General features: G+C 69.0%; 54 protein-coding genes and 1 tRNA gene. 27 read left to right on the top strand and 28 right to left on the bottom strand.

Annotated elements, in window-relative coordinates:
- The first annotated feature begins 133 nt into the window (after positions 1-133).
- The 3 genes from ACFQ27_RS14005 to ACFQ27_RS14015 are packed head-to-tail and all read left to right on the top strand — an operon-like array spanning position 134 to position 2575.
- On the top strand, positions 134-610 hold the full coding sequence (locus tag ACFQ27_RS14005; RefSeq protein ID WP_374344120.1) for a chemotaxis protein CheW: 477 nt from the start codon (positions 134-136) through the stop codon (positions 608-610).
- 17 nt (positions 611-627) lie between these two features.
- Entirely contained in the window at positions 628-1476 is an 849-nt protein-coding gene (locus ACFQ27_RS14010; protein WP_377354022.1) for a CheR family methyltransferase, read from the top strand.
- 4 nt (positions 1477-1480) lie between these two features.
- Complete coding sequence (locus ACFQ27_RS14015) at positions 1481-2575, top strand: protein-glutamate methylesterase/protein-glutamine glutaminase (protein ID WP_374344124.1); 1095 nt, start codon at positions 1481-1483, stop codon at positions 2573-2575.
- A gap of 9 nt (positions 2576-2584) precedes the next feature.
- On the opposite strand, the gene ACFQ27_RS14020 is transcribed toward ACFQ27_RS14015, so the two are convergent.
- The 4 genes from ACFQ27_RS14020 to ACFQ27_RS14035 form a co-directional block, all read right to left on the bottom strand.
- Positions 2585-4324 carry a hypothetical protein gene (locus tag ACFQ27_RS14020; protein WP_377354023.1) on the bottom strand — a complete coding sequence of 580 codons (1740 nt, stop codon included), beginning with the start codon at positions 4322-4324 and terminating at the stop codon, positions 2585-2587.
- A gap of 174 nt (positions 4325-4498) precedes the next feature.
- Positions 4499-4573, bottom strand: a tRNA-Gly gene (locus ACFQ27_RS14025).
- A gap of 119 nt (positions 4574-4692) precedes the next feature.
- Positions 4693-5229: a GNAT family N-acetyltransferase gene (locus tag ACFQ27_RS14030; protein ID WP_377354024.1), complete on the bottom strand. Its 537-nt coding sequence runs from the start codon at positions 5227-5229 to the stop codon at positions 4693-4695.
- A complete protein-coding gene (locus tag ACFQ27_RS14035; protein ID WP_374344130.1) occupies positions 5229-5969 on the bottom strand; it encodes a DUF6065 family protein in 741 nt (246 codons plus the stop codon). The genes ACFQ27_RS14030 and ACFQ27_RS14035 overlap by 1 nt, the downstream gene beginning before the upstream one ends.
- An 82-nt stretch (positions 5970-6051) precedes the next feature.
- On the opposite strand from ACFQ27_RS14035, the gene ACFQ27_RS14040 reads away from it, so the two are divergent.
- The 4 genes from ACFQ27_RS14040 (at position 6052) to ACFQ27_RS14055 (ending at position 8440) form a co-directional block, all read left to right on the top strand.
- Positions 6052-6561: a prolyl-tRNA synthetase associated domain-containing protein gene (locus ACFQ27_RS14040; protein ID WP_377354025.1), complete on the top strand. Its 510-nt coding sequence runs from the start codon at positions 6052-6054 to the stop codon at positions 6559-6561.
- A gap of 91 nt (positions 6562-6652) precedes the next feature.
- Positions 6653-7552, top strand: a complete 900-nt coding sequence (locus ACFQ27_RS14045) for a tetratricopeptide repeat protein (protein ID WP_377354026.1) — start codon at positions 6653-6655, stop codon at positions 7550-7552.
- A gap of 17 nt (positions 7553-7569) precedes the next feature.
- Complete coding sequence (locus tag ACFQ27_RS14050; protein ID WP_374344136.1) at positions 7570-8229, top strand: LON peptidase substrate-binding domain-containing protein; 660 nt, start codon at positions 7570-7572, stop codon at positions 8227-8229.
- Between the two features lie 10 nt (positions 8230-8239).
- Complete coding sequence (locus ACFQ27_RS14055) at positions 8240-8440, top strand: Trm112 family protein (RefSeq protein ID WP_374344139.1); 201 nt, start codon at positions 8240-8242, stop codon at positions 8438-8440.
- A 6-nt stretch (positions 8441-8446) separates the two neighbouring features.
- On the opposite strand, the gene ACFQ27_RS14060 is transcribed toward ACFQ27_RS14055, so the two are convergent.
- The 8 genes from ACFQ27_RS14060 to ACFQ27_RS14095 all read right to left on the bottom strand — a co-directional run bounded on the left by ACFQ27_RS14060 (position 8447) and on the right by ACFQ27_RS14095 (position 14299).
- Positions 8447-8869: a type II toxin-antitoxin system VapC family toxin gene (locus ACFQ27_RS14060; RefSeq protein WP_374344141.1), complete on the bottom strand. Its 423-nt coding sequence runs from the start codon at positions 8867-8869 to the stop codon at positions 8447-8449.
- Positions 8866-9120, bottom strand: coding sequence for a FitA-like ribbon-helix-helix domain-containing protein (locus tag ACFQ27_RS14065; RefSeq protein WP_374344143.1), 255 nt, complete (start codon positions 9118-9120; stop codon positions 8866-8868). The genes ACFQ27_RS14060 and ACFQ27_RS14065 overlap by 4 nt, the downstream gene beginning before the upstream one ends.
- A 55-nt stretch (positions 9121-9175) precedes the next feature.
- A complete protein-coding gene (locus tag ACFQ27_RS14070; protein WP_377354027.1) occupies positions 9176-10423 on the bottom strand; it encodes a UbiH/UbiF/VisC/COQ6 family ubiquinone biosynthesis hydroxylase in 1248 nt (415 codons plus the stop codon).
- 64 nt (positions 10424-10487) lie between these two features.
- Entirely contained in the window at positions 10488-11300 is an 813-nt protein-coding gene (locus ACFQ27_RS14075) for an enoyl-ACP reductase FabI (RefSeq protein ID WP_374344147.1), read from the bottom strand.
- A 64-nt stretch (positions 11301-11364) separates the two neighbouring features.
- On the bottom strand, positions 11365-11802 hold the full coding sequence (locus ACFQ27_RS14080; RefSeq protein ID WP_374344149.1) for a GNAT family N-acetyltransferase: 438 nt from the start codon (positions 11800-11802) through the stop codon (positions 11365-11367).
- Between the two features lie 148 nt (positions 11803-11950).
- Complete coding sequence (fabB, locus tag ACFQ27_RS14085) at positions 11951-13162, bottom strand: beta-ketoacyl-ACP synthase I (protein ID WP_377354028.1); 1212 nt, start codon at positions 13160-13162, stop codon at positions 11951-11953.
- A gap of 21 nt (positions 13163-13183) precedes the next feature.
- The gene (gene fabA / locus ACFQ27_RS14090) at positions 13184-13702 is read right to left on the bottom strand and encodes a 3-hydroxyacyl-[acyl-carrier-protein] dehydratase FabA (RefSeq protein ID WP_374344153.1); all 519 of its coding nucleotides are present in this window, start codon (positions 13700-13702) and stop codon (positions 13184-13186) included.
- Positions 13703-13813: 111 nt separating this feature from the next.
- A complete protein-coding gene (locus tag ACFQ27_RS14095) occupies positions 13814-14299 on the bottom strand; it encodes an SH3 domain-containing protein (protein WP_374344156.1) in 486 nt (161 codons plus the stop codon).
- Positions 14300-14433: 134 nt separating this feature from the next.
- Here ACFQ27_RS14095 and ACFQ27_RS14100 point away from each other — a divergent pair, with 134 nt between their 5' ends.
- On the top strand, positions 14434-15420 hold the full coding sequence (locus ACFQ27_RS14100) for a 2-hydroxyacid dehydrogenase (RefSeq protein ID WP_374344158.1): 987 nt from the start codon (positions 14434-14436) through the stop codon (positions 15418-15420).
- Positions 15421-15485: 65 nt separating this feature from the next.
- Here the strand turns inward: ACFQ27_RS14100 and ACFQ27_RS14105 are convergent, their stop codons facing one another.
- Positions 15486-16259, bottom strand: a complete 774-nt coding sequence (locus ACFQ27_RS14105; RefSeq protein WP_377354030.1) for a HesA/MoeB/ThiF family protein — start codon at positions 16257-16259, stop codon at positions 15486-15488.
- Positions 16260-16299: 40 nt separating this feature from the next.
- Here ACFQ27_RS14105 and hslV point away from each other — a divergent pair, with 40 nt between their 5' ends.
- From hslV to hslU, 3 genes are all read left to right on the top strand, one after another.
- Positions 16300-16851, top strand: a complete 552-nt coding sequence (gene hslV / locus ACFQ27_RS14110) for an ATP-dependent protease subunit HslV (RefSeq protein WP_377354054.1) — start codon at positions 16300-16302, stop codon at positions 16849-16851.
- Positions 16838-17677 (top strand): nuclear transport factor 2 family protein, encoded by an 840-nt coding sequence (locus ACFQ27_RS14115; protein WP_377354031.1) that lies wholly within the window; start codon positions 16838-16840, stop codon positions 17675-17677. The genes hslV and ACFQ27_RS14115 overlap by 14 nt, the downstream gene beginning before the upstream one ends.
- 62 nt (positions 17678-17739) lie before the next feature.
- Positions 17740-19047: an ATP-dependent protease ATPase subunit HslU gene (gene hslU, locus ACFQ27_RS14120; RefSeq protein WP_374344164.1), complete on the top strand. Its 1308-nt coding sequence runs from the start codon at positions 17740-17742 to the stop codon at positions 19045-19047.
- A 36-nt stretch (positions 19048-19083) separates the two neighbouring features.
- On the opposite strand, the gene ACFQ27_RS14125 is transcribed toward hslU, so the two are convergent.
- Positions 19084-19560 carry a DUF2244 domain-containing protein gene (locus ACFQ27_RS14125; protein ID WP_374344166.1) on the bottom strand — a complete coding sequence of 159 codons (477 nt, stop codon included), beginning with the start codon at positions 19558-19560 and terminating at the stop codon, positions 19084-19086.
- Positions 19561-19687: 127 nt separating this feature from the next.
- Here ACFQ27_RS14125 and ACFQ27_RS14130 point away from each other — a divergent pair, with 127 nt between their 5' ends.
- Together ACFQ27_RS14130 and nth are read left to right on the top strand one after the other, a co-directional pair.
- Positions 19688-21385, top strand: a complete 1698-nt coding sequence (locus ACFQ27_RS14130) for an ATP-binding response regulator (protein WP_377354032.1) — start codon at positions 19688-19690, stop codon at positions 21383-21385.
- Positions 21386-21417: 32 nt separating this feature from the next.
- Positions 21418-22146 (top strand): endonuclease III, encoded by a 729-nt coding sequence (gene nth, locus ACFQ27_RS14135; RefSeq protein WP_377354033.1) that lies wholly within the window; start codon positions 21418-21420, stop codon positions 22144-22146.
- Here the strand turns inward: nth and ACFQ27_RS14140 are convergent.
- The 3 genes from ACFQ27_RS14140 to ACFQ27_RS14150 form a co-directional block, all read right to left on the bottom strand.
- Positions 22103-22906, bottom strand: a complete 804-nt coding sequence (locus tag ACFQ27_RS14140; RefSeq protein ID WP_377354035.1) for a peptidylprolyl isomerase — start codon at positions 22904-22906, stop codon at positions 22103-22105. The genes nth and ACFQ27_RS14140 overlap by 44 nt on opposite strands.
- A gap of 165 nt (positions 22907-23071) precedes the next feature.
- Complete coding sequence (locus ACFQ27_RS14145) at positions 23072-23362, bottom strand: hypothetical protein (protein WP_374344175.1); 291 nt, start codon at positions 23360-23362, stop codon at positions 23072-23074.
- A 28-nt stretch (positions 23363-23390) separates the two neighbouring features.
- Positions 23391-23963, bottom strand: a complete 573-nt coding sequence (locus ACFQ27_RS14150) for a DUF6886 family protein (RefSeq protein WP_377354036.1) — start codon at positions 23961-23963, stop codon at positions 23391-23393.
- Positions 23964-24075: 112 nt separating this feature from the next.
- Here ACFQ27_RS14150 and ACFQ27_RS14155 point away from each other — a divergent pair, with 112 nt between their 5' ends.
- The 6 genes from ACFQ27_RS14155 to ACFQ27_RS14180 are packed head-to-tail and all read left to right on the top strand — an operon-like array spanning position 24076 to position 28126.
- Positions 24076-25065, top strand: a complete 990-nt coding sequence (locus ACFQ27_RS14155; RefSeq protein ID WP_377354037.1) for an adenosine kinase — start codon at positions 24076-24078, stop codon at positions 25063-25065.
- Between the two features lie 4 nt (positions 25066-25069).
- On the top strand, positions 25070-25660 hold the full coding sequence (gene hisB, locus ACFQ27_RS14160; protein ID WP_374344181.1) for an imidazoleglycerol-phosphate dehydratase HisB: 591 nt from the start codon (positions 25070-25072) through the stop codon (positions 25658-25660).
- A 12-nt stretch (positions 25661-25672) separates the two neighbouring features.
- Positions 25673-26305 carry an imidazole glycerol phosphate synthase subunit HisH gene (hisH, locus tag ACFQ27_RS14165; RefSeq protein WP_377354038.1) on the top strand — a complete coding sequence of 211 codons (633 nt, stop codon included), beginning with the start codon at positions 25673-25675 and terminating at the stop codon, positions 26303-26305.
- Complete coding sequence (hisA, locus tag ACFQ27_RS14170; protein WP_374344185.1) at positions 26302-27024, top strand: 1-(5-phosphoribosyl)-5-[(5-phosphoribosylamino)methylideneamino]imidazole-4-carboxamide isomerase; 723 nt, start codon at positions 26302-26304, stop codon at positions 27022-27024. The genes hisH and hisA overlap by 4 nt, the downstream gene beginning before the upstream one ends.
- The gene (gene hisF / locus ACFQ27_RS14175) at positions 27024-27791 is read left to right on the top strand and encodes an imidazole glycerol phosphate synthase subunit HisF (RefSeq protein ID WP_374344187.1); all 768 of its coding nucleotides are present in this window, start codon (positions 27024-27026) and stop codon (positions 27789-27791) included. The genes hisA and hisF overlap by 1 nt, the downstream gene beginning before the upstream one ends.
- Complete coding sequence (locus ACFQ27_RS14180; RefSeq protein ID WP_374344189.1) at positions 27791-28126, top strand: phosphoribosyl-ATP diphosphatase; 336 nt, start codon at positions 27791-27793, stop codon at positions 28124-28126. Before hisF ends, ACFQ27_RS14180 begins: the two co-directional genes overlap by 1 nt.
- 3 nt (positions 28127-28129) lie before the next feature.
- Here the strand turns inward: ACFQ27_RS14180 and ACFQ27_RS14185 are convergent, their stop codons facing one another.
- Both ACFQ27_RS14185 and ACFQ27_RS14190 read right to left on the bottom strand, forming a co-directional pair.
- On the bottom strand, positions 28130-29029 hold the full coding sequence (locus ACFQ27_RS14185; protein WP_377354039.1) for a fatty acid desaturase: 900 nt from the start codon (positions 29027-29029) through the stop codon (positions 28130-28132).
- A complete protein-coding gene (locus ACFQ27_RS14190) occupies positions 29020-29214 on the bottom strand; it encodes a hypothetical protein (protein ID WP_374344193.1) in 195 nt (64 codons plus the stop codon). Before ACFQ27_RS14190 ends, ACFQ27_RS14185 begins: the two co-directional genes overlap by 10 nt.
- A 169-nt stretch (positions 29215-29383) precedes the next feature.
- Here ACFQ27_RS14190 and ACFQ27_RS14195 point away from each other — a divergent pair, with 169 nt between their 5' ends.
- From ACFQ27_RS14195 to ACFQ27_RS14205, 3 genes are read left to right on the top strand one after another with little or no spacing between them, the layout of a single operon-like run.
- Entirely contained in the window at positions 29384-29590 is a 207-nt protein-coding gene (locus tag ACFQ27_RS14195) for a hypothetical protein (RefSeq protein WP_374344195.1), read from the top strand.
- The gene (locus ACFQ27_RS14200) at positions 29587-29895 is read left to right on the top strand and encodes a hypothetical protein (protein WP_377354040.1); all 309 of its coding nucleotides are present in this window, start codon (positions 29587-29589) and stop codon (positions 29893-29895) included. Before ACFQ27_RS14195 ends, ACFQ27_RS14200 begins: the two co-directional genes overlap by 4 nt.
- A 38-nt stretch (positions 29896-29933) precedes the next feature.
- Entirely contained in the window at positions 29934-32000 is a 2067-nt protein-coding gene (locus ACFQ27_RS14205) for a prolyl oligopeptidase family serine peptidase (protein ID WP_377354041.1), read from the top strand.
- 169 nt (positions 32001-32169) lie between these two features.
- Here the strand turns inward: ACFQ27_RS14205 and ACFQ27_RS14210 are convergent, their stop codons facing one another.
- From ACFQ27_RS14210 to ACFQ27_RS14230, 5 genes are all read right to left on the bottom strand, one after another.
- On the bottom strand, positions 32170-32739 hold the full coding sequence (locus ACFQ27_RS14210; protein ID WP_374344202.1) for a PadR family transcriptional regulator: 570 nt from the start codon (positions 32737-32739) through the stop codon (positions 32170-32172).
- 237 nt (positions 32740-32976) lie between these two features.
- Positions 32977-33483, bottom strand: a complete 507-nt coding sequence (gene rimM, locus ACFQ27_RS14215; protein ID WP_374344204.1) for a ribosome maturation factor RimM — start codon at positions 33481-33483, stop codon at positions 32977-32979.
- A 27-nt stretch (positions 33484-33510) separates the two neighbouring features.
- On the bottom strand, positions 33511-33954 hold the full coding sequence (gene rpsP, locus ACFQ27_RS14220) for a 30S ribosomal protein S16 (RefSeq protein ID WP_377354043.1): 444 nt from the start codon (positions 33952-33954) through the stop codon (positions 33511-33513).
- 18 nt (positions 33955-33972) lie between these two features.
- The gene (ffh, locus tag ACFQ27_RS14225; protein WP_374344208.1) at positions 33973-35499 is read right to left on the bottom strand and encodes a signal recognition particle protein; all 1527 of its coding nucleotides are present in this window, start codon (positions 35497-35499) and stop codon (positions 33973-33975) included.
- Positions 35500-35736: 237 nt separating this feature from the next.
- On the bottom strand, positions 35737-36027 hold the full coding sequence (locus tag ACFQ27_RS14230) for a hypothetical protein (protein WP_377354044.1): 291 nt from the start codon (positions 36025-36027) through the stop codon (positions 35737-35739).
- A 45-nt stretch (positions 36028-36072) separates the two neighbouring features.
- Here ACFQ27_RS14230 and ACFQ27_RS14235 point away from each other — a divergent pair, with 45 nt between their 5' ends.
- Complete coding sequence (locus ACFQ27_RS14235; RefSeq protein ID WP_377354045.1) at positions 36073-36345, top strand: type II toxin-antitoxin system Phd/YefM family antitoxin; 273 nt, start codon at positions 36073-36075, stop codon at positions 36343-36345.
- 7 nt (positions 36346-36352) lie between these two features.
- The gene (locus tag ACFQ27_RS14240) at positions 36353-36769 is read left to right on the top strand and encodes a type II toxin-antitoxin system VapC family toxin (RefSeq protein ID WP_374344213.1); all 417 of its coding nucleotides are present in this window, start codon (positions 36353-36355) and stop codon (positions 36767-36769) included.
- Between the two features lie 4 nt (positions 36770-36773).
- Here the strand turns inward: ACFQ27_RS14240 and ACFQ27_RS14245 are convergent, their stop codons facing one another.
- The 3 genes from ACFQ27_RS14245 to ACFQ27_RS14255 all read right to left on the bottom strand — a co-directional run bounded on the left by ACFQ27_RS14245 (position 36774) and on the right by ACFQ27_RS14255 (position 39873).
- Positions 36774-38885 carry a M3 family metallopeptidase gene (locus ACFQ27_RS14245; protein WP_377354046.1) on the bottom strand — a complete coding sequence of 704 codons (2112 nt, stop codon included), beginning with the start codon at positions 38883-38885 and terminating at the stop codon, positions 36774-36776.
- 72 nt (positions 38886-38957) lie between these two features.
- On the bottom strand, positions 38958-39611 hold the full coding sequence (locus ACFQ27_RS14250; protein WP_377354047.1) for a TetR/AcrR family transcriptional regulator: 654 nt from the start codon (positions 39609-39611) through the stop codon (positions 38958-38960).
- Between the two features lie 16 nt (positions 39612-39627).
- The gene (locus ACFQ27_RS14255; RefSeq protein ID WP_377354048.1) at positions 39628-39873 is read right to left on the bottom strand and encodes a hypothetical protein; all 246 of its coding nucleotides are present in this window, start codon (positions 39871-39873) and stop codon (positions 39628-39630) included.
- 262 nt (positions 39874-40135) lie between these two features.
- Here ACFQ27_RS14255 and ACFQ27_RS14260 point away from each other — a divergent pair, with 262 nt between their 5' ends.
- Together ACFQ27_RS14260 and ACFQ27_RS14265 are read left to right on the top strand one after the other, a co-directional pair.
- Positions 40136-40987 carry a glutamate racemase gene (locus tag ACFQ27_RS14260; RefSeq protein ID WP_374344221.1) on the top strand — a complete coding sequence of 284 codons (852 nt, stop codon included), beginning with the start codon at positions 40136-40138 and terminating at the stop codon, positions 40985-40987.
- A gap of 24 nt (positions 40988-41011) precedes the next feature.
- The gene (locus ACFQ27_RS14265) at positions 41012-41530 is read left to right on the top strand and encodes an SRPBCC family protein (RefSeq protein WP_377354049.1); all 519 of its coding nucleotides are present in this window, start codon (positions 41012-41014) and stop codon (positions 41528-41530) included.
- Here the strand turns inward: ACFQ27_RS14265 and ACFQ27_RS14270 are convergent.
- Entirely contained in the window at positions 41509-42222 is a 714-nt protein-coding gene (locus ACFQ27_RS14270) for a pyridoxamine 5'-phosphate oxidase family protein (protein WP_377354051.1), read from the bottom strand. The genes ACFQ27_RS14265 and ACFQ27_RS14270 overlap by 22 nt on opposite strands.
- 95 nt (positions 42223-42317) lie before the next feature.
- Between ACFQ27_RS14270 and ACFQ27_RS14275 the strand changes: the two genes are divergently transcribed.
- A partial coding sequence (locus ACFQ27_RS14275; protein ID WP_377354052.1) for a GntR family transcriptional regulator occupies positions 42318-42629 on the top strand: 312 nt, incomplete at its 3' end.

The following is a 42629-nucleotide window of genomic DNA, read 5'->3' on the forward strand; positions in this document are numbered from 1 at the left end:
CCCCGCCCGCCGCCAGGCCCGCCCCCGCCCGCAGCCCGGTCAAGGCCCAGCAGGCCCGGGTCCAGGGCTTCGCCCTCGACCTGGCCCAGGGCGGCCCGGATGCAGACGACGCCGAATTCCGGGAGTACGCCTGATGTCTGCGCGGACCGGTGAGATCCAATTCGTCACCCTGGGCCTGGGCGCCGAGGTGTTCGCCGTACCGGTGGAGTACGTCCGGGAGATCCTGGACTACACCCCGCCGTCGGCCCTGCCTGAGGGGCCGGCCTACCTGCTCGGCCTGACCGACGTCCGGGGGCGGGCGACGCCCACCCTGGACCTGAGGCTCAAGCTGGGCCTGGCGGCGGTTCCGCCGACCCTGGCGACCCGGATCCTGGTGCTGGACGTGCCCGTCGAGGGCCGTCAGCTGGCCCTGGGCCTGGTCGCCGACCGGGTGATCGAGGTCGCCGCCTTCACCCCCGACGAGATCGAGCCGGCGCCCGATATCGGCGTGCGCTGGCGCTCCGACTACATGCGCGGCGTGGTGCGGCGGGACACCGACTTCGTGGTGCTGTTCGACCTTCCCCGCCTGCTCACCAGCCAGGACGCCGCCGTCCTCGACGCCGCAGCCTGATCGCGTAACGGACACCCATGGAAGCCGCTCTCGCCGCCCCGCCCCCGGACCAGCTCAGCAGCAAGAACTTCAACCGCCTGGCGGAGCTCATCCAGAGCTACAGCGGCATCAAGATGCCCGGCAACAAGCGCACCATGCTGGAGGGGCGTCTGCGCCGCCGCATGCGGGTGACCGGCGTCCCGACCCTGAACGGCTATTGCGACTACCTGTTCGAGGAGGGCGGGCTCGACACCGAGATCGTCCACCTGATCGACGCGGTCACCACCAACAAGACCGAGTTCTTCCGCGAGCCGGCGCACTTCAAGTTCCTGCAGGAGCGGGCCCTGCCGGAGCTGGCGCGCAGCGGGCGGCGCACCATCAAGGCCTGGAGCGCGGCCTGCTCCATCGGCGCCGAGCCCTACACCCTGGCCATGGTGCTGGAGGAGCATGTGCGCCAGGCCGGGCGCCAGGACTACAGCATCCTGTGCACCGACCTCTGCACCCAGGTCCTGGCCCAGGCGGTGGCCGGCGTCTACGCCGAGCCGATGATCGAGCCGGTCAGCCCTGACCTGCGCCGCCGCTATGTGATGCGGGCCAAGGATCCGCGCCGCGGCGAGGTGCGGATCGTGCCGCACCTGCGCTCCAAGCTCAGCTTCGCGCGGCTCAACCTGATGGACGAGGCCTATCCGGTCGACGGCGAGATGGACCTGATCTTCTGCCGCAACATCCTGATCTATTTCGACAAGCAGACCCAATCGAAGGTTCTGAAGCGGCTGTGCGCCCACCTGCGGCCCGGCGGCCATCTGTTCCTGGGCCATTCCGAGTCGATCGTCGGCATCGACCTGCCGGTGACCCAGATCGCCAACACTGTCTTCCAGAAGGGGTAAGGCCGTGGCCGCGCGCAAGATCCGCGTCCTGATCGTTGATGACTCCGCCACCGTGCGGCAGACCCTGGCCTCGATCCTGGAGAGCGACCCGGCCATCGAGGTGCTGGGCGTGGCCTCCGACCCCTATGTCGCCGCCCGCCGCATCGCCGAGGAAGTGCCCGACGTCATCACCTTGGACGTCGAGATGCCCCGCATGGACGGCATCACCTTCCTGAGGAAGCTGATGTCCCAGCGGCCGATCCCGGTGGTGATGTGCTCGTCCCTGACCGAATCCGGCTCCGAGACCCTGATGCAGGCCCTGGAAGCCGGGGCGGTGGATGTCATCCTCAAGCCGAAGATGGGCGTCGCCGAGGCCCTGGCCGAACAGAGCATCCGCATCTGTGACGCGGTGAAGGCCGCCGCCGGCGCGCGTGTGCGCGGCCCCAGGGTCCCTGGCGCGCCGCGTCCGGTCATGGCCCGCGAGCCGGAGAAGAAGCTCACCGCCGACGCCATGCTGGCGGCCCCCAGCGGCCGGGCCATGGCGCGGACGACGGAAAGCATCGTCTGCATCGGCGCCTCCACCGGCGGCACCGAGTCCCTGCGCGAAGTGCTGGAGGCCCTGCCGGCCAATTCGCCGGGGGTGGTGATCGTCCAGCACATGCCCGAGAAGTTCACCGCCTCCTTCGCCGCGCGCCTGAACAGCCTGTGCGAGGTGGACGTCAAGGAGGCCGAGAACGGCGACGCCATCCTGCGCGGCCGGGTGCTGATCGCGCCGGGCAACCTGCACACCATGATCGAGCGCTCGGGCGCCAACTATCGCGTCTCGGTGAAGCCCGGACCCCTGGTTTCGCGGCACCGGCCGTCGGTGGATGTCCTGTTCCGCTCGGCCGCCATCTGGGCGGGGTCGAACGCCGTCGGCGTCATCATGACCGGCATGGGCGACGACGGCGCCCGCGGCATGGCTGAGATGAAGGAGGCCGGCGCGCGCACCATCGCCCAGGACGAGGCGACCAGCGTGGTGTTCGGCATGCCCAAGGAAGCGATCGCCCGCGGCTGCGTCGACCGCATCGTGCCGCTGCACGCCATCGCCCAGGAAATCCTGCGCGCCGCCGCGCGCTGACCCTACCCTTTAGAACAGGACGTCGTCGTCGCTCTGGGCGGCGTCTGGCGCCATGGCCGCGGCCAGGTCGAGCCCCTGGGTCATTCGACGGTGGGTCTCGCGCTCCTGGGCCATGGTGTAGGTCCGGGCGATCCCGTCCAGCAGGGTCGCCAGCGGGGTGGAGATGTCGTCGGTCCAGGGGGCTTCGTCGCCGGCCTGGCTCGCCAGGGTCTGCGCCGCCTCGTCCATGACCGCAGCGATCTCGCGCTGGAAGGCCAGGCGTGAGGTGGCCCGGCGCAGGCCTTCCACCACCGCCTCGCCCTGGCGCGCCAGACCCTGAAGGTCGGCCTCCACGGACTGCCCCACGTCGCGCAGGCGTTCGGCCGCGCCGGACAGGGCGTCGCCCGCCTGGATCTCGTTAGCGGGGTCCTCGCGAACCGCGCCCCCCATCTTGCCGGCCTCCTGGGCCAGCACGCCGAGGGCGTCCAGGGCCTCCTGGGCCGAGGTCTCCAGGTGTCCGGCCTGGTTGCGGAGCTCGATGGCGATCACCGCCAGCGGCTTGCCGACATCGCCCATCCGGCTGCACTTCAGCGTGGTGTTCAGGGCCATCTGCTGGACGTCGGTCTTGATCGCCTGCAGGCCCGCGATCTGGGCCGTCAGGCCGGCCACGGCCTGGGCCGCGGCGCCGCCGACCCGCCCGGCGGTCGCATCGGCCGCCTCAACCTCGGCCACCAGGTCCAGCGCCTGGGCCACATGGCCTTCCATCTGGCGCAGGAAACCGCCGCCGTCCGAATCCGCCTGGCCGAAAGCCAGTTCGCGCAGGCGCAGGATCTCGGAGGCGTCGGCGGCGATGCCGGCCATGTTCTCGCCGATCCGGGTCACATCGCGGCTGAAGTCAGCGCTGGCGTCGCGCAGCTGTTCGGCCAGCAGGCCGTGGATGAAGGCTTCCAGGCGGGCGCGCGGCTCGGGCTTCAGGTCCGGAACCTGGGCCAGGGCGTCCAGGGCCTGTTCCACATGCTCGATCCGCTGGCGGGCGATGTCGCCGGCCTGCAGGGCGCCCAGCGCCTGGCCGACCTTCTTGTGGACGGCTCGCGCCAGGGCGGCCACCTCGGCGGCGGCGCGCGACACCTGGGCGTGATGCTCGACCAGGTCGGCGGCGCTGGCCGACAGGCCGTCTGGCACGGCGGGCACCAGGGCGCTGCAGCGATCGGCCAGGCCCTGCTCGTGACTGAACGCCGTCTTCAGCTCGCCCGAAAGCAGCCTCAGGTCGCGGTCGAAATCGTTGAGCTGGTTGCGGCCCAGCTCGATACAGTCGCAGATCTCCTGGGCGAACAGCCCGAACTCGGTGGTCGCATCGGCGACGCCGCCGGCGGTGATCTTGATGTTGATGGCGAAGACCCGCAGGTAGGCCAGGTTCCGCTTCATGTCGTCGATGCAGCCGGCCAGCCGCCCGCCCATGGCGTTCAGCCGCTCCACCGCGCCGCGCCGGGTCTCATGGCGCAGGGGCAGGGCGCGTAACCGATCCGCCGCGGCCGTCAGCTCGCCGGTGGTGGCGCTCACCGTCGCCGGGTCCAGCGCCCCGGTCAGGTGATCCAGGGAGGCGATCAGCTTGCCCACACCCTCCACCGCCTGGCCCAGCACCTCGCCGGCCTCCAGGAACCGGCCCTCCACAGTGCGGCGCGCGGCCTCCAGCCGCCGGCGAACCGGCGAGCCTGCGGCGTGGTCGGCCGGGGAGAGGGACTTGGCGGTGTTGAACAAGGGCGCTTTCACTCCGTGACGCTCGACCTTCGCGCGAACATCCGAAGCGCGCGTAAAGGCGGCCTGCGACAAGCTGTCCCCAAGGCCTGACGCCATCCTGGCGCCCCGCGCTGAAGTCCAAGTTAAGAGCCTGGGCGAAAACAAAAACGCCGGCCCTTCGGCCGGCGTCTTCGTGGGTCTCGAAACTGGAGCGGGCGAGGCGATTCGAACGCCCGACCCCAACCTTGGCAAGGTTGTGCTCTACCCCTGAGCTACGCCCGCATTCCATGGAGAAGACCGTTTGGCCGCCCCCGAATTTCGAGAGGCCGGCTTATGGCAGAGGGTCCGCGGCTTTGCAAGCGGGTCTGCGCAGGAAAATCGACTCATTCTTGCGACGGCCTTCAGACCCCCCGCGCGGTCCAGGTTTCGCAGCTCTGGCCATAGATCAGGGTCTCGTGCCCGTTGAGCGGCGGCGGCAGGCGGGTGGTCCGCAGGTGGCGTGAACCCAGCCGCTCCGCCGTGGCGATGGAGGCGGTGTTGTCCGGGTGGATGCAGTGGATCACCTCGGTCCAGCCCAGGGTCTCGAAGGCCCAGCTGATGGCCGCGCGCGAGGCCTCTGTCGCATAGCCCTTGCCCATGGCCGCGGGCGTGAGCGCCCAGCCAACCTCGGTCCCCGGCCAGGCTTCCGGCGACCAGCAGCCGGCGCGGCCGACACAGGCGCCGGTCTCCCGCTCCAGGATCGAGAACAGGCCAAAGCCCTTCAGGTCCCAGTGGCCGCGCATCAGGGCCAGGACCCGCCAGGCCTCGGGCCGCGACATCGGCCCGCCGATGAACCGCGCCCCCTCGTGGCCCAGCATCTCGGCCCAGGCGTCCAGGTCGGACTGTTCCGGCGCGCGGAGCACCAGGCGCTTGGTCTCGAGCCGGGGCAGGGCGCCCATCAGCGGAACCGCGGGGTCTTCAGGCGGCGCTTGTTGACGTGGTCCTTGGGCGCTTCGCCGGACTCCTCGGGGAACTCGCCGCGGAAATAGAAGCGCTGCCAGGCTTCCTTGGTGGCGTCGGGATCGGCCTGGAAGATCTTCTTGTTGAACTCCGAGCGGTGCTTTTCCCACATGTCGTACTGGTCCCGCAGCTCGGGATTGGACGTCATGGACCGGATCACCGGCTGGATCTCGTCCAGCTCGCGGTCCTTGGTCAGGGTGATGAAGCAGAAGGGCTCGCCCTTCTCGAACCGCACCTTGCCCGGCCGGGTGAAGATCCAGTTCATCGTGAAGGGGAAGGGCAGCCAGTCGGTCTCGACCAGGCCGGCCAGGGGCTGGATCCCGTCCTTCACATGGTTGGGCGGACCCTGGACCATCATCGACCAGCCGGGCGGTGTGCGGAACAGGTAGCCGGGATGGAAGGTCATGACCCCATGGCTGAAGTGCGATTTCACGAGGTCATGAAAGTCCGGGTTGGGCCGGTCGGGGGTGAGCTTGATGTCTTCCTGCATCACCCCGCCATTCCACTCGGCGGTGAAGGCGGTGGGGGTCAGGATTTCCCAGCCGGTGGTGTTGGCCATGGACAAGGGCAGGCACCGGTAGGGATGGCGGGCGATGAAGTTGTCCATCCAGGCGCGGTTCGGCCGTCCCGGCACGATCTCTGGCGGCCTCTGGGCGGTGGGATAGCACTCCAGCTCCATGGCGGGTCCCTTTCAGGCAAGAGGTGAGCTTCTGCTGTAGCGACCGTGGCGCGGTCCCGTCCAGTTCCGCTAAGAGAACGGCATGCTCGACCGCGCCGGACTGATCGCCTTCTTCGACGCCCATGGGGTGGACCATGCGACCACCGACCACGAAGCCGTCTTCCGGGTGGGCGAGGGCGAGGGGATCAAGGACGGCATTCCCGGCGCCCACACCAAGAACCTGTTCCTGAAGGACGCCAAGGGCCGGCTGTGGCTGATCTCGGCCAAGGACGACACGGTGATCGACCTGAAGCGCCTGCACACGGTGATCGGTTCGGCCCGCCTGTCGTTCGGCCCCGCCGAGCTGATGGTGGAGACCCTGGGCGTGACCCCCGGCTCTGTCACCGCCTTTGGCCTGGTCAACGACACCGAGGGCCGCGTCACCTTCGTCCTGGACAAGGCCCTGGCCGACGCAGACCGGGTGAATTTCCACCCGCTCACCAACACCGCCACCACCACGGTCAGCCAGGCGGGCCTGCGCCGGTTCCTGGCCGGGTTGGGGCGGACGCCTATCGTGGTGGACTTTCCCACCCTGACGGTCGTCGAAGCCTGAGCATTCCGCCCCGGCATCCGTTGAAGCCGGACGCCAAAGGGACCATTTTAGCGCCCGATACGTTCAGCCTGCGGGCAAGGGAATTCCTCATATGACTCTGATCGGCGAAACCTCGGCGCCGCCGCCGTCCGGCGACCTGATCAAGGACGGGACCGACGCCAGCTTCATGGCCGATGTGGTCGAGGCCTCGAAGACCACCCCGGTAATCGTCGACTTCTGGGCCACTTGGTGCGGCCCGTGCCGCCAGCTTGGCCCCTCGATCGAGAAGGCCGTCCTGGCCGCCAAGGGCAAGGTCAAGCTGGTCAAGATCGACATCGACAAGAACCCGCAGTTCGCGGGCCAGCTTCGCGTCCAGTCGATTCCCGCCGTCTTCGCCTTTGTGGGCGGACGGCCGGTGGACGGCTTCATGGGCGCCCTGCCGGACAGTCAGGTGAAGCAGTTCGTGGACCGCATGGCTGGCCAGGCCCCGGCCGACGCCACCGACGAGCTCCTGGCCATGGCCAAGGAGTCGCTGGACCTCGGCGACTTGGGCGGCGCGGCCCAGGCCTACGCCCAGGTGCTGCAGGCCGATCCGGAGAACATCAAGGCCATCGGCGGCCTGGCCAAGGTCTACCTGCAGGGCGGCGACGCCGACCAGGCGGCCGAGATCGCCGCCATGGCTCCGGCCGACGCCAAGGACCCGGACCTGGAGAGCGTCCGCGCCGCCCTGGCCCTGGCCGACGAGGCCCCGTCGGAGACCGCCGCCTTCGAGGCGCGCCTGGCCCAGGATCCGGATGACCATGAGGCCCGCTTCGAGATCGCCAAGGCCCTGGCCGGGGTCGGGCGCTGGGACGCCGCGGCCGACCACCTGCTGATCATCATCGAGAAGGACCGCGCCTGGAACGATGAAGCGGCGCGCAAGCAACTGCTGACCGTGTTCGAGGCCGCGGGCCCGGCCTCGGACGTCGCCCGCCAGGGACGACGTCGCCTGTCCTCGATCCTGTTCTCGTGAAGCGCGGGGGCCTCGCCATGACCCCCTACCGGCGGCTCGCCGACCTGCCGCAGGTGATCCCGATCTTCCCGTTGGACGGGGCGCTGCTGCTGCCCGGCGGCGAACTGCCCCTGCGCATCTTCGAGCCGCGCTACCTGAACATGATCGATGACGCGATGGCCGGCGACCGGGTCATCGGCATGATCCAGACCCGCACGGGCGGGGAGCGGTCCAGGCCCAACCTCTGCGCCGTGGGCTGCGTCGGGCGGATCACCAGCTTCAACGAGACCGCTGACGGGACCTACCTGATCACCCTGACCGGGGTCTGTCGGTTCGCCGTCAAGGAAGAGCTGCCCGTGCGCACCCCCTATCGCCAAGTGCGGGCCGGGTTCGAGCCCTTCGAGGCCGACCTGGACGACGGCGAGGAGGCGGTGGAGGCCTTTGACCGCAAGCGCTTCGCCAAGGCGCTGAAGGCCTATCTGAACCGCCGTGAACTGGACATCGACTGGGAGACCGCCGAGGGCGCGCCCCTGGAGAGCCTGGTCAACAGCCTGTCCATGGGCCTGCCCTTCGCGGCGCAGGAGAAGCAGGCGCTGCTCGAAGCCGAGAGCCTGGCCGCCCGTTGCGAGGCCCTGACCACCCTCCTGGAGATCGACGCCCTCGAGGACGGCGGTGACGAACCGCACAGCATGCAGTAGGGACATGCCCATGAGCGCCGACACGCCCGCCCTGACCGCCGAGATCGATCCCCGCCTGCTGGAGATCCTGGTCTGCCCCGTGACCCACGGGCCGCTGGACTATGACCGCGCCGCCGGCGAGCTGATCAGCCGCCAGGCCAAGCTCGCCTATCCGATCCGCGACGGCGTGCCGATCATGCTGCCGGAAGAGGCGCGCGAGCTGGAGGCCTGAGCGCCGTCAAGGCGCGGCCGGTCGGTCCCACGGATTGATCAGCTCGATAGGCAATCCAGAGAAATCTCGAACATTGCGCGTCGCGAGCGCCGCGCCGTTAGCTACGGCGATACCGGCGATCATCATGTCGGAAGGGTGGGCTGAGAGCCCCTGGCTTTCCCGTAGCGCCCGGAAGCGGCCAGCTTGAACACCGGCCTCTTGATCCAGCGGTAGGGCTGAAAACAGGTCCGCCAGAACTTCAAACCGACGCATGAGCTCCGAACGTCGGCGGCCGAAGGGGAGCCGCTGGAGCCCATACTCGATTTCCGCGATGGTCACGGCCGTGGTGTTCCAGACCCTGTCGCCGGATGTTGTCAGCCAGGCCTGGAAGTCTTGATGCGGTGACGGCCGCATGAGCTCTGACACAGCATTAGTGTCTAGCAGGATCACTCTGTTGATCCGTCGCCGAACTGTGGCGGCGCCCGGTCCTGATCGCGGCGCGGATGTTCGAGTTCAACGCCATCCTCACCCGAAAACAGTTGTCGCGACATAGCCCAGAGATCCGGTCCGGTCACACCGTTCACCGCGCGCTTCAGAATGGCGCGAACCTCTTCCTCCATCGACCGCCCATGGGTCGCGGCGCGAACGCGCAGACGCGCCTTCACCTCGTCGTCCAAGTTTCTGATGGTGAGCGTCGCCATGTGAGACCTCCTACATCTCACCCATGGTGTGCTGTCATTGCAGTCAATGCAAGCTCTAGAGGCTCTCGCCGCGCAGCAGCCGGGGCAGGTCGCCCATGGCGCCGCCGGCTTCCTGCATGAAGAACTTCCGCGCCGGCGCGATGCGGTTGACCGCCGCCATGCCGACCCCGCGCGCCAGGCGCAGCAAGGGGTTGTCGTTGGAGAACAGGTGGACGAAGGCGTCCATACCCGCCGACAGCATCACAGTGTCGAACCTGCGCCAGCGGGCGTAGCGCTCCAGAACAGCCTCTGAGCCGATATCCTCGCCCAGGCGGGCGGCGTCGGTCAGCACCTCGGCCAGGGCGGCGGCGCCCTTCAGGCCCATGTTCAGCCCCTGGCCGGCGATAGGATGGTTGCCATGGGCGGCGTCGCCCAGCAGGGCCACGCGCGGGGCGTAGAGCCGCTCCGCGAGCTGGAGGCTGAGCGGATAGGAGAAGACCGGCCCCTCGATGGTCACCTGGCCCAGGAAGGGGCCAAAGCGGCGCATCAGGTGGGCGTGGAACACCTCGGGCCGCGCCGCGACCAGGGCCTTGGCGTGGGCCGTGCTCTCGGTCCAGACCAGGCTGGCGCGGTTGTCGGTGAGCGGCAGGATGGCGAAGGGGCCGCCCGGCAGGAAGTATTCGTGCGCCACGCCCTCGTGGGGGCGCTCCATCCGCACCGTGGCGACCACGCCGGTCTGGCGATAGTCCCAGCCGATGGTCCCGATGCCGGCGGCCTCGCGGATCGGCGACACGCGACCCTCGGCGCCGACCACCAGGGGCGCGTTCAGCACCCGGCCGTCGGTCAGGGCGACATGGGCGCCGGCGCTGTCGGTGGTGACGCCGGCCACGCGGGCGGGGGCCAGCACCTGGATGCCGGCCTTGGCCACCCCGGCGGCCAGGCCGGAGCGGGTGCGGCGGTTTTCCAGCATATAGCCCAGGGGCTCGCCGTCGCTACGGTCGGCGATCTCGTCGGAATCGAACCGCAGGAAGAAGGGCAGGGGCTTGCCGGACGCCGCGCCGGGCGTGGTCGCGTCAGTGACCAGGATCTGCTCGATCCGCTGGGCGTGCGGCTCGAAGTGTTCAGCCAGGCCCAGGGCCCGCCAGCCACGGAAGTTCGCATAGGCGATGGCCGAGGCCCGGCCGTCGAAGCTGGGCGCCAGCTGGTCGTCGAACACGACGGGGTCGATGAGGAGGGGCTCGAGCCCCCCCTGCTTCAAGGCCAGGGCCAGGGTGGCGCCGGCCATGCCGGCGCCGGCGATGATCACGTCGGCGTCATTGCTCATGGCCGGGATATGGCGACGAACCCTGGCCGACGTCTAGTCGCTGCGGACCCTTAGGGGCGATAAATCACCCCTCGGAGTCGTCGCCGATACCCATGATGTGGAAGCCCGCGTCCACGTGCACCACCTCGCCGGTGGTGGAGCGGCCGAGATCTGACAGGAGCCACAGGGCGCAGCCGGCGACGCCCTCCATGGAGGTGTCCTCCTTCATGGCCGACATGGCGCGGCCCTGGGCCAGCATGCCGCGACCGCCGGAGATGCCAGCCAGCGACAGGGTGCGCATGGCGCCGGCCGAGATCGCGTTGACCCGAATGCCCTTGGGGCCCAGGTCGCGGGCGGCGTAGCGGGTGGAGGCTTCCAGGGCGGCCTTGGCCACGCCCATGGTGTTGTAGTTCGGGATAGCGCGCTCGGAGCCCATATAGGTCATGCAGATGACCGAGCCGCCGTTGGGCATCAGCTTGGCCGCGCGCCGCGTGCAGTCCACGAAGCTGAAGGCCGAGATGTCCATGGCCCGCAGGAAGCCCTCGCGGGTGGTGTTGTCGACGAAGGAGCCCTTCAGCTCGTCCTTGTTCGCAAAGGCGATGGAGTGGACGAAGAAATCGATGGTCCCCAGGTCCTTCTCGATGGTCGCGAAGGCCGCGTCCATCGAGGCGTCATCGGTCACGTCCACCGCGGCCAGCGACTTCACCCCGATGCTCTCGGCCAGGGGCTGAACCCGGCGCTCCATGCCCGGCAGGTGCAGGAAGGACATCTCGGCGCCCTGGGCGGCCAGTTGGCTCGCGATGCCCCAGGCGATGGACTGGTGGTTGGCGACCCCGGTCACCACGCCCTTCTTGCCCTTCATCAGGTCGCCCTTGGGCATCTGGTATTCGTCGGCCACGCGCATCTCCCTAGACACAGTCCTTTGCCGCTATGTGGACGGGCGCGCGCTTCGACGCAACCGATCAGAGGCGCAGCTGCATCCCCGCATGGCTGTCGACAAAGCCCAGCCGGGCATAGAACCGCTGGGCGTCCTTGCGGCTCTCGTGGGTGAACAGCTCGGCCTTGGAACAGCCGCGAGCCCTGGCCTGATCAAGGGCCCAGGCCATGAAGGCGGCGCCGACGCCCTGGCCGCGCAGGCCTGAATCCACCCGAACCGCCTGGATCAGGGCGAACTTCGCGCCCCGGTTCGACAGCCCCTGGATCACGGTCATTTGCAGGGTCGCGCGGACAGCGCCCTCGATCTCGGCCACCGCCAGCAGGGTGTTGGCGTCGAGGTTTTCGAAGGCCCGTTGATAGTCAGCCAGCGCCTGGGGGGACTCGCGCCCCGCCCCTAGGGCGTCATCGGCCAGCAGGGCGACGATGGCGGGCAGGTCGGCGGCGACGGCGGGGCGGAATCGCATGGGAGACCCCTTGAAGTGTCATCCCGGTTTTCGCGTCAGCGAAGGACCGGGACCCATAGACACCGATGTCCCCGGACAACCCCGCGCGTCTGGGTCCCGGACACGCGCTGCGCGCTTTCCGGGATGACACCCAAGCCCGGCGGGGCGGTCAGACCCGCGACATCACCAGGCAGCCATTGGTGCCGCCGAAGCCGAAGGAGTTGGACATCACCGTCTCGACCTGACGGTCCTCCCGCTTGCGCAGGATCGGCAGGCCCTCGAACTCGGGGTCGAGGTTTTCGATATTGGCGCTCTCGGCCAGGAAGCCGTTGTTGAGCATCAGGAGCGAATAGATCGCCTCCTGCGCCCCGGCCGCGCCCAGGCTGTGGCCGGTCAGGGACTTGGTCGAGGAGATGAAGGGCGCCTTGTCGCCGAACACCTCGCGCACCGCCGCCATTTCCTTGGAATCGCCCACCGGCGTCGAGGTGCCGTGCGGGTTCAGGTAGTCGATGGTGCGGTCGCCCGCGCCCTTCATGGCCAGGCGCATGCAGCGCACGGCGCCCTCGCCCGACGGGGCGACCATGTCGTGGCCATCGGAATTGGCGGCGTAGCCAACGATCTCGCCATAGATCTTGGCCCCGCGGGCCTTGGCGCGCTCATAGTCTTCCAGCACCACGATCCCGGCTCCGCCGGCGATCACGAAGCCGTCGCGGTCCTTGTCATAGGCGCGGCTGGCCACGGCGGGCCGGTCGTTGAAGTTCGAGCTCATGGCGCCCATGGCGTCGAACAGGTTGGACAGGGTCCAGTCCAGCTCTTCCGTGCCGCCGGCGAACACCACGTCCTGCTTGCCCATGGCGATCTGCTCGTAGCCGACGCCGATGCAATGGGCCGAGGTCGCGCAGGCCGAGGAGATGGAGAAGTTCAGGCCGCGGATCTTGAACCAGGTGGCCAGGGTCGCCGACGGGCCCGAGCTCATCGCCTTGGGCACCGCGAACGGGCCGATCCGCTTGGGGCCCTTTTCGCGGGTGATGGCCGCGGCCTCGACAATGGCGCGAGTCGACGGGCCGCCGGAGCCGACGATCAGGCCGGTCATCTCGTTGGAGACCTCCGCCTCGCCCAGGCCGGAATCGGCGATGGCCTGTTCCATGGCGATGTGACCGAAGGCCGTGCCCTGGGCCAGGAAACGGGCGGCGCGGCGATCGACCATGGCTTCCCAGTCGATCTGGGGCGCGGCGTGGACCTGGCAGCGGAAGCCGAGCTCGGCATAGTCCGGGGCTCCGATGATCCCCGACTTGGCTTCCCGCAAGGAAGCCAGCACTTCATTGGAATTGTTGCCGATCGAGGAGACGATCCCGATCCCGGTGACAACGACGCGGCGCATCCTGGCTCCTCCCCCGAAGGCCTAGTTCTTGGCGTAGAGGCCGACGCGAAGGTCTTTGGCCTCGTAGATGACCTTGCCGTCGGCTTCGAGCACCCCGTCCCCGATGCCCATGACCAGCCGGCGCAGAATCACCCGCTTGAGATCGATCTTGTAGACCACTTTCTTGACGTCCGGCGTCACCTCGCCGGTGAACTTGACCTCGCCGACGCCCAGGGCGCGGCCCTTGCCGGGCGCCCCCGACCAGCCGAGGAAGAAGCCGACCAGCTGCCACATGGCGTCCAGGCCCAGGCAGCCGGGCATGACGGGGTCGCCGATGAAGTGGCAATCGAAGAACCAGAGGTCCGGATTGATGTCGAGTTCGGCCTCGACATAGCCCTTGCCGTGCAGGCCGCCGTCATCGTTGATCTTGCTGATGCGGTCGAACATCAGCATCGGCGGGACCGGCAGTTGGGCGTTGCCCGGGCCGAACATCTCGCCGCGGCCGCAGGCCAGCAGCTCCTGGAGGTCGTAGTGGTCCTTAGCCTTGGGCCCGACGGTCATGATGCGCCTTTGTCTTGTCCTTGGACGACGGGCCTAGCAGAGCCGCCGTTCCGGCTCAACGCCGCGATGCCCCCTGCGGCTCCGGGGTGAACAGCCCCGACAGCGGCCTTGTCAGCCGCATTGCGGCTTATCATCCGTGCCCCACAGGGTCTTGGCCGGCGCCCAGGCGCTGATGTTGTCGACCCTGAGCTTGCACCAGCCCTTGTCGTCGCAGCGCACCAGGCCGGCGATCGCCCGGGGACGCAGCATGGCGACCACGTGCGAATCGGTCTTGGGCGACCGGTGCAGGGCCAGGGGTTCGGGCTGGATCAGCATGACATTGCGCCGGCCGTCGACCGTGCGCCGGTGAACCCAGGCCATGCCGTGCTCCGGATCGCAGATTCGCCGCCACTCGGTGTTCTCGGCCACCACCTGCACCGGCAGGCCGCGAGCGCGGTAGACCCAGAGCAGCCGATGGTCGTCGCCGGGGCCGGAGCGGGCGTTCACCTCGTCGAATTTCAGGATCACATATCGGGGCACCGGCAGGCCGGACGGGGTCGGTCGGTCGGCCGCCAGGGCCGCCGGTCCCGCCAGAATCAGCGCCGCCGTCAATTTCACCAGAGTCCACGCACGCCGCATGTGTGCGCTCGCCTCGCCTTGGCCGTTCATGCCCCCTTTGCTAGAGGGTTGGGAAAGAAGGCGCCATAGGGCGCTGATCCCAGGAACGTTGTTTTCAGGTCGCCGAACCGCCCATGCCCGTGCGCAAGCCGAAAGTCATCGTCACCCGAAAGCTCCCTGACGCCGTGGAGACGCGGATGCGCGAGCTCTTCGACACCGAGCTGAACCTCGATGACGCCCCCATGACCAAGGCGGCGTTGATCGACGCGGTCGGCCGTTGCGACGTGCTGGCCCCCACCATCACCGACGAGATCGACGCCGAGGTGATCGCCGCCGCTGGCGAGCGCCTGAAGCTGATCGCCAACTTTGGCGCGGGTGTCGATCACATTGACGTGGCCGCCGCCGCCGCCAAGGGGATCGGGGTCACCAACACGCCCGGCGTGCTGACCGAGGACACGGCCGACCTGACCATGGCCCTGATGATGGCGGTCTCCCGGCGGATCGTCGAAGGCGCCAACCTGACCCAGGCCGGTGGCTTCTCCGGCTGGACCCCCACCTGGATGATGGGCCGCCGCCTCACCGGCAAGCGGCTGGGGATCATCGGCATGGGCCGCATCGGCCAGGCCGTCGCCCGCCGGGCCAAGGCCTTCGGCATGTCCATCCACTATCACAACCGAAAGCCGGTCAGCCCGCGGATCGCCGAGGAGCTGGAGGCGACCTACTGGGAAAGCCTCGACCAGATGCTGGCCCGGATGGACATCATCTCGGTCAACTGCCCGCACACCCCGGCCACCTATCACCTGCTCTCGGCCCGCCGGCTGAAGCTGATGCAGCCCCACGCCATCCTGGTGAACACCGCCCGCGGCGAGATCATCGACGAGGCGGCCCTGGCCGAGCTGCTGGCGGCGAACGCCATCGCCGGCGCCGGCCTGGACGTGTTCGAGTTCGAGCCGGCCATCAATCCCAAGCTCCTGAAGCTGCCCAACGCCGTCCTGCTGCCCCACCTGGGCTCGGCCACCGTCGAGGGCCGCATCGACATGGGCGAAAAGGTGATCATCAACATCAAGACCTGGATGGACGGTCACCGTCCGCCGGACCGGGTCCTGCCGGGGATGCTGTAGCCTTAGAACCCTCGCCCCCTTTGGGGGAGAGGGCGGGGTGAGGGGGCTAGCGCCGCGCCGTCACCCTAACCCCGACCCTCTCCCGCAAGCGGGAGAGGGGGGCACGCGCCACAATCCGGGCATTCCGGATCCGCGCCGACCTTCACCGTGCGTGTCTGGCCCGACAGGCCGTCATAGATCAGCAGCCGGCCCAGCAGGGGTTCGCCCGCGCCGGTGATCAGCTTGATCGCCTCAAGCGCCATCATCGAGCCGATGACCCCGGCCAGGGCGCCGACCACGCCGACCGCCTGGCAGGTCTCGGCGTCCGGCGGGATCTCCGGCACCAGGCAGCGATAGCAGGGCGTTCCGGCGAAGACGCCGACCTGGCCGGTCCAGCGGCCGATGGCCCCGGTGACCAGGGTCTTGCCCTCCGCGACGCAGGCCGCGCTGACCGCGAACCGGGTGGCGAAGTCGTCCGTGCCGTCCAGGACGAGGTCCACGCCCTTCACAAGTTCGCGAGCGTTCTGGCCTGTAACCGCTGTCTGCAGTGGCTCAATGTGCACGTGGGGGTTCAAGCTGAGCAATTGCTCAGCTGCAGAGTCAACCTTCGGGCGACCGATGTGGCCCTCGGTGTAGAGCACCTGTCTTTGCAGGTTCGAGCGGTCGACCTGGTCCGGATCGGCGAGAACGAGCGTGCCGACGCCCGCCGCCGCCAGATAGAGGCTGACCGGCGCGCCGAGCCCGCCGGCGCCCACCACCAGCACGCGGGCGGCCTTCAGTTTCTGCTGGCCGGGACCGCCCACTTCACGCAGCACCAGATGGCGGGCGTAGCGCTCGACCTCGGCGTCGGAGAATTCCATGCGTCTTGACCTTGCCCCGCGCCCTGCTCACATCGGCCCGATGTCACAGACTAGCAATAGCTTCCCCGACTGGCACGGCACCACCATCCTGGCCGTCCGCAAGAACGGCCGCACGGTGATCGCCGGCGACGGTCAGGTGTCCATGGGCCAGACCATCGTCAAGGGCAACGCCCGCAAGGTCCGCCGGCTGGCGGGCGGCAAGGTGCTGGCCGGCTTCGCCGGGGCCACCGCCGACGCCTTCACCCTGATCGAGCGGCTGGAGGCCAAGCTGGAACAGTACCCGGACCAGCTGGCCCGGGCTTGCGTGGATCTCGCCAAGGACTGGCGCACTGACCGCTATCTGCGAAAGCTGGAGGCGATGCTGCTGGTGGCCGACAAGGACCAGATCTTCACCGTCACCGGCGTGGGCGATGTGCTGGAGCCGGAAAGCGGCGTGGCCGCCATCGGCTCGGGCGGCAACTACGCCCTGGCCGCGGGCCTGGCCCTGATGGACACCGGCCTCGAGGCCGAGGCCCTGGCCCGCAAAGCCATGGCCATCGCCGCCCGCATCTGCGTCTACACCAATGGCGAGCTGACAGTTGAGAGCCTTTAGGCCCCTTGCCGCCCTGCTGGCGGTCCTGGCCACGCCTGCGCTGGCCAAGCCCGCCGCCGACCCGGCCCAGGTGGTCGCCGCCGAGCGGGCCTTTGCGGCCGACGGCCTGGCCTTGGGGATCAAGCAGAGCTTCCTGAAGTGGTCGGCCCCCGAGGCGATCCTGTTCGCGCCGGACCCGGTGAAGGCCCAAGACCTCTATGGATCGCGCCCGGACAAGGCCAATCCGCCCCTGGTCTGGTGGCCGGTGTTCGCCGGGATCTCGCGGGGCGGGGACCTGGGCTTCACCACTGGCCCGGCGACCTTCGACGGCAAGCCGAGCGGCTGGTACTTCACGGTCTGGGCCCGCCAGGCCGACGGCGGCTGGAAGTGGGTCTATGACGGCGGGGTTCCCGCCGCCCACGGCGATGCGCCGCCTCAAGGCTCGGCCCCGGTCCTGCTTGCGCCCGCCACCGGCCCCTCGTCCTATCCCGAAGGCGCCATTTCAGCCGTGAAGGCCGCCGAGGCCAGGCTGGCGGCCAAGGCCCGGACGGACGTGGTCGCCGCCTACAAGACCGCCCTGTTGCCGCAGGCGCACGTGATGGGCTCGGACCAGCCGCCCGCCGCAACGCCCCAAGCCGTCGCCGCCGAACTGGCCCGACGGCCCAAGGCCATCCGGTTTTCGCCGCTGGGCGGGTCCGTCGCGGTGCTGGGCGACCTCGCCTGGACCTATGGCGACGCGGCCTGGGAGGGCGGGCGCGGTCACTATGTCCGCATCTGGCGCCACGACCGCGACGGCTGGCGCATCGCCTTCGACGAGATCCTTGAAGCCCCGCCGCCCAAGGCCTGAAACTCAAATCCCGGCGGGCGAGGACTCTTGATTTCGCCGCGCCGCCCTATCTATCGGGCGTCATGACCGAATTCTCTCCGCGCGAAATCGTCTCCGAACTCGACCGCTACATCGTCGGTCACCCCGAGGCCAAGAAGGCCGTCGCCGTGGCCCTGCGCAACCGCTGGCGCCGCCGCCGGGTCGAGCCCGGCCTGCGCGATGAGGTGACGCCGAAGAACATCCTGCTGATCGGCCCGACCGGCGTCGGCAAGACCGAGATCGCCCGCCGCCTGGCGCGCCTGGCCCAGGCCCCCTTCCTGAAGGTCGAGGCCACCAAGTTCACCGAGGTCGGCTATGTGGGCCGCGACGTGGACCAGATCGTGCGTGACCTAGTGGAAAGCGCCATCGCAATGGTCCGCGACAAGCGGCGTGCGGGCGTGAAGGCCAAGGCTGAGGCCGCGGCTGAGGAACGCATCCTCGACGCCCTGACCGGCCCCGGCTCCACCGCCGCCCGCGAGGCCTTCCGCAAGAAGCTGCGGGCCGGCGAGCTGGACGACAAGGAGGTGGAGCTGACCCTGGCCGACACCGGCAATGGCGGCATGCCCATGTTCGACATCCCCGGCCAGCCGGGCGCCCAGATGGGCATGCTCAATCTGTCGGAGATGATGGGCAAGGCCTTCGGCGGGCGCACCAAGACCCACAAGACCACCGTCGCCGGCGCCTGGGCGCCGCTGATCGCTGAGGAAAGCGACAAGCTGGTGGACCAGGAAGCCCTGACCCAGGAAGCCCTGGAGCTGGCCGAGAACAATGGCATCGTCTTCCTGGACGAGATCGACAAGGTCGCCTCGAACCGCGAGCGCTCCGGCGCCGATGTGTCCCGCGAAGGCGTGCAGCGCGACCTGCTGCCCCTGATCGAAGGGACCACGGTCTCGACCAAGTACGGTCCGGTGAAGACCGACCACATCCTGTTCATCGCCTCGGGCGCCTTCCACGTCGCTAAGCCCTCGGACCTGTTGCCGGAGCTTCAGGGCCGCCTGCCGATCCGGGTGGAGCTGAAGGCCCTGACCCGTGACGACTTCCGCCGCATCCTGACCGAGCCGGAAGCCAACCTGATCCGCCAGCACCAGGCCCTGCTGGCCACCGAAGGCGTGACCCTGACCTTCACCGACGCCGCCATCGACGCTCTGGCCGACGCTGCGGTGACCGTGAACGGCTCGGTGGAGAACATCGGCGCCCGCCGGCTGCAGACCGTGCTGGAGAAGGTGCTGGAGGAGATCAGCTTCCAGGCGTCGGACCGCACGGGTGAAACCATCACCATCGACGCCGAAGAGGTGAAGGCCAAGGTGGGCGGCCTGGCCCAGGACGCCGATCTCAGCCGGTACATCCTCTAAGCCCCCTCGCCCCGCGTGCGGGGAGAGGGAAGGCGCTCACCACCTGGCCGAACGCGCCTTGCGGATGGCGTCGTCGAGGGCGCGGGCGAATTCGGCCCGTTCGGTGGGGTTGAGCGCGGCGGCCACCGGCGCGTCCCTGTTGGACAGGGCCAGGCGCACATCGACGGCGCGGTCGTCCTCTTCGGTGCGGACCGACACCCGGGTGAAGGCGGTCGGGCTTTCCCAGACCACCTGGCGCCAGCGGGGCGTCTCGCGGATGACCTGCACCGCCCGGTCGGTGACCAGGACGCGCTCGATCTGCCGGCCCGCGGCGAAGCTGACCATGAAGGCGACGGCGATCGCCAGGACATCGGCGCCCAGGAAGATAGGGATCAGGGTCGCCCCCACCGACAGGAACACCGCCGCAGAGCAGCAGTTCAGGACGGTGATGATGCAGATAAGGATGATGAACCCACGCTCCGAGAGGGAGCGGTTGGGCCGGATTTCCGCGTCCATGAACACCCGATCATCCATGAGCGTCCCATAGCCCAATCCGGGCGTGGCGGAAATCCTGCGGCGCAGCTCGATTTAGGGGTGATGCGCCAATCCGTCGCGGTCGTCGCCAAGGGGGTCTTAAGCACACCCCCCGCAAGCTTGGCCCATGCACGCGCCGAATCCAGTCGCGGACCCCACGACCGACTCCAAGGTCGTGTGGGCGGAAATCTTCCAGGACCGACGCCGCACCCTGGCGTTTCGGGTCATCCTGGTTTTCGTGATCACCTTCGGCTTCGGCCCCTTCGCTGACGCCCGCCTGCTCTATCCCTGGATCGCCATCTATGTCGCCCTGCAGGTGCTGGAACGGGGACTGGGTCCGCGACTGGCGCACCGGGGCGTCGGCGCCGCCCTGTTGTTCGCCAACCATCTGATCTACTGCGCCCCGTCGCTCCTGGTGATCCATGAGTTCGGGCCCTGGGGCGTGGGGCTGGGCGCGGCTCACATCTGCGGCGCCATGACCATGGCGGCCATCAGCGCCCGGCGCTCCCCCCTGGCCTACGCGATGATGGTCCTGCCGTGCATCGGCTATCTCGCGGCCCTGGCCGTCATGGCCTTCCACTATGGCGGCGGGACGGGCGCCGCCGTCATCCTGGGTCTGGCCGTGCCCATGGCCCTGGGCGGCACCACCGCGGCCTGGAAGGCCTCGGCCCGCGCCCTGGAGGCCGAGGCCGTCGCCCGCGCCCAGGCCGAAGCCGCTGACGCCGCGAAATCGGCCTTCATGGCCATGGTCGGCCACGAGCTGCGCACGCCGATCTCGGCCATGCTGGCCGGGGTCGCCGAGGCCCAGAAGGGGCGGGACCCGACTGAGGTCGCCGCCAATCTGCGGCTGATCGATGATGCGGGCCGCATGATGCGCACCCTGCTCAACGACCTGCTGGACTATTCAAAGCTCGAGGCCGGCATGCTGGAGCTGGTCGCCGAGCCGCACGACCTTGGAGCCCTGATCGAGCAGACCGAGGCCTTCTGGGCCGCTGAGGCCCGCGCCAAGGGGCTGGAGTTCCGCATCGAACATGCTGGAGACCTGCCCGGATGGGTGGCCGCCGACGGCGTGCGCCTGCGCCAGATTCTCAGCAACCTGCTCTCCAACGCCTTGAAGTTCACCACCGACGGCGGCGTGACCCTGCGCACTGAGGCGACCAGGATCGAGCTGACCGGGGGCGAGGTGGGCTGGCGGGTGTCCCTGTCGGTGATCGACACCGGTCCAGGCCTCACCGCCCAACAGGCCGAGGGCCTGTTCACCCCCTTCCGCCAGGCCGACGCCGGGGTGGCGCGGACCCACGGCGGCACGGGCCTGGGCCTGGCCATCAGCCGCACCCTGGCCCAGCTTATGGACGGCGACCTGACCCTGAAGACCGCTCCCGGAGAGGGCTGCGTCTTCACCTTCGAGGCCCTGTTCGCGCCGGCTGAGCCGCCGCCCGCCGCCGCCCAGGACGAGCCGCAGCGCGCCGCGGGCCTGCGCATCCTGCTGGCCGACGATCACGAGGTGAACCGGCGGGCCTTCGCCCTGATGCTGGGCCCGATCGCCGAGAAGCTGATCTGCGTGGAGGACGGCGAGGCCGCGGTGGCCGAAACCGGACCCTTCGACCTGGTGCTGCTGGACCTGAACATGCCGCGCATGGGCGGTCTGGAGGCGGCCCAGCATATCGCCGCCCGGCCCGGCGCGCCGCCGATCCTGGCGCTGACCGCCTCCATCGACCCGGCCGACATCGCCGCCTGCCGCGCCGCCGGCATGACTGGCTTCGTCGCCAAGCCGGTGGAGCCGGAGGAGCTCTACGCGGCCATTGAGGCGGCCATGGCCGCCTGAGGCCCCCTTGGCGGGGACCGGCGTTCCGCGCCATGGTCGCCGCCATGGTCAAGTCCGCCCGCAAGCCGGCCCGCCGGCGCCTGAGCCCGGCCGAGAAGGCTCGCATCGAGGAGATCTTCCACCGCTTCCTGTCGGAGGAGGACGATCCCCGGACAGAGCTCAACTATGATAGCCCCTACACCCTGGTGGTCGCCGTCGCCCTCTCGGCCCAGGCCACCGACGTCTCGGTGAACAAGGCCACCGCCAGGCTGTTCGAGGTGGCCCATACGCCCCAGGACATGCTGGCGCTCGGCGAAGAGGGGCTGATCCCCTACATCGCCTCCATCGGCCTCTACAGGACCAAGGCCAAGAACGTCATCGCCGCGGCGAAGATCATCATGGAACAGCACGGCGGCGAGGTTCCCCTGGACCGGGCGGCCCTGCAGGCCCTGCCCGGCGTCGGCCGCAAGACCGCCAGCGTGGTGCTGAACGAACTGCGGATCGAGCCGGCCATCGCCGTCGACACCCACGTCTTCCGGGTCTCGCACCGCCTGAAGCTGGCCTTCGGCAAGACCCCGGACCAGGTGGAGGCCGAGCTGATGGCGGTGGTCCCTGAACCTTACCTGGTGCGCGCCCACCACTGGCTGATCCTGCATGGCCGCTACACCTGCGTGGCCCGGCGGCCCAAGTGCGACCAGTGCCTGATCGCCGACCTCTGCCCGTCGCGCGGGACGGGGGCTAGGGTGCCGGCCGTACCGGAACCTGAACGTCACAGACGCTGAAGTCCGCGCCGTGGGCCTTGCGGGTCTTGGCGACCAGGGCGGCGAAGGCGGGGCCGTTTTCGTTCAGGATCTCCAGGCGCGGCTGTTCGGCGGCCGGAAGGTCGGCGGCCAGGCGGACGCGGATCATCTTGTCGGGGGCGGCGGGCGGCTCGCCCACGGCCATGGCGCGGACCACGTCCAGGCCCTGAACCACCTGACCCCAGACCGTGTAGTCACGGTCGAGGCGACGGCTGGGCCCGCGCATGAAGAAGATCTCGCTGTTGGAGGTGCCCGGATCGGCCTGGCGGCCCATGCCAGCGGTTCCAGGACAATAGGCGCCCCAGGCGCGCAGCTTGCCGTCCGGGCTGCGCTTGGCCTCTTCCGCGCCCACGCCGGCCACCGGGCTCGCGCCCACGAAGCCCTCGACGCCATCGCTGGCCTGGCGGACGGGAGTCAGCGCGCCAGCCGGCAGGCGGAAGCTGAACTCCGGCGCCAGGTCGGGATGCGACGAGGTCCCGCCGTCCTTGTTGTTGGGATTGCCGGTCTGGTCGACGAAGCCGTCGATCACCCGGTGGAACAGCAGGCCGTCATAGACGCCTTCCCGGGCCAGCAGGGTCACCCGCTCCACCGCCTTGGGCGCGAAGTCGGGGCGCATCTCCACCACGATCCGGCCCTTGGTGGTGTCGATCACCAGGGCGTTGGCGGGATCGAGCGGGCGCCAGTCGGGAACCGGCGCGGCGGCTATCAGGGGCAGGGCGAGCAGGGCGGCGGCGATACGCATGCGCCGAGCTTGGCATGAACCTAAAGGAACGTCATGGCCGGGCTTGTCCCGGCCACCCATGAACGCCGCGGGTGGCGTCATTCCGCTGGCAGAACCGCTGCGCTCCAACCCCACGGCTCTGGCGCGTATGGGTGGCCGGGACAAGCCCGGCCATGACGGCTGGTCTTATGTGATCCGCTTCACGCTCACCGGGTCGCTGCTGGGGAAGCTTTCCTCCAGGCCCTCGTCAAGCAGGGCTTCCTGGCGGTCCTCGGCTTCCTTTTCCTTGTCCGCCAGCTGGTCGTGCTTCTCGTCATCCTCCAGCGGCCTGTCGGCGACGCGCGCGTGGGGGACGTCGATATGGCGGTCTTCGAGTTGGGCGCGGCCCTCGACCGCGGCGTCGGCTGCGGCGCCGCCCGAGCCGTGGGTGAAGGCGCGCTTTTCATCCTTGTGGGTGTTGGGAACGGGATTGGTCATCGGGGCCTCCTTGCGGCGGGTCCCGGGTTCAACGCCCCACGGCCCGCAGGGGTTGCCCCGCCTCCAGCCAGCCCTGTGCGTTCCTAAGCCGGATGCCGCTGGCGTGCAGGCTGGAGGCCCAGACGTCCTTGAACGGAACCAGGCTCTCCACCAGGCGCAGCTCGACGCCGGCCTCGGCCAGGGCGGCGGGCAGGTCGGTCAGGGTCTCTCGGCCAAGCGGCGTCACCGGGGCGCGGCTCACCCACATGCCGGCGTCCTTCAGGCTCTCGAAGGTCTCAGGCGGCAGGTCGTAGCGGTGGATCACGCCGGTCTTCAGCCGTTCGAGCCAGGCCCATTCCACAAACGCTGTAATGGCCGGCCGCCCCGGTCCCATCCAGCGGTTGATGTCGGCCTCCGAGGAGGCGGGCAGGGCCCAGACCAGGATGCGCGGACAGTCCCGGGGAAAGGTGTACATGGCCCGGTGCGCGGCCTCGATCGCCCAGACCAGGGGACCGTTCAGCCAGTCCATGCCCGGCGCCCGCTCGGCCGCGACCTGCACCGGCCGGGGTTCGAAACGGCTGATCGCCGGATCATCGCTGAAATGGAACAGCCGAGGCGCCATGCTTAAGCCGTCCGAAAAGGTTTGTGTTGCAGGCTTCTAGCGACGTCCTCGCGTTGCCCGCCAGTCCCTTTGGCTGTAGTCAGCCGCCCACGCCAACAAAGAACCCTCACCCATGTCCGAGCTCTACGACGTCGCCGCCATCGGCAACGCCATCGTCGACGTCATCTCTCCCGCCGAAGAGGCCTTCCTGACCCGTCACGCCCTGGACAAGGGCGCGATGATGCTCGTGGACGAGGCCCGCGGTGAACAGCTGTACGGCGACATGGCGCCGGGCGTGGAGACCTCGGGCGGTTCGGCCGGCAACACCATCGCCGGGATCGCCAGCCTGGGCGGCCGCGCGGCCTATCTGGGCAAGGTGGCCGACGACCAGCTGGGCAAGGTCTTCACCCATGACATGCGCGCCATCGGCGCCCACTTCCAGCCAACCCCGCTGGTCGGTGGGCCGTCCACCGCCCGCTGCCTGATCAATGTCACGCCAGACGGCGAACGGACCATGTGCACCTATCTGGGCGCCTCAGTGGAGTTCACCGCCGACGACGTGGACGCCGCCGTGATCGAGCAGGCCAAGATCGTCTACCTGGAGGGCTACCTGTTCGACGCCGAGCCGGCGCGCCGCGCCTTCGCCAAGGCCGCGGGCCTGGCGCGCGGGGCGGGCCGCCAGATCGCGCTGACCCTGTCCGACGGCTTCGTGGTCGAGCGCCACCGCGCCGCCCTGATGGGCTTCATCGACAGCCAGGTGGACATCCTGTTCGCCAACGACACCGAGCTTTGCGCCCTGTTCGAGACACAGGACTTTGACGACGCCCTGGAACAGCTGCGCGTCCGCGTGAAGCTGGCCGCCGTCACCCGAGGCGCCCAGGGCTCGGTGATTGTCGCTTCCGCCGAGCAGGTCTCGGTTCCGGCCTTCGGGGTCGAGAAAGTCGTGGACACGACCGGCGCGGGCGACCAATACGCAGCCGGGTTCATGTTCGGCCTCGCCAAGGGCCGGTCGCTGGAAGACTGCGGCCGCCTGGGCTCCTTGGCGGCGTCGGAAGTGATCTCGCATTACGGCCCCAGGCCCCAGGTCTCGCTCAAGGACCTCGCGGCCGCGAAAGGACTCTAAGAATATGGCCCGCACGGCCGAGGTGGTCCGCAACACGAAGGAGACCCAGATCACGGTTCGCGTGGATCTGGACGGCTCCGGCGTGTCCGATGTCGAAACCGGCGTCGGCTTCTTCGATCACATGCTGGACAGTTTCGCCCGCCATGGCGGGATCGACCTCTATGTCCGCACCAAGGGCGACCTGCATATCGACGCCCACCATACGGTGGAGGACACCGGCATTGTGCTCGGCCAGGCGGTCATGAAGGCCCTCGACGGCTTCAAGGGCATCCGCCGGTTCGGCCACGCCTATGTGCCGATGGACGAGACCCTGACCCGCTGCGCCATCGACCTGTCGAACCGCGCCTACCTGGTCTGGAAGGTGGCCTTCAAGACGCCGAAGATCGGCGAGTTCGACACCGAGCTCTTCAAGGAGTTCCACCACGCCTTCGCCATGAACTGCGGGGCCTGCGTGCACCTGGAGACCCTCTACGGCGACAACTCGCACCATATCGCCGAGAGCGGGTTCAAGGCCCTGGCCCGCGCCCTGCGCGCGGCCGTCGAGCTGGACCCGAAGACCCACGGCCAAGCGCCGTCCACCAAGGGCGTCCTGTAGGGAAGAAACACCATGCAGAGCGTCGCCCTGATCGATTACGGGTCGGGCAACCTGCGCTCGGCCGAAAAGGCCCTGGTCCGCGCCGCGGACGGGTCGGCCGAGATCGTTGTCACCTGTGATCCCGACCTGATCCGCCGCGCCGACCGTGTGGTGCTGCCGGGCGTGGGCGCCTTCCGCGCCTGCATGGAAGCCTTCGAAAGCCGCCCCGGCCTGGAGGACGCCCTGCAGGAGGTGGTCCAGCAAAAGGGCCGGCCCTTCCTGGGGATCTGCGTCGGCATGCAACTGGTCGCCACCCGCGGCCTGGAATTCGGCGAGACCAAGGGCCTGGGCTGGATCCCGGGCGATGTCCGCAAGATCACCCCCGCCGACCCGCACGCCAAGGTGCCGCACATGGGCTGGAACGCCCTGACGCGGCTTTCGGGCCCTGACCTGATCACCGGGATCGGCGCCTCGCCGATGTATTTCACCCACTCCTTCGCCATCTTCCCGGACGACGACGCCCATGTCGCGGCCTGGGTCGATCATGGCGGGGCGTTTCCCGCCGCCGTCGCCAGGGGCAATGTGGCCGGCGTGCAGTTCCACCCTGAAAAATCCCAAAGCGCCGGGCTCGCCCTGCTCGCGCGGTTCCTGGAATGGCGCCCATGATCCTCTATCCGGCCATCGACCTCAAAGACGGCCAGTGCGTGCGGGTCCTGCACGGCGACCTGGACACCGCGACCGTGTTCAACAACTCCCCCGCCGACCAGGCGCGCCAGTGGGCCGACGCCGGCTTCCACTGGATCCACGTGGTCGACCTGAACGGCGCGGTGCAGGGCAAGGCGGTGAATGAAAAGGCCGTCGAGGCGATCCTCGAGGCCGTGTCGGTGCCGGTCCAGCTGGGCGGCGGCATCCGCTCGATCCGCGATGTCGAGCGCTGGATCGAGGCGGGCGTCTCCCGCGTCATCCTGGGCACCGTGGCGGTGACCCAGCCGGAGATCGTCCGCGAGGCCGCCCGCCTGTGGCCGGAACAGATCGCCGTCAGCGTCGACGTGCGCGGCGGCAAGGTGGCGACCCAGGGCTGGACCGAGAGCTCCGACCTCGACGCCGTCACCGTCGCCAAGCGCTTCGAGGACGTGGGCGTCGGCGCCCTGATCATCACCGACATCGACCGCGACGGCACGGTCATGGGCTTCAACGTCGAGGCCTTCGGGGCCATCGCCGACGCGGTAGCCATCCCCGTGATCGCCGCCGGCGGCCTGGCCAGCGTCGAGGACATCGTCAAGCTGAAGGCCCGCAAGGGCACGGAAGTCGCCGGCGCAGTCCTGGGCCGGGCGCTCTACAACGGCGCCATCGTCCCGGCGGAAGCCCTGCAGGCGGCCGGCTGATGCTCAAGGTCCGCGTCATCCCGTGCCTGGACGTCAAGGACGGCCGGGTGGTGAAGGGGGTCAACTTCGTCTCCCTGCGCGACGCGGGTGACCCGGTGGAGCAGGCGCGCGCCTATGACGCCGCCGGCGCCGACGAGCTGATGTTCCTGGACATCACCGCCAGCCATGAGCGCCGCGGCGCCATCCTGGACGTGATCGCCCGCACGGCCGATGTCTGCTTCATGCCCCTGTCGGTGGGCGGCGGCATCCGCCAGGTGGAGGACGCCCGGCGCCTGCTGCTGGCCGGGGCCGACAAGATCAGCGTCAACACCGCCGCGGTGGAGCGGCGCGAGTTGGTTTCCGACTGCGCGGACGCCTTTGGCTCCCAGGCGGTGGTGACGGCCATCGACGCCAAGCGCACGGGCGACCGCTGGCACGTCTTCACCTATGGCGGCCGCAATGACACTGGCCTGGACGTGGTGGACTACGCCATCGACGTGGTGAAGCGCGGGGCGGGCGAGATCCTGCTCACCTCCATGGACCGCGACGGCGCCAAGACCGGCTACGACCTCGACCTCTTGAAGGCCGTGACCGACGCCGTGAACGTGCCGGTGATCGCCTCTGGCGGGGCCGGAAACGCCCAGCACATGGTGGATGCGGTGGTGAAGGGCGGCGCCGACGCCGTGCTGGCCGCCTCGATCTTCCACTTCGGCGAGGTCTCCATCGGCGAAGTGAAACGCGCTATGGCTGAGGCGAATATCCCCGTGCGCCTGACGGAGACTGTCTGATGAGCCGCTTTGCTGAGACCCTGGACCGCCTGATGGCCACCATCGAGGCGCGAAAGTCGGCCAGCCCCGACAGCTCCTACACCGCCAAACTGCTCTCCGAGGGTGTTGAGCGCGCCGCCAAGAAGCTGGGCGAGGAAGCCGTCGAGGTGGTCATCGCCGCCGTCCAGCAAGACAAGGACGGCCTGGCCAGCGAGAGCGCCGACCTGATCTATCACTTCCTGGTCACCCTGGTGGCCGCGGGCGTCAGCCTCGACGACGTCGCCCGCTGGCTGGAAAGCCGCGAAGGCCGCTCAGGCCTGGAAGAGAAGGCCTGGCGCGGCCAGTCCGAGCGCTAGGGCCTAGAGCCCCTTCACGTCACAGCCGCGCGCCTCCAGCACCGGACGCAGGGCCCAGTAGGCGGCCGGCGTCCGCATCAGCGGGATGCGCGGATAGAGGTGATGGATGATGTGGTACTCCATGCCCATGGAGCCGATCACTCCCGCCTTGCTGCGGAACGAGCGGGTGTCCTTGTAGCGGCCCAGCTGGGTCCCCGGGTGGTGCGGCGCCCAGCTCAGATAGAACTGGATATAGGTCGCCCCGATCTGGCGCGGCAGCCACCAGACGAGCAGGGCGACCAGGGCGTGGCCGCTCCAGGCCATGCCGAACAGCACCGCCAGATAGGCCAGCTGGTAGACCACGGCGACCAGACCGGCGCGCTTGGCCTCATCCGTACCCAGCCGGGCCAGGGTGGCGCCATAGGACTTGCCCGCCGCCGATCCGGGCTGCCGCTGGGCGATGGACTTGAAGATCATGTGCCAGGGCCCGTTCGACTTGGTGCCGATGTCCGGGTCCAGCTCGGGATGGTTGGCGTGCTTGTGGTGCTCGTAGTGGGTCAGCCGGGCGACGCCATAGGGCAGCATCATCGGGATCGTCGACAGGTGGCCCACCAGCTCGTTCAACCAGAACAGCGGCTCGCCCTCGCGGGCGATGATCCGGTGCTGGGCCTCGTGGCTCGGCAGGTAGCAGAGCATGACGTTGAGGGTGGCGATGGGAAACGCCGCCCACAGGGGCAGGACGCCCAACAGGGTCAGGGGCCACAGGCTCAGCCAGATGGCGAGGTTGACCAGGCCCCAGGTGACCGCGCCCCAGGGGACGCCGCCCATGAACCGCTCAGCGATGGCCTTCTCCAGGCGCATCAGCTCCTGGCTGGACAGGGCCGAGAGATCGCGGCCCTCGGCGGTGACGGGGCTCATATCCATCGGCCGCTCCAGTTGGCGAAGGCGCCCCAGGCGCCGCCCGCGACGAGGCCGAAAGCCACCGGCGAGACCCCATAGGGCAGGACCCCGCCCAGGGCCTGGATCGATTGGGCGATCACCGGCGCGACGAAGCCGATCCCGAACAGGAACGGCATGAAACGGAACAGGGTCCCCAGGACCTTCTGCATGATGGACGTCCTCCAGATCGCTCAAAGATGACGCACTCGTCACCTTTTGCAAGCCCCGATGACCGCGTCGCCAATTTTCGGTTGAGCGCCTCGCAAAAATACAGCCTGGCCGGAGTCGCTGCAGGCCATATGTTCTGTTTTTGTTCTCATCATCCACCAGGAGAGACCCGTGGTTCAGAGAGCCTATGTGGGCCTCGCCGACCCCTTGCGGGAGTTCGAGGCCCTGCGCCCCTATGCCGACCAGCTGCGCGCCCTGCAGAGGCGCTGCAAGCCGTTCGGCCGCGACTACAACGCCATCGCCATCGCCTTGGATGGCCTGGAGACGGCGGCCTATCACTTCACGCGCCGGCCGCACTTCTATGCGGTGGACACATGAGGCTGAAACCCATCCCGGTCTCGCCCACGGCGCCGATGGAGGATGCGCGCCGCCATCCCGGATGCCGGATGCTGATCTATTGCCGCTCCTGCCGGTTCGCGCGGGCCTATGACCCGGCCCGGATCATCAAGCGCCTGCACGCCACCGGCGCCGGCGGCTTCCGCACCCCCATCGGCCATGTGGCCCGCCACGTCGCCCGCGACTGTCCCGTCTGTGGCCGGCGCCAATGGATCAGCACCCTGGCCTGGCCGGAAGCCCTCGACGCGCGCGAGGCCAAGCGCCTGGCGGGGGTCTATCGCAACTGAGGCTTTCGCCGGCGGCGGCCTGGCCGCATAACCGTCACATGAGACATCTGCTCCTCGCCTTCACCGCCGGCCTGGTCGCGACCACCGCCTGCGCCCAAAACCAGGCCCAGGCCGACCCCTTCATCGGGCTGGAGGACATCGACGCGCCCAAGGCCCTGGCCTGGGTCGAGGGCCAGAACGCCCGCACCGCCGACCGGCTGGAGAAGGACCCGCGCTATGCGGCCTTCCACGCCCAGGCCCGCGCCATCTTCACCGCCGAGGACCGTATCCCCTGGCCGTCGTTCCGGGCCGGCGGGGTCGACAACTTCTGGCAGGACGCCGAGCACACCCACGGGATCTGGCGCCACGCCAGCCTCGCCAGCTTCAAGACCGCCGCTCCGGCCTGGGACGTCACCCTGGATCTCGACGCCCTGTCAAAGGCCGAGGGCAAGAACTGGATCTGGAAGGGCGCGGACTGCAGGAAGCCCACCGAGACCCTCTGCCTGGTCCGCCTGTCCAATGGCGGCGGCGATGCGGTGGAGGTGCGCGAGTACGACACCGCCAAAAAGGTCTTCGTCGCGAACGGTTTCCGCTTCGCCGAGGGCAAGCAGACCCTGGACTGGATCGACGCCGACCATGTGCTGGCCGCCCGGGAATGGACGCCCGGCGAGGTGACCGCCTCCGGCTACGCCTATGTGGTCAAGGTGGTGGGCCGTGACGGCGCGACGCGCGAGGTGTTCCGGGGCCTGCCGACGGACGTCTCCGCCGCCCCGGTGGTGCTGCACGGTGAGGGGGCGCGCGCTGACGCTCTGTTGGTGCGGCGGGGGATCACCTTCTTCGAAAGCGAATACCGGCTTGTGGGCGCGGCCGAGCCCATCGCCCTGCCGAAGAAGTCCGAGTTCGAGGCCTACATCTCCGGCCAGCTGGTCTTCGCCCTCAAGGAGGCCTGGAACGGCTTCGGCGCCGGCGCCCTGGTCAGCTACGATCTGAAGGCCCTGCAGGCCGGGACCGCCAAGCCGGTCCTCATCTTCCAGCCCGGCCCGCGCCAGGCCATCCAGCAGGTGGACGCCACCGACAGCCGGCTGGTGGTCAACCTGCTGGACGAGGTGAAGGGCGCCGTCGACGCCTACGCTTTCACCGGCGGCAAGTGGTCGGCGGCCCGGCGCCTTGCCCTGCCCAAGGACGCCACTTTCGGCCTGCGCTCGACCGCCGGCTCTGACGACCAGCTGTTCGTCTCAGCCGAGGGTTTCCTCGATCCCACCAGCCTGTGGCTGGCCGACGCCGCCGGCGGCCAGGCCGCCCAGCTCAAGGCCCTGCCGGCCCAGTTCGACGCCAGCCGTCACGAGGTGCGCCAGTACTGGGCGACCTCCTCGGATGGGACGAAGATCCCCTATTTCGTGGTCTGGCCCAAGGCGGCCAAGCTCGACGGCTCCACCCCCACCATCATGTACGGCTATGGCGGCTTCGAGATCGCCAAGCCGCCGATCTACCTGCCGGAAATGGGCAAGATCTGGCTGGAGCGGGGCGGCGCCTATGTGATCGCCAATATCCGCGGCGGCGGCGAGTTCGGCCCGGCCTGGCACCAGGCCGTGCTGCGCGACAAGCGCCAGCTCGCCTTCGACGACTTCGCCGCGGTGGCCAAGGACATGACCGTCCGGGGCCTGACCTCGCCCCGGCGTCTAGGGATCTATGGCCGCTCCAACGGCGGCGTCCTGACCACCGTGTCCATGACCCAACACCCGGAGCTGTGGAGCGCGGTGGTGGTGGAAAGCCCGCTGATCGACATGCTGCGCTATCACAAGCTGTCGGCCGGGGCCTCGTGGATCGGCGAGTACGGCGACCCGGACGTCCCCGCCGACGCCGCCTTCATCGCCAGGTACTCGGGCTACCAGAACCTCAAGCCCGGCGTGACCTATCCCGAGGCCTACATCACGACGAACACCCACGACGACCGGGTCCACCCCGGCCACGCCCGCAAGTTCGCCGCCAGGCTGGAGGCCATGGGCGTCCCCTACCTCTATTACGAGCAGACCTATGGCGGTCACGCCAACGACGCCGACCCCGAACTCAACGCCCGCCGCTGGGCCAGGCACTATGTGTACCTGGCGCAGAAGCTGATGGATTGATCTCCAAGGCCGGGTGCTCCTCCTAGAGTGTCATCCCGGAAAGCGCGCAGGGCTTGTCCGGGACCCAGACGCGCGGGGCCTTCCGGAGAGATCGGTATCTATGGGTCCCGGCCCTCCGCTTCGCTGCGGCCGGGATGACACCCATGGATAGCTCCAGGGAGTGCCCCCCTCACACCCGCTCGATCTTGGCGGCGGCGTCGTCCAGGGCCGCGGCGATGGCGTCGACCTGGGCTTCGGAGATCTCGCCCTGGCGCAGGCGCAGGGCCAGCGCGGTATGGAGGTTCTGCATGGCGCGCTGGATGCGCGGACGGGCCCCGGTGGACTGGGCGCCGGCCTCGTCCAGGCGGCTGAAGATGGCGTCCACGCCGGCCCGGTTGGCGTCCAGGGCCTCGCGGCCGGCCTGGGTGATTTCATAGGCCTTGCGGCCGCCCTCGTCGCCGATGGCGCGGACAAACCCCTCGTCCTCGAGCAGGCTGAAGGTCGGATAGACCACGCCCGGCGACGGCCGGTACGACCCGCCCGTGCGCTCTTCAAGTTCGCGGATGATCTCGTAGCCGTGGCGCGGCTTTTCCGAAACCAGGGCAAGGACCACGAACCGCAGGTCGCCGTGCTCCAGCAGCCGGCCGATGCGTCCGCCGCGTCCGCCGCCATGGCGCGCGCCGCGCAGGTGATCCCGCATGTGGCCGCCCCAGCCGTGCCGGCTGTGATGTTCGTGTCGATCCCAAAAGTGTCTATGCATTCTTCGATCCTATTTAGATATGTCTGAATTTCAGATATATCGGAGGATCGGTGAGCGCAAGAGCTATTTTAGATATATCTCACCTTCCCGCTCATCCCGGCGAACGCCGGGATCCAGGTCGTAGAGCGCAGAGCAAGTGGAAAGGCCCATCGCGGGGCGCCGCCCAGAGACCGAGCCATAGGATCTGGTTCCCGGCGTTCGCCGGGATGAGCGGGGGAGCCGCGGAAGGGTGAGGCGCTATTCGCTCTCGACCGGCCGGACGCCGATCAGCTTGCCTTCGGCGATCCGCACCTCAGGTACGGCCTCGCGCGTAAAGGGCAGCCACCAGGTGGCGCCTTGTGGAGGATCGATCTCGAGCAGGTCGCCGGCGCCGAAGTCGTGCACCGACTTTACGCGGCCGAGCACCTCGCCCTCAGGCGTCTCGACGGACAGGCCGATCAGGTCGGCGAGATAGAATTCATCTTCATCTTCCGGCGGCGGCAGGGCGTCGCGGGGGATGAACAGCTTCAGGCCGCGCAGCGCCTCAGCCTGGTCGCGGTCGGCGACCTCCTTGGCGCGGGCGACGACGCCGCCCTTGGCCACGCGGGCCGAGGTGATGGTCAGGCCGTGCGAGCCGTCCTGACGCAACAAGGTCTTATAGGCCGCGAGCGCCAGCGGATCCTCGGTGAAGGTGGAGATACGGATCTCCCCCCGCACACCGAAGGCGCCGGCCACACGGGCGATCTGAAGGAGGCGGTCAGCCATGGGCGATAACCGCCTCCCGTACAGACTTTAGGCTTCGGTCGATTCCGCGGCTTCAGCAGCCGGGGCTTCCTCGGCGGCGGCCGGAGCTTCTTCCACCGCCGGGGCGGCGGCGGCTTCGGCCAGGGCGGCGGCCTTGTCGGCCTCGCGCTGGGCGCGCTCTTCCGCACGTTCCTTGGCCTTCTGGCCGGGCACGCCCTTGGTCGGGTTGTTGCCGGCTTTCCACTCGACGACGCCGGCCTGGCCCAGGAAGCGGGCGACGCGGTCGGTGGGCTGGGCGCCCTTCTTCATCCAGTCCTGGATGCGCTCCAGCTTCAGGGTGACGCGGTTCGGGTCATCCTTCTTCAAGAGCGGGTTGTAGGCGCCGACCTTCTCGATGAAGCGGCCGTCGCGGGGCGAGTGGCTGTCGGCGACGACGATCGAGTAGTAGGGGCGCTTCTTGGCGCCGCCACGGGCGAGACGGATCTTCAGCATAGGTAGTCCTTTGTAAGTCTAGGATTTCTTGAAGGGATTGAAGCCGGGCGGCAGACCGCCCAAGCCGGGAAGTTTTGGGGCTCCGGGGCTGCCGAGGCCGGGCAGCTTGCCGCCAGCGGCCATCTTGCCCAGCTCTTCCAGCTGGGCCGGATCGGGTTGGGGCAGCTTGCCGCCGCCGAGCGACTTGAGGCGGTCCATGCCGCCGCCGCCCATCATGCCGGCCATGCGGGCGAAGCCCTTGCCGCCATCCTTGCTCATCATCTTGAAGGCGTCGGCCATCTGGCGATGCTGCTTCAGGAGACGGTTCACATCGGCCACGTCGACGCCCGCGCCCGCGGCGATGCGGCGCTTGCGCGAGGCCTGCAGGATGTCGGGCTTCTTGCGCTCGGCCTTGGTCATCGACGAGATGATGGCCGCCTGACGGTCCAGCATCTTGTCGTTGATGTTGGCCTCGGCCATCTGCTTCTTGACCTTCTGGACCCCAGGCAGGAAGCCCATCAGGCCTTCCATCCCGCCCATCCGCTTCATCTGCGCGAACTGGTCGGCCATCATGTCCAGGTCGAACTGGCCCTTGGCCAGCTTGCGGGCCATGGCCTCGGCCTTGGCGGTGTCCAGGTCCTGGGCGGCCTTCTCCACCAGGGCGACGACGTCGCCCTGCCCCAGGATGCGGCCGGCCACGCGAGCCGCGTCAAAGACGTCGAGCCCGTCGATCTTTTCCGAGACGCCCAGGAACTTGATCGGCAGGCCGGTGACCGCCCGCATGGACAGGGCCGCGCCGCCGCGGCCGTCGCCGTCGGCGCGGGTCAGCACCAGGCCGGTCAAGGGCAGGCGCTCGTGGAAGGCCTTGGCGGTGCGCACCGCGTCCTGGCCGGTCAGGCTGTCGGCCACCAGCAGGGTCTCGGACGGGTTCGCGATCTTCGCGATCTCCGCGGCCTCGGCCATCATGGCCTCGTCCAGGGTGGTGCGGCCAGCGGTGTCCAGGATCAGGACGTCATAGCCCTGCAGCTTGGCCGCCGACATGGCCCGGCGGGCGATGTCCGGGGCGGTCTGGCCGGCGACGATCGGCAGGCTGTCGACCTCGGCCAGCTTGGCCAGCATGGCCAGCTGCTCCATGGCCGCCGGGCGGCGGGTGTCCAGCGAGGCCAAGAGGACCTTCTTGCGGTCCTTCTGCAGCTTCAGCGCCAGCTTGCCGGCGGTGGTGGTCTTACCCGAGCCCTGCAGGCCGGCCATCAGGATGACGGTCGGCGGGTTCAGCGAGAGGTTCAGGCCCTCGGCCGCCTCGCCGCCCAGCATCTCGACAAGGCCGTCATAGGTGATCTTGACCACCTGGTCGGCCGGGCGGACCGAACGGATGACCTCTTCGCCGGAGGCCCGTTCCTTGGCCTTGGCGATGAACTCGCGCACCACCGGCAGGGCGACGTCGGCCTCGAGCAGGGCCACGCGCACCTCGCGCAGCGCCTCGTCGATGTCCTTTTCGGACAGCACGCCACGACCGGAGAGCCGGTCGAAAACGGAAGACAGCCGATCTGTAAGTGCGTCGAACACTAGCGAACTCCGCGAGCATTTCCCGAATGGGAAATGCGCACCTAAAAAACCTGCGTTGTCGAAGACAACGCGGGGGCCCAAACGCAATCGACCCCCGTGGACGATCACGTCGACGGGGGGCCTCGCCGCCCTCGTCCCAAATCACATATGGGGGTCGTGGCGGTGGAGGGCGCGATTGCTCTGCGCCGGAAGGGGCGGCTTATGCGCGCAAAGCCCGGAAAGGTCAAGGAAAGTGAGTTAGCGCCCGCTCTCCAAAGCGGTCCAGGCCAGTCGGACCGCTAGCTGTATCGCGCTCAGGATCAGCACCACGAGCAGGTAGCGGCGGGCTTTGGTCCGATGGAGTACTGCCTTTTGCGACAATATGGGCCGTCGCCCTGAAATCTTCTGGGGCAGCACAGCCGTGATCGGCGCGCCTTCGCTGACCATCTGGCGGGCGTGCGCGACCGCAAGGATGATCGACGCGATCAAGGCGATTGCGAAGCCGAGAACGACGGCCGCAACCAGAGCAAGGAACGCGCCCACCGTCATTCGGCACCCCTTGACTGGTCATTTCAAATGACCACATCCTTGAACATGACAGACACCACAACCTACACGGTGACCGAGTTCAAGGCGAAGTGCCTGGACATCCTCGACCGCCTCGGCTCCGGCAAGCTGGAGCGCGTGGAGGTGACCAAGCGTGGCAAGGTCATGGCGGTGCTGACTCCGCCCAAGCCAACCGAGGCGGAGGTGGCGGGCCTTTTCGGGTTCATGGAGGGCAGCGTGAGCATTCCGCCGGGCTTCGATCTGACCGAACCTGTCCTGGACGAGCCCTTCCTCGCCGAGACCGGCAAGCTTCATAATTGAAGCCCCCGTGCTGATCCTCGACACCTGCGCCCTGATCTGGCTGATCAACCGGACACCCATCGCTCCAACGGCGTTGGTGGACATCGAACGCGCGGCCGGTGAGGCCGCGTTGCTGGTCTCCACCGCCTCGGCGTGGGAGATTGGTCTCCTCAGTCGGCGGGCGGGGCGGCCGGGCGCTCTGCACTTCACCCCAGACCCGAAGACCTGGTTCACGCGCGCCCTGACCGCGCCGGGTCTGACACTTGCGGCCCTGACACCGGAAATTGTCATCGACGCCTCGCACCTGCCCGGCGACTTGCACAGCGACCCGGCAGATCGCTTGATCATCGCTACCGCACGTCACCTGGGCGCCACGATCGTCACCAGGGACCAAAAGATCCTCGACTACGCCCAGGCGGGGTTCGTCGAGGCCCTGGCCTGCTGACGCCTCACCCCGTCGGGAAGCCCTTGTCGCGGAGATAGGCCTTCACGTCCGGGTCGCGGCCGCGGAAGGCCCGGTACTGGTCGGCGGGGTCCACGGTGTTCCCGACGCTCATGATCGTGTCGTGCAGGCGCTTGGCCATGGCCTTGTCATAGGGCCCGCCCGCCTCCTCGAAGGCCTCAAAGGCGTCGTGGTCCAGCACCTCGGACCAGAGATAGCTGTAGTAGCCGGCCGAATAGCCGTCCGAGGCGAAGACGTGCTGGAACTGCGGGGTGCGGTGGCGCATCGGCAGCTCCTCGGGCATGCCCAGCTTCTTCAGCTCGTCGCGCTCGAAGGCGTCCGGGTCGATGTCGGCGTCGCCGGCCAGGTGCAGCTTCATGTCGATCAGGGCCGAGGACAGGTACTCGGTCACGTCGAAGCCGGTGCGGAAGGTGTGGGCCTTGTTGATCTTCTCCACCAGCTCGGCGGGGATCGGCTTGCCGGTCTGGTAGTGCAGGGCGAAGCGGTTCAACACCTCTGGTGTCGACAGCCAGTGCTCGTTGAGCTGGGAGGGGAACTCCACATAGTCCCGGGCCACCGCCGTGCCCGACAGGGATGGATAGGCGACCTTGGAGTTCAGGCCGTGCAGGGCGTGGCCGAACTCGTGGAACATGGTCTTGGCGTCGTCCCAGGAGACCAGGACCGGCTCGCCCGGCGCGCCCTTCACGAAGTTGGCGTTGTTGGAGACGATGGTGGTCACCGCCCCGTCGAAGGTCGACTGCGACCGGTAGGCGTTCATCCAGGCGCCGGAGCGCTTGCCGGCTCGCGCATAGGGATCGAAGTACCACAGGCCCACATGGGCGCCGTCGGCGGCCTTCACCTCCCAGACGGTGATGTCCGGATGAGCGACGGGAACGTCCGTGACGGGGGTAAAGCTGAACCCGTAGAGCTGGCCGGCGGCCCAGTGCATGCCCTCGCGCAGCTTGTCGAGCTGCAGGTAGGGCTTCACCGCGTTCATGTCCAAGGCGTAGAGGTCGGCCCGCACCTTCTCGGCGTAGTAGCGGTAGTCCCAGGGCGCGATCTTGACGCCGCGCTTCTCGGTGTCGGCGATGGCCTGCATTTGGCTGACCTCCTGGCGGACGCGGGCGATGGCGAAGGGCCAGACCCGCATCATCAGGTCCATGGCGGCCTCCGGCGTCTTGGCCATGGCCGGCTCCACGCGCCAGTGGGCGTGGGTGGGATAGCCGAGGATCTTCGCCCGCTCGGCCCGCAGCTTCAGGATCTGCTTGATGATGGCGTTGTTGTCGTGGGCGTCGCCGTTGTCGCCGCGGGAATAGAAGGTCCGCCAGACCTTCTCGCGCAGGTCCCGTCGCGACGAATAGGTCAGGAAGGGGTCGATGGAGGAACGGGTGTTCAGGATGGCGAACTCACCCTTGTGGCCCCGCGCCTCGGCCGCTGCAGCCGCCGCGGCGCGGACGTCCTCGGGCAGGCCGCTCAGCTCGCTCTCGGTGCGCAGGTAGAGGACATAGTCGGTCTCGTCGGCGAGCAGGTTCTGGCTGAACTGGGTGAACAGGCCGGCCAGCTGCTGGTTGATCTGGGCCACCCGGGCCTTGTCGGGCGCCGACAGCTTGGCGCCGGCGCGCACGAACCGGGTCCAGTAGAGCCAGGCCAGGCGCTGCTGTTCGGGGGTTAGCCCGGCGCGGGCTTCATAGACCGCCGCGATGCGGGCGAAGAGCGCCGGGTTCTGCAGGATGGCGTCGTTGTGGGCGGCCAGCTTCGGGGCCATGGCCTTGTCGACGTCGCGCACCTCCGGCGTGGACAGGGTCCCGCTCCAGATCCCGTAGATCACGCCCACGCGTTCACCCATCGCCCCGGACCGCTCAAGGGCCGCCAGGGTGTTGTCGAAGCTGGGCGGGGCCTTGTTGGCGCAGATCGCGTCCACTTCGGCCCGCTCCTGGGCCATGGCCTCGGTCAGGGCGGGGGCGAAGTCGGCGACCTTGACCTTGTCGAACGGCGGGACCCCGCCATAGGGGCCGGTCCAGGCCAGGGTCAGGGGATTGGCCTGCGCCTGGGCGAAGGCCGGCAGGGCCGGCAGGGTGGCCAGGGCCGCCGAGGCGGTAAGAAAGGTGCGCCGCTTCATGGGAACTCCGCAATGACTTGTCGGAGACACTATGGGGCAGGCGCGTTCTCGTCACATGACGGGCCGGTAATGTTACGCGGCTGAGCGCTGGTCCGGGCGTTCCGCGATCTGCAGCGCCTCGAGGCAAAGGCGGCCCGCCTCGTCCGCAGGCACGCCGAGCGCGCCCAGCACCAGGCTCAACACCGCGGCGGTGTGGTCATGGCCCGCGCGGCCATCGACGATATTGCGCAGCGAGGCGCGCCCGGCGCCCATCGCCAGGGTCCGCGCCGCCAGCAGGTCGGTGATCTTGAACCGGCCGATGGCGCGCCCGCGCTCCAGGATGCCCTCCACCCGGCTCACATGGCGGACCTGCGAGGCCAGCTGCAGCTGTTCGGCCCGCACATTGGCCCAGCGCCGGGTCGGGTCATCGACGGTGAGCCGCGCGATGAGCGCGCCGAACACGGCGAACTCCAGGGCCGGATCCTCGATCCCGTCCAGGACACCGGCGATGGCGGTCTCCACGCTTTCGGCCACGCCGTGGGAGACGGCCTCCACCAGCTCGGCGGCCGACTGGAAGTAGTTGTAGAAGGTCCCGCGGGCGATGCCGGCGGCGGCCACGAAGTCCTCGATGGTGGCGGCCGAACCCTTGGCGGAGATCACCCCGACAGCGGCCTCCATGATCCGGGCGCGCGTCTTCGCCCGCCGGAGCTCGGCGTTGAGGGCGCGCGCCTCGAGATTGATCTTCACCAAGCCGCGGGTCTCGTCAGGCCGCGCGCGGCAGGTACTGTTCGATCGCCCGGGCGGTGGCCAGGGACCGGGCGTCGCCCTGGGCGCGCAGGGCCTCGATCTCTTCGCCCAGGGCGGCCGAGATCTCGCGATAGGCCAGGGGCGACAGGTTCAGCAGGGCGCGCGTGGACGCCTTGGCGAGCGCCAGGGCGGTCTGCAGGTCCAGTTCGGCGGCGATGGTCCAGTTGGCGTCGGCGGCGGCGACAGGTTCGGGCGCGCTCACGACGCGCGGGTCTTCCGGCATGTTCGGTCTCGGATCGGATTTTATGACGCACTGTACGCCAGCGAGGCCGCGCGTCGGGGGCCGCGCCGGGACGACGGTGGGGGGAGGCCGTCCGGGTCAACTTTTGTGCGGTGCATATAAGTCGGGGTGACAACTGTGTCAATCTGACACTGACACCGGTCTCCGTCGCCTTTTACAGTGGTTTACAGTTAAGCCGCGGGTGGGCTGGCGGAGGCGGCGCGGCTGGTCTACGCCTTGGTCCATGGCCATTGGCGTTTTCGATTCCGGAGTCGGCGGACTGACCGTCCACCGCAGGCTTGTGGACCGCTTTCCGCAGGCGGATTTCATCTATCTGGCCGACCAGGCCCACGCGCCCTATGGCGGTCGCGGCGGCGAGGAGATCGTCGACCTGACCCGCGCGGGCTGCGAGAGCCTGTTCGCCGCTGGCTGCGACCTGGTGGTCCTGGCCTGCAACACCGCCTCGGGCGTGGCCCTGCGCCGCCTGCAGCAGACCTGGCTGCCCGGTTACCGCAAGACTCTGGGCCGGCCGGTCAATGTGCTGGGCATTATCGTCCCCACCATCGAGGCGGCCACTGGCCTGCCCTGGGAGCATGAGGCCGAGCGCCGGGGCGACAAGGTCGAGAAGCTGGACGTCCTGGCCGTATTCGCCACCCCGGCCACGGTGAAGTCCCGGGTCTATGAGATCGAGATCGACAAGCGCCGACAGGACGTCGCGGTGTTCTCCGAGCCCTGCCCGGAGCTCGCCCGGCTGATCGAGCGCGGCGCGGGCGCGGTGGAGCTGGCCACGGCGGTCGAGGCCCACGTGAAGGCCATCACCACCCGGATCGGCCGCCCGCCGGACCGGGCGATCCTCGGCTGCACCCACTATGAGATGGTGGCCGACATGTTCCGCGCCGCCCTGCCGCCTGGAACGCCCCTGATCCACCAGCCCGACTCCACCGCCGACGCCCTGGAAGCCTATCTGGCCAAGCACCCGGAATACGACGCCGGGACCGGCGGCGCGCGGGTGTTCCTCACCACCGGAACGCCTGGGCCGCAGAACGCGCTGGTTGAAAGTTTCTGGGGCGGGGCCCTAAGCTTCGGCGCGGCCTGATCCCGGCCGCGAGGAGGTCGCGGCATGAAACCTGTGGTCCTGGCCCTTGGGGCCTTTCTGATGGCTGGGCCTGCGCGCGCCGAGGTGGTCGACGCTCAGCCGAACGGCTTTGAGAGCCGGTTCAACGTCACTGTGAACGCTCCGCCCGCGGCGGTCCGCGCCGCCATGCTGAACATCGCTGGCTGGTGGGACCCCTCCCACACCTATTCCGGCGACGCCAAGAACCTGTCCCTGGACCTGGCGGGCGGCTGCTTCTGCGAGACCCTGAAGACCGGCTATGTGCGGCACATGACGGTGGTCTACGCCGACGCCAGCGCGGTGCGGCTGCAGGGCGCGCTCGGGCCGCTGCAATCCACCGGCGCCATCGGCCACCTGACCTTCGCCTTCAAGCCGGCGGCCGAGGGCAAGACCACCCTGGTCGTCTCCTATGTCGTCGGCGGCTACGCCAAGGGCGGCCTGGGCGAGGCCTGGGCCAAGCCGGTGGACTCCGTCATCGGCGTCCAGGTCGGCCGGCTGAAAGCCTACGCCGAAAAGCCAGGCTGATCGGCGAGAGACGCTTCCAGAATATCGCTGAGCCGACCGCCTGCGACATAGGCTGCGAGGCTGTCGGAGAGCGGCAGGCCGGCGCTGTGCAGGGCGTCGGCCTGGGGGGCCTCGACCCGGGTAGAGATGGGGATCACGCCGCTCCAGACCGGCCAGGCCTCGTCAGGCGGGATCATGCCGGCGCCGTTGGCCTTGGTCTTGGCGGCGGCCTCCTCGATGGTCATCTCCACCACGGCGATCTGCTTCAGCTCTGTCTCGCTGGGCGGGCGGACCTCCCGCGTGCGGCCCGGATAGAGGCGCTCGAGAAAGGCGGCCATGGCGACGGCCTTCTCGCCGGGCTCCTCGATCAGCCGGGTCCGGCCAAAGGCCATGACCGAGCGGAACTGGATCGAGTGCATGAAGGCCGACCGCCCGGCGATCAGGCCGTCCAGGTGGGTCACCGCGACGCACACCGGCAGGCCGCCGGCCTGGGCCTGCAGCATCCGGCTGCCCGCCGCCCCATGCCAGTAGAGCCGACGGCCCTCGCGCCAATAGGCCGTGGGCGTCACGAAGGGCTGGCCGTCGATGACATAGGCCACATGCGCCACCAGGCCGGCGTCGAGCACCGCATGCACCGCTGCGGCGTCATAGCTGGCGCGATCCGGGCGGCGGCGGACCCGGCTGCGGGGGCTGGTCGGATAGGTGTCGGTCATGGGCTTCTTCCCTTGTCCTCACCGTGCTAGGCCGGAAGCGGTCTGAACAAGAGATCCATTTCCGCAAGGTTGATCAGACCACTTCAGGAGCCACCATGAGCTGGGCCGAGGTCTATCCCTGGGAGCCGCCCGCCGCTCCGGTCGTGCGCGGGGTCTATGGCCAGGTGCGCGAGGCGATCCTCAGCGGCGCCCTGGCGCCCGGCGCGCGTCTGCCGTCCAGCCGCGACCTCGCCGCCCGCCTGGGCGTGGCGCGGGCCAGCGTGGTCAGCGCCTATGAACAGCTGCTGGCCGAGGGCTACGCCGTGGGCCGGCCAGGCTCGGGCACCTATGTCCGCGCCGACCTGTCCGGGGTGCTCGACGCCCCCGCCGCTCCGACCCCGGCCGTCGCCCCTGCGCCGGGCCTGCCC

It is taken from the genome of Phenylobacterium conjunctum (assembly GCF_042679085.1).
GTDB lineage: Bacteria > Pseudomonadota > Alphaproteobacteria > Caulobacterales > Caulobacteraceae > Phenylobacterium > Phenylobacterium conjunctum.

What these genes read in the sequence shown, in the direction of transcription:
- ACFQ27_RS14005 (WP_374344120.1), top strand. Translation starts at nt 134, where the DNA reads ATGTCTGCGCGGACCGGTGAGATCCAATTCGTCACCCTGGGCCTGGGC.
- ACFQ27_RS14010 (WP_377354022.1), top strand. Translation starts at nt 628, where the DNA reads ATGGAAGCCGCTCTCGCCGCCCCGCCCCCGGACCAGCTCAGCAGCAAG.
- ACFQ27_RS14030 (WP_377354024.1), bottom strand. Translation starts at nt 5,229, where the DNA reads ATGGGCGCCCTGCCCCGGCTCGAGACCAAGCGCCTGGTGCTCCGCGCG.
- ACFQ27_RS14035 (WP_374344130.1), bottom strand. Translation starts at nt 5,969, where the DNA reads ATGGAGCTGGAGTGCTATCCCACCGCCCAGAGGCCGCCAGAGATCGTG.
- ACFQ27_RS14040 (WP_377354025.1), top strand. Translation starts at nt 6,052, where the DNA reads ATGCTCGACCGCGCCGGACTGATCGCCTTCTTCGACGCCCATGGGGTG.
- ACFQ27_RS14045 (WP_377354026.1), top strand. Translation starts at nt 6,653, where the DNA reads ATGACTCTGATCGGCGAAACCTCGGCGCCGCCGCCGTCCGGCGACCTG.
- ACFQ27_RS14050 (WP_374344136.1), top strand. Translation starts at nt 7,570, where the DNA reads ATGACCCCCTACCGGCGGCTCGCCGACCTGCCGCAGGTGATCCCGATC.
- ACFQ27_RS14055 (WP_374344139.1), top strand. Translation starts at nt 8,240, where the DNA reads ATGAGCGCCGACACGCCCGCCCTGACCGCCGAGATCGATCCCCGCCTG.
- ACFQ27_RS14065 (WP_374344143.1), bottom strand. Translation starts at nt 9,120, where the DNA reads ATGGCGACGCTCACCATCAGAAACTTGGACGACGAGGTGAAGGCGCGT.
- ACFQ27_RS14070 (WP_377354027.1), bottom strand. Translation starts at nt 10,423, where the DNA reads ATGAGCAATGACGCCGACGTGATCATCGCCGGCGCCGGCATGGCCGGC.
- ACFQ27_RS14080 (WP_374344149.1), bottom strand. Translation starts at nt 11,802, where the DNA reads ATGCGATTCCGCCCCGCCGTCGCCGCCGACCTGCCCGCCATCGTCGCC.
- fabB (WP_377354028.1), bottom strand. Translation starts at nt 13,162, where the DNA reads ATGCGCCGCGTCGTTGTCACCGGGATCGGGATCGTCTCCTCGATCGGC.
- fabA (WP_374344153.1), bottom strand. Translation starts at nt 13,702, where the DNA reads ATGACCGTCGGGCCCAAGGCTAAGGACCACTACGACCTCCAGGAGCTG.
- ACFQ27_RS14100 (WP_374344158.1), top strand. Translation starts at nt 14,434, where the DNA reads ATGCCCGTGCGCAAGCCGAAAGTCATCGTCACCCGAAAGCTCCCTGAC.
- ACFQ27_RS14105 (WP_377354030.1), bottom strand. Translation starts at nt 16,259, where the DNA reads ATGGAATTCTCCGACGCCGAGGTCGAGCGCTACGCCCGCCATCTGGTG.
- hslV (WP_377354054.1), top strand. Translation starts at nt 16,300, where the DNA reads ATGTCACAGACTAGCAATAGCTTCCCCGACTGGCACGGCACCACCATC.
- hslU (WP_374344164.1), top strand. Translation starts at nt 17,740, where the DNA reads ATGACCGAATTCTCTCCGCGCGAAATCGTCTCCGAACTCGACCGCTAC.
- ACFQ27_RS14125 (WP_374344166.1), bottom strand. Translation starts at nt 19,560, where the DNA reads ATGGATGATCGGGTGTTCATGGACGCGGAAATCCGGCCCAACCGCTCC.
- ACFQ27_RS14130 (WP_377354032.1), top strand. Translation starts at nt 19,688, where the DNA reads ATGCACGCGCCGAATCCAGTCGCGGACCCCACGACCGACTCCAAGGTC.
- nth (WP_377354033.1), top strand. Translation starts at nt 21,418, where the DNA reads ATGGTCGCCGCCATGGTCAAGTCCGCCCGCAAGCCGGCCCGCCGGCGC.
- ACFQ27_RS14140 (WP_377354035.1), bottom strand. Translation starts at nt 22,906, where the DNA reads ATGCGTATCGCCGCCGCCCTGCTCGCCCTGCCCCTGATAGCCGCCGCG.
- ACFQ27_RS14145 (WP_374344175.1), bottom strand. Translation starts at nt 23,362, where the DNA reads ATGACCAATCCCGTTCCCAACACCCACAAGGATGAAAAGCGCGCCTTC.
- ACFQ27_RS14150 (WP_377354036.1), bottom strand. Translation starts at nt 23,963, where the DNA reads ATGGCGCCTCGGCTGTTCCATTTCAGCGATGATCCGGCGATCAGCCGT.
- ACFQ27_RS14155 (WP_377354037.1), top strand. Translation starts at nt 24,076, where the DNA reads ATGTCCGAGCTCTACGACGTCGCCGCCATCGGCAACGCCATCGTCGAC.
- hisB (WP_374344181.1), top strand. Translation starts at nt 25,070, where the DNA reads ATGGCCCGCACGGCCGAGGTGGTCCGCAACACGAAGGAGACCCAGATC.
- hisH (WP_377354038.1), top strand. Translation starts at nt 25,673, where the DNA reads ATGCAGAGCGTCGCCCTGATCGATTACGGGTCGGGCAACCTGCGCTCG.
- hisA (WP_374344185.1), top strand. Translation starts at nt 26,302, where the DNA reads ATGATCCTCTATCCGGCCATCGACCTCAAAGACGGCCAGTGCGTGCGG.
- hisF (WP_374344187.1), top strand. Translation starts at nt 27,024, where the DNA reads ATGCTCAAGGTCCGCGTCATCCCGTGCCTGGACGTCAAGGACGGCCGG.
- ACFQ27_RS14180 (WP_374344189.1), top strand. Translation starts at nt 27,791, where the DNA reads ATGAGCCGCTTTGCTGAGACCCTGGACCGCCTGATGGCCACCATCGAG.
- ACFQ27_RS14185 (WP_377354039.1), bottom strand. Translation starts at nt 29,029, where the DNA reads ATGGATATGAGCCCCGTCACCGCCGAGGGCCGCGATCTCTCGGCCCTG.
- ACFQ27_RS14190 (WP_374344193.1), bottom strand. Translation starts at nt 29,214, where the DNA reads ATGCAGAAGGTCCTGGGGACCCTGTTCCGTTTCATGCCGTTCCTGTTC.
- ACFQ27_RS14200 (WP_377354040.1), top strand. Translation starts at nt 29,587, where the DNA reads ATGAGGCTGAAACCCATCCCGGTCTCGCCCACGGCGCCGATGGAGGAT.
- ACFQ27_RS14205 (WP_377354041.1), top strand. Translation starts at nt 29,934, where the DNA reads ATGAGACATCTGCTCCTCGCCTTCACCGCCGGCCTGGTCGCGACCACC.
- ACFQ27_RS14210 (WP_374344202.1), bottom strand. Translation starts at nt 32,739, where the DNA reads ATGCATAGACACTTTTGGGATCGACACGAACATCACAGCCGGCACGGC.
- rimM (WP_374344204.1), bottom strand. Translation starts at nt 33,483, where the DNA reads ATGGCTGACCGCCTCCTTCAGATCGCCCGTGTGGCCGGCGCCTTCGGT.
- rpsP (WP_377354043.1), bottom strand. Translation starts at nt 33,954, where the DNA reads ATGCTGAAGATCCGTCTCGCCCGTGGCGGCGCCAAGAAGCGCCCCTAC.
- ACFQ27_RS14230 (WP_377354044.1), bottom strand. Translation starts at nt 36,027, where the DNA reads ATGACGGTGGGCGCGTTCCTTGCTCTGGTTGCGGCCGTCGTTCTCGGC.
- ACFQ27_RS14235 (WP_377354045.1), top strand. Translation starts at nt 36,073, where the DNA reads ATGACAGACACCACAACCTACACGGTGACCGAGTTCAAGGCGAAGTGC.
- ACFQ27_RS14245 (WP_377354046.1), bottom strand. Translation starts at nt 38,885, where the DNA reads ATGAAGCGGCGCACCTTTCTTACCGCCTCGGCGGCCCTGGCCACCCTG.
- ACFQ27_RS14260 (WP_374344221.1), top strand. Translation starts at nt 40,136, where the DNA reads ATGGCCATTGGCGTTTTCGATTCCGGAGTCGGCGGACTGACCGTCCAC.
- ACFQ27_RS14265 (WP_377354049.1), top strand. Translation starts at nt 41,012, where the DNA reads ATGAAACCTGTGGTCCTGGCCCTTGGGGCCTTTCTGATGGCTGGGCCT.
- ACFQ27_RS14270 (WP_377354051.1), bottom strand. Translation starts at nt 42,222, where the DNA reads ATGACCGACACCTATCCGACCAGCCCCCGCAGCCGGGTCCGCCGCCGC.